The 54,631-nt window shown below is 68.3% G+C and carries 55 protein-coding genes (1 of these 55 cut by a window edge); 40 read left to right on the forward strand and 15 right to left on the reverse strand.

Features of this window, described 5'->3' with window-relative positions; translation table 11 throughout:
* The 3 genes from ACUVYZ_RS08200 to ACUVYZ_RS08210 form a co-directional block, all read left to right on the forward strand.
* Positions 1–638 (forward strand): IS5 family transposase (locus ACUVYZ_RS08200; RefSeq protein ID WP_439935686.1); only part of this gene is annotated, 638 nt, incomplete at its 5' end.
* A gap of 234 nt (positions 639–872) precedes the next feature.
* Positions 873–1,439: a dCTP deaminase gene (dcd, locus tag ACUVYZ_RS08205; protein ID WP_439934126.1), complete on the forward strand. Its 567-nt coding sequence runs from the start codon at positions 873–875 to the stop codon at positions 1,437–1,439.
* A 253-nt stretch (positions 1,440–1,692) separates the two neighbouring features.
* Positions 1,693–2,853 (forward strand): type III PLP-dependent enzyme, encoded by a 1,161-nt coding sequence (locus ACUVYZ_RS08210; RefSeq protein WP_439934127.1) that lies wholly within the window; start codon positions 1,693–1,695, stop codon positions 2,851–2,853.
* A 12-nt stretch (positions 2,854–2,865) separates the two neighbouring features.
* Here the strand turns inward: ACUVYZ_RS08210 and ACUVYZ_RS08215 are convergent, their stop codons facing one another.
* Entirely contained in the window at positions 2,866–3,354 is a 489-nt protein-coding gene (locus ACUVYZ_RS08215) for a dihydrofolate reductase (protein ID WP_439934128.1), read from the reverse strand.
* Positions 3,351–4,145, reverse strand: a complete 795-nt coding sequence (gene thyA, locus ACUVYZ_RS08220) for a thymidylate synthase (protein WP_439934129.1) — start codon at positions 4,143–4,145, stop codon at positions 3,351–3,353. The genes ACUVYZ_RS08215 and thyA overlap by 4 nt, the downstream gene beginning before the upstream one ends.
* Positions 4,146–4,272: 127 nt before the next feature.
* On the opposite strand from thyA, the gene ACUVYZ_RS08225 reads away from it, so the two are divergent.
* Positions 4,273–4,551, forward strand: a complete 279-nt coding sequence (locus ACUVYZ_RS08225; RefSeq protein ID WP_439934130.1) for a SelT/SelW/SelH family protein — start codon at positions 4,273–4,275, stop codon at positions 4,549–4,551.
* Between the two features lie 56 nt (positions 4,552–4,607).
* Here the strand turns inward: ACUVYZ_RS08225 and ACUVYZ_RS08230 are convergent, their stop codons facing one another.
* A complete protein-coding gene (locus ACUVYZ_RS08230) occupies positions 4,608–5,615 on the reverse strand; it encodes a diguanylate cyclase domain-containing protein (protein WP_439934131.1) in 1,008 nt (335 codons plus the stop codon).
* A gap of 168 nt (positions 5,616–5,783) precedes the next feature.
* Here ACUVYZ_RS08230 and aroC point away from each other — a divergent pair, with 168 nt between their 5' ends.
* The 20 genes from aroC (at position 5,784) to ACUVYZ_RS08330 (ending at position 27,433) form a co-directional block, all read left to right on the forward strand.
* Positions 5,784–6,944, forward strand: a complete 1,161-nt coding sequence (gene aroC, locus ACUVYZ_RS08235) for a chorismate synthase (RefSeq protein ID WP_439934132.1) — start codon at positions 5,784–5,786, stop codon at positions 6,942–6,944.
* A 130-nt stretch (positions 6,945–7,074) separates the two neighbouring features.
* Complete coding sequence (locus ACUVYZ_RS08240) at positions 7,075–8,223, forward strand: MFS transporter (RefSeq protein ID WP_439934133.1); 1,149 nt, start codon at positions 7,075–7,077, stop codon at positions 8,221–8,223.
* A gap of 78 nt (positions 8,224–8,301) precedes the next feature.
* Positions 8,302–9,717 (forward strand): 3-isopropylmalate dehydratase large subunit, encoded by a 1,416-nt coding sequence (gene leuC / locus ACUVYZ_RS08245; protein ID WP_439934134.1) that lies wholly within the window; start codon positions 8,302–8,304, stop codon positions 9,715–9,717.
* Positions 9,718–9,760: 43 nt separating this feature from the next.
* Positions 9,761–9,865 carry an entericidin A/B family lipoprotein gene (locus ACUVYZ_RS08250; RefSeq protein ID WP_439934288.1) on the forward strand — a complete coding sequence of 35 codons (105 nt, stop codon included), beginning with the start codon at positions 9,761–9,763 and terminating at the stop codon, positions 9,863–9,865.
* Between the two features lie 2 nt (positions 9,866–9,867).
* On the forward strand, positions 9,868–10,506 hold the full coding sequence (gene leuD, locus ACUVYZ_RS08255; RefSeq protein WP_439934135.1) for a 3-isopropylmalate dehydratase small subunit: 639 nt from the start codon (positions 9,868–9,870) through the stop codon (positions 10,504–10,506).
* 14 nt (positions 10,507–10,520) lie between these two features.
* Positions 10,521–11,585 carry a 3-isopropylmalate dehydrogenase gene (gene leuB, locus ACUVYZ_RS08260; protein WP_439934136.1) on the forward strand — a complete coding sequence of 355 codons (1,065 nt, stop codon included), beginning with the start codon at positions 10,521–10,523 and terminating at the stop codon, positions 11,583–11,585.
* 61 nt (positions 11,586–11,646) lie between these two features.
* Positions 11,647–12,759, forward strand: coding sequence for an aspartate-semialdehyde dehydrogenase (gene asd, locus ACUVYZ_RS08265; RefSeq protein ID WP_439934137.1), 1,113 nt, complete (start codon positions 11,647–11,649; stop codon positions 12,757–12,759).
* Between the two features lie 171 nt (positions 12,760–12,930).
* Positions 12,931–15,324, forward strand: coding sequence for a FimV/HubP family polar landmark protein (locus tag ACUVYZ_RS08270; RefSeq protein WP_439934138.1), 2,394 nt, complete (start codon positions 12,931–12,933; stop codon positions 15,322–15,324).
* A gap of 67 nt (positions 15,325–15,391) precedes the next feature.
* Positions 15,392–16,021 carry a hypothetical protein gene (locus ACUVYZ_RS08275; RefSeq protein ID WP_446033051.1) on the forward strand — a complete coding sequence of 210 codons (630 nt, stop codon included), beginning with the start codon at positions 15,392–15,394 and terminating at the stop codon, positions 16,019–16,021.
* Positions 16,018–16,836, forward strand: coding sequence for a tRNA pseudouridine(38-40) synthase TruA (gene truA / locus ACUVYZ_RS08280; protein WP_439934140.1), 819 nt, complete (start codon positions 16,018–16,020; stop codon positions 16,834–16,836). Before ACUVYZ_RS08275 ends, truA begins: the two co-directional genes overlap by 4 nt.
* Complete coding sequence (locus tag ACUVYZ_RS08285) at positions 16,833–17,465, forward strand: phosphoribosylanthranilate isomerase (RefSeq protein ID WP_439934141.1); 633 nt, start codon at positions 16,833–16,835, stop codon at positions 17,463–17,465. The genes truA and ACUVYZ_RS08285 overlap by 4 nt, the downstream gene beginning before the upstream one ends.
* Complete coding sequence (gene trpB, locus ACUVYZ_RS08290; protein WP_439934142.1) at positions 17,440–18,639, forward strand: tryptophan synthase subunit beta; 1,200 nt, start codon at positions 17,440–17,442, stop codon at positions 18,637–18,639. Before ACUVYZ_RS08285 ends, trpB begins: the two co-directional genes overlap by 26 nt.
* Before the next feature lie 22 nt (positions 18,640–18,661).
* Entirely contained in the window at positions 18,662–19,486 is an 825-nt protein-coding gene (gene trpA, locus ACUVYZ_RS08295; RefSeq protein ID WP_439934143.1) for a tryptophan synthase subunit alpha, read from the forward strand.
* Positions 19,483–20,346 (forward strand): acetyl-CoA carboxylase, carboxyltransferase subunit beta, encoded by an 864-nt coding sequence (accD, locus tag ACUVYZ_RS08300; RefSeq protein ID WP_439934144.1) that lies wholly within the window; start codon positions 19,483–19,485, stop codon positions 20,344–20,346. The genes trpA and accD overlap by 4 nt, the downstream gene beginning before the upstream one ends.
* Before the next feature lie 52 nt (positions 20,347–20,398).
* Complete coding sequence (gene folC, locus ACUVYZ_RS08305; RefSeq protein WP_439934145.1) at positions 20,399–21,727, forward strand: bifunctional tetrahydrofolate synthase/dihydrofolate synthase; 1,329 nt, start codon at positions 20,399–20,401, stop codon at positions 21,725–21,727.
* Positions 21,728–22,393 (forward strand): SPOR domain-containing protein, encoded by a 666-nt coding sequence (locus tag ACUVYZ_RS08310; protein WP_439934146.1) that lies wholly within the window; start codon positions 21,728–21,730, stop codon positions 22,391–22,393. It abuts the gene before it with no gap.
* 54 nt (positions 22,394–22,447) lie between these two features.
* Positions 22,448–22,963 carry a CvpA family protein gene (locus tag ACUVYZ_RS08315; protein WP_439934147.1) on the forward strand — a complete coding sequence of 172 codons (516 nt, stop codon included), beginning with the start codon at positions 22,448–22,450 and terminating at the stop codon, positions 22,961–22,963.
* Positions 22,964–22,980: 17 nt separating this feature from the next.
* Positions 22,981–24,495, forward strand: coding sequence for an amidophosphoribosyltransferase (gene purF, locus ACUVYZ_RS08320; protein WP_439934148.1), 1,515 nt, complete (start codon positions 22,981–22,983; stop codon positions 24,493–24,495).
* 166 nt (positions 24,496–24,661) lie between these two features.
* Positions 24,662–25,843, forward strand: a complete 1,182-nt coding sequence (locus tag ACUVYZ_RS08325; RefSeq protein ID WP_439934149.1) for an O-succinylhomoserine sulfhydrylase — start codon at positions 24,662–24,664, stop codon at positions 25,841–25,843.
* Between the two features lie 3 nt (positions 25,844–25,846).
* Positions 25,847–27,433, forward strand: coding sequence for a bifunctional aminoglycoside phosphotransferase/ATP-binding protein (locus ACUVYZ_RS08330; protein WP_439934150.1), 1,587 nt, complete (start codon positions 25,847–25,849; stop codon positions 27,431–27,433).
* Between the two features lie 42 nt (positions 27,434–27,475).
* Here the strand turns inward: ACUVYZ_RS08330 and ACUVYZ_RS08335 are convergent, their stop codons facing one another.
* Together ACUVYZ_RS08335 and ACUVYZ_RS08340 are read right to left on the reverse strand one after the other, a co-directional pair.
* Positions 27,476–28,204 carry a UDP-2,3-diacylglucosamine diphosphatase gene (locus ACUVYZ_RS08335; protein WP_439934151.1) on the reverse strand — a complete coding sequence of 243 codons (729 nt, stop codon included), beginning with the start codon at positions 28,202–28,204 and terminating at the stop codon, positions 27,476–27,478.
* A gap of 19 nt (positions 28,205–28,223) precedes the next feature.
* On the reverse strand, positions 28,224–28,715 hold the full coding sequence (locus ACUVYZ_RS08340; RefSeq protein WP_439934152.1) for a peptidylprolyl isomerase: 492 nt from the start codon (positions 28,713–28,715) through the stop codon (positions 28,224–28,226).
* Positions 28,716–28,924: 209 nt separating this feature from the next.
* Here ACUVYZ_RS08340 and cysS point away from each other — a divergent pair, with 209 nt between their 5' ends.
* From cysS to ACUVYZ_RS08375, 7 genes are read left to right on the forward strand one after another with little or no spacing between them, the layout of a single operon-like run.
* Entirely contained in the window at positions 28,925–30,301 is a 1,377-nt protein-coding gene (cysS, locus tag ACUVYZ_RS08345; RefSeq protein WP_439934153.1) for a cysteine--tRNA ligase, read from the forward strand.
* Positions 30,286–30,738 carry a hypothetical protein gene (locus ACUVYZ_RS08350; protein WP_439934154.1) on the forward strand — a complete coding sequence of 151 codons (453 nt, stop codon included), beginning with the start codon at positions 30,286–30,288 and terminating at the stop codon, positions 30,736–30,738. The genes cysS and ACUVYZ_RS08350 overlap by 16 nt, the downstream gene beginning before the upstream one ends.
* Positions 30,739–30,780: 42 nt before the next feature.
* On the forward strand, positions 30,781–31,152 hold the full coding sequence (locus ACUVYZ_RS08355; RefSeq protein WP_439934155.1) for a DUF4389 domain-containing protein: 372 nt from the start codon (positions 30,781–30,783) through the stop codon (positions 31,150–31,152).
* 12 nt (positions 31,153–31,164) lie between these two features.
* Positions 31,165–31,593, forward strand: coding sequence for a hypothetical protein (locus tag ACUVYZ_RS08360; RefSeq protein ID WP_439934156.1), 429 nt, complete (start codon positions 31,165–31,167; stop codon positions 31,591–31,593).
* Positions 31,594–31,621: 28 nt separating this feature from the next.
* Positions 31,622–31,969, forward strand: coding sequence for a DUF6152 family protein (locus ACUVYZ_RS08365; RefSeq protein WP_439934157.1), 348 nt, complete (start codon positions 31,622–31,624; stop codon positions 31,967–31,969).
* Positions 31,970–32,464 carry a DUF6644 family protein gene (locus ACUVYZ_RS08370; RefSeq protein WP_439934158.1) on the forward strand — a complete coding sequence of 165 codons (495 nt, stop codon included), beginning with the start codon at positions 31,970–31,972 and terminating at the stop codon, positions 32,462–32,464.
* 23 nt (positions 32,465–32,487) lie between these two features.
* Positions 32,488–32,913: a DUF4149 domain-containing protein gene (locus ACUVYZ_RS08375; protein WP_439934159.1), complete on the forward strand. Its 426-nt coding sequence runs from the start codon at positions 32,488–32,490 to the stop codon at positions 32,911–32,913.
* 13 nt (positions 32,914–32,926) lie between these two features.
* Here the strand turns inward: ACUVYZ_RS08375 and ACUVYZ_RS08380 are convergent, their stop codons facing one another.
* Complete coding sequence (locus ACUVYZ_RS08380) at positions 32,927–34,474, reverse strand: alkaline phosphatase D family protein (RefSeq protein WP_439934160.1); 1,548 nt, start codon at positions 34,472–34,474, stop codon at positions 32,927–32,929.
* A gap of 109 nt (positions 34,475–34,583) precedes the next feature.
* Between ACUVYZ_RS08380 and ACUVYZ_RS08385 the strand changes: the two genes are divergently transcribed.
* On the forward strand, positions 34,584–36,089 hold the full coding sequence (locus ACUVYZ_RS08385) for an extracellular catalytic domain type 2 short-chain-length polyhydroxyalkanoate depolymerase (protein WP_439934161.1): 1,506 nt from the start codon (positions 34,584–34,586) through the stop codon (positions 36,087–36,089).
* Between the two features lie 37 nt (positions 36,090–36,126).
* Here ACUVYZ_RS08385 and ACUVYZ_RS08390 read toward each other — a convergent pair whose 3' ends face one another.
* Both ACUVYZ_RS08390 and ACUVYZ_RS08395 read right to left on the reverse strand, forming a co-directional pair.
* Positions 36,127–36,819 (reverse strand): MgtC/SapB family protein, encoded by a 693-nt coding sequence (locus tag ACUVYZ_RS08390; RefSeq protein WP_439934162.1) that lies wholly within the window; start codon positions 36,817–36,819, stop codon positions 36,127–36,129.
* Positions 36,820–36,851: 32 nt separating this feature from the next.
* Entirely contained in the window at positions 36,852–37,472 is a 621-nt protein-coding gene (locus ACUVYZ_RS08395) for a glutathione S-transferase family protein (protein WP_439934163.1), read from the reverse strand.
* Positions 37,473–37,646: 174 nt separating this feature from the next.
* Here ACUVYZ_RS08395 and ACUVYZ_RS08400 point away from each other — a divergent pair, with 174 nt between their 5' ends.
* Positions 37,647–39,026 (forward strand): peptide MFS transporter, encoded by a 1,380-nt coding sequence (locus tag ACUVYZ_RS08400; RefSeq protein ID WP_439934164.1) that lies wholly within the window; start codon positions 37,647–37,649, stop codon positions 39,024–39,026.
* 27 nt (positions 39,027–39,053) lie between these two features.
* Here ACUVYZ_RS08400 and dnaJ read toward each other — a convergent pair whose 3' ends face one another.
* The 3 genes from dnaJ to grpE form a co-directional block, all read right to left on the reverse strand.
* Positions 39,054–40,175 carry a molecular chaperone DnaJ gene (gene dnaJ, locus ACUVYZ_RS08405; protein ID WP_439934165.1) on the reverse strand — a complete coding sequence of 374 codons (1,122 nt, stop codon included), beginning with the start codon at positions 40,173–40,175 and terminating at the stop codon, positions 39,054–39,056.
* Positions 40,176–40,274: 99 nt separating this feature from the next.
* Positions 40,275–42,245: a molecular chaperone DnaK gene (gene dnaK, locus ACUVYZ_RS08410; RefSeq protein WP_439934289.1), complete on the reverse strand. Its 1,971-nt coding sequence runs from the start codon at positions 42,243–42,245 to the stop codon at positions 40,275–40,277.
* 20 nt (positions 42,246–42,265) lie between these two features.
* On the reverse strand, positions 42,266–42,877 hold the full coding sequence (grpE, locus tag ACUVYZ_RS08415; RefSeq protein WP_439934166.1) for a nucleotide exchange factor GrpE: 612 nt from the start codon (positions 42,875–42,877) through the stop codon (positions 42,266–42,268).
* Positions 42,878–42,995: 118 nt separating this feature from the next.
* On the opposite strand from grpE, the gene ACUVYZ_RS08420 reads away from it, so the two are divergent.
* Positions 42,996–43,715, forward strand: a complete 720-nt coding sequence (locus ACUVYZ_RS08420) for a hemerythrin domain-containing protein (protein WP_439934167.1) — start codon at positions 42,996–42,998, stop codon at positions 43,713–43,715.
* A 53-nt stretch (positions 43,716–43,768) separates the two neighbouring features.
* Here ACUVYZ_RS08420 and ACUVYZ_RS08425 read toward each other — a convergent pair whose 3' ends face one another.
* The 3 genes from ACUVYZ_RS08425 to hrcA form a co-directional block, all read right to left on the reverse strand.
* Positions 43,769–44,026 (reverse strand): CNNM domain-containing protein, encoded by a 258-nt coding sequence (locus tag ACUVYZ_RS08425; RefSeq protein ID WP_439934168.1) that lies wholly within the window; start codon positions 44,024–44,026, stop codon positions 43,769–43,771.
* Between the two features lie 93 nt (positions 44,027–44,119).
* Positions 44,120–45,211, reverse strand: coding sequence for a ferrochelatase (gene hemH / locus ACUVYZ_RS08430; RefSeq protein WP_439934169.1), 1,092 nt, complete (start codon positions 45,209–45,211; stop codon positions 44,120–44,122).
* Between the two features lie 86 nt (positions 45,212–45,297).
* A complete protein-coding gene (gene hrcA / locus ACUVYZ_RS08435) occupies positions 45,298–46,317 on the reverse strand; it encodes a heat-inducible transcriptional repressor HrcA (RefSeq protein ID WP_439934170.1) in 1,020 nt (339 codons plus the stop codon).
* Positions 46,318–46,413: 96 nt separating this feature from the next.
* Here hrcA and ACUVYZ_RS08440 point away from each other — a divergent pair, with 96 nt between their 5' ends.
* A complete protein-coding gene (locus ACUVYZ_RS08440; protein ID WP_439934171.1) occupies positions 46,414–47,304 on the forward strand; it encodes an NAD kinase in 891 nt (296 codons plus the stop codon).
* A 21-nt stretch (positions 47,305–47,325) separates the two neighbouring features.
* A complete protein-coding gene (recN, locus tag ACUVYZ_RS08445; RefSeq protein WP_439934172.1) occupies positions 47,326–48,996 on the forward strand; it encodes a DNA repair protein RecN in 1,671 nt (556 codons plus the stop codon).
* Between the two features lie 16 nt (positions 48,997–49,012).
* Here the strand turns inward: recN and fur are convergent, their stop codons facing one another.
* Positions 49,013–49,456, reverse strand: a complete 444-nt coding sequence (gene fur, locus ACUVYZ_RS08450; RefSeq protein ID WP_439934173.1) for a ferric iron uptake transcriptional regulator — start codon at positions 49,454–49,456, stop codon at positions 49,013–49,015.
* 75 nt (positions 49,457–49,531) lie between these two features.
* On the opposite strand from fur, the gene ACUVYZ_RS08455 reads away from it, so the two are divergent.
* The 4 genes from ACUVYZ_RS08455 to carB all read left to right on the forward strand — a co-directional run.
* Positions 49,532–49,909 (forward strand): outer membrane protein assembly factor BamE, encoded by a 378-nt coding sequence (locus ACUVYZ_RS08455; RefSeq protein WP_439934174.1) that lies wholly within the window; start codon positions 49,532–49,534, stop codon positions 49,907–49,909.
* Positions 49,910–49,922: 13 nt separating this feature from the next.
* Positions 49,923–50,729, forward strand: coding sequence for a 4-hydroxy-tetrahydrodipicolinate reductase (gene dapB / locus ACUVYZ_RS08460; protein ID WP_439934175.1), 807 nt, complete (start codon positions 49,923–49,925; stop codon positions 50,727–50,729).
* A 154-nt stretch (positions 50,730–50,883) separates the two neighbouring features.
* Positions 50,884–52,065: a glutamine-hydrolyzing carbamoyl-phosphate synthase small subunit gene (carA, locus tag ACUVYZ_RS08465; RefSeq protein ID WP_439934176.1), complete on the forward strand. Its 1,182-nt coding sequence runs from the start codon at positions 50,884–50,886 to the stop codon at positions 52,063–52,065.
* Between the two features lie 3 nt (positions 52,066–52,068).
* Positions 52,069–54,631, forward strand: the 5' portion of a protein-coding gene (carB, locus tag ACUVYZ_RS08470; RefSeq protein WP_439934177.1) for a carbamoyl-phosphate synthase large subunit. The gene runs 662 nt beyond the window's last position; the window shows 2,563 of its 3,225 coding nt (coding positions 1–2,563); its start codon is at positions 52,069–52,071; its stop codon lies off the right edge, out of view.

The following is a 54,631-nucleotide window of genomic DNA, read 5'->3' on the forward strand; positions in this document are numbered from 1 at the left end:
TGGAAACCCGAGGCTTCGAGGCCCGCTGCGGCACGGTGATCGATGCCCGCATCGTCGAGGTGCCCAGGCAGCGCAACACGCGCGCCGAGAACGCGACGATCAAGGACGGCGCGATGCCCGCCGAATGGGAGCGGCAGCCTGCCAGGCGCGCGCAGAAGGATATCGAGGCGCGCTGGACGCAGAAGCACGGCAAGAACTACTACGGTTACAAGAACCACATCGCGATCGACGTGAAACACAAGTTCATCCGGCGCTTCGAAGTGACCGATGCCGCCGTGCACGATTCGCAATGCTTCGCGGGCCTGCTCGATGGCCGCAACCGCGATCGCATCGCCTACGCCGATTCGGCCTACCGTTCGAAAGAGCATGAGCGGCTGCTCAAACGCAAGCATTTTGCAAGCCGCGTGCACCACCGCGCGTGGAAGGATCGGCCTTTGAACCGGCGCGAGCAACGGGAAAACCGCGCGCGTTCGCGTATCCGGGCCCGCGTGGAGCACGTCTTCGGACATCAGGTGAAGGCCATGCGTCAAACTATCGTCCGCGGGATCGGGCTGGCGCGCGTTCGCACGCGTATCGCGCTGGCCAACCTCGCTTACAACATGAGCCGGCTCGTGCAACTGTGCCCGCGGTGCGCCTGACCAACGGGGCCAAGAATGAAAAGCGTATTTGAACGGTTGAAAACCGAACCGCCGACCAACGACGGCGGTTTGACCACGAACGGCTCTCTCCGCCAGCGCGTGTTGTGCGGAAGAATGTGGGGCAGAAAAACGAATTTTTAGAGGTTCCCTTTTTTCTTTCGCTCCCTTTGCGCCCTTCGCGTTGAAAATTTCTTTTTGCCTTGTGACTCTTGCCTCTGTGGTTGAGGGCAGCCCATGAGCATCAAGTCCGACAAGTGGATCCGCCGCATGGCGCTCGAACACGGCATGATCGAGCCGTTCGAGCCCAACCAGATCAAGGAAGTGGACGGGCGCAAGGTGGTCTCCTACGGTACCTCCAGCTACGGCTACGACATCCGCTGCTCGGACGAATTCAAGATCTTCACCAACATCAACACCACCATCGTCGACCCAAAGAACTTCGATTCCAAGTCCTTCGTCGATTTCAAGGGCGAGGTGTGCATCATTCCGCCCAACTCCTTCGCCCTGGCGCGCACGGTGGAATACTTCCGCATCCCGCGCAACGTGCTTACCATTTGCCTCGGCAAGTCGACGTACGCCCGCTGCGGCATCATCGTCAACGTGACTCCGTTCGAGCCGGAATGGGAGGGTTACGTGACGCTGGAGTTTTCCAACACCACGCCGCTGCCGGCCAAGATCTACGCCAACGAAGGGGTCGCCCAGGTGGTGTTCTTCGAGGCGGCCGAGGAGTGCGACATCTCCTACAAGGACCGGGGCGGCAAATACCAGGGGCAGAAAGGCGTCACGCCGCCCAAGATCTGAGTAGAGGACGTTCGGTCGATTCCGGCAGCTAACGGATTGAGATGGCGCCTTTTTTTTAGACGCAGGCCTGCTGGCGCAAATTACACTTGATTCCGCGGCCCCGCTTTTTATAATGCGCATTTTTTGGATCCAAGCCCTTGAAAATTCAAGCGCGCCAAGGAGGTCAGCATGACAGGCAAGAGGAGCGTTCCCCTCACCGTCGACCTGGTAAATATCCATACGCCGGTAACCTAGGTGCCTTGAGGAGACATTGATGCCCCGCGCCGCCGTCCAAGCCAGCGAATCCATCTTCGACACCCACCCGGAAGTCAGCCTCGACTTCCGGCACATCAAGAAAGCCCTGGAGCGCGGCTACGAAAAGCCGTTCCTCCTGATCGATCCCGAGATCATTCGGCTCAAGACCCGCCGTTTCGCCCAGGCGATGCCGCGGGTGAAGCCCTACTACGCGGTCAAGGCCAACCCGGACCCGCGGGTAGTCCAGGTGCTCAAGGACGAGGGGACCGGGTTCGAGATCGCCTCGGTCGCCGAGCTCGACCTCCTGCTTGGCCTCGGGGTGGCGGCGCGGGAAGTGCTCTATAGCAATCCCATGAAGTCCCGCGCCTACATCGAGTACGCGGCGGGCAAGGGCGTGGAGTGGTTCGTGGTGGACAGCGCGGAGGAAGTGGCCAAGGTGGTGGCCATCAAGCCGGACGCCAAGCTCTATTTGCGCATCGACACCCCCAACATCGGGGCCGACTGGCCCCTCGCCGGCAAGTTCGGCGCCCACCTGGTGGACGTGCCCGAGATCGTGGCCGCAGCCGCCCGGCTCAAAGCCGACGTGGCGGGGGTCACCTTCCACGTGGGCTCCCAGTGCCGCAACCCGCAGAACTGGCGCGTGGCCATCGAGCGCTCCCGGGCGGTGTTCGACCAGCTCCTCGCGGTCGGCATGCGGCCGCGCATGCTCAACATCGGCGGCGGCTTCCCGGTGCGCTACGTCAAGCCCATTCCTTCCATCGAGGTGATCGGCGAGGTAGTCAACGAGGCGCTCGAAGCGTTCCCGGCGGACGTGGAAGTGGTGGCCGAGCCCGGACGCTACCTGGTGTCCGACGCCGCGTATTTCGTCTGCCGGGTGGTGGGCACCGCCACCCGCGCCGGCCGCCGCTGGATGTACTGGGACGCGGGCCTGTTCGGCGGGATGATCGAGACCTCCGAGGGCCTGCGCTACCAGATCCTCACCGACCGCACCGGCCCGATGGTGCCGTGGTGCGTGGCGGGTCCCACCTGCGATTCGGTGGATATCGTCCTGCAGGAGGAGATGCTCCCCGAAGACATGCAGGAGGGGGATTTCATCTACATCCCCAACGCGGGCGCCTACACCACCGCCTACGCCAGCACGTTCAACGGCTTTCCCCTGCCGGAAGTCATCGTGCTGTGAGCGAGGGCGCGATCAGCGCGCTCGCTCGTACACCACGAAATGGTATTCCAGGTCCCCGGCCCGGCGCCGCTCGCGGCTCACCTCCCGCCAGGCGCTGCGGTCGTACGCGGGAAAGTACACGTCCCCCTCGAAGTCCTGCATGAGCTCGGTGACGTACATCCGGTCGGCCCGGTCGATGAGGTCCCGGAACAGCTCGGCGCCGCCGATCACGAAGATCTCGTCCTGGCGCTCGCAGGCTTCGAGCGCCTCTTCCACCGAATGGACCACCCGGGCGCCGGAAACCGCGTAATCCGCCCGGCGCGTGACGATCACGTTCTGCCGCCCGGGCAAGAGCTTGCCGATGGAGTCGAAGGTCTTGCGCCCCATCACCACGCAGTGGCCCATGGTGAGGGCCTTGAAATGCTTGAGGTCCTCCGGCAGGCGCCAGGGCAGGGCGTTGCCGGCGCCGATGACCCCGTTGCGGGCCATGGCGACCACCAGGGCGATGCGGGGGCCCGTCATACGGCGATGGGCGCCGGGATGGCCGGATGGTGGCGGTAGTTCACGAACTCGAAGTCCTCGAAGGCGTAATCGAAGATGGACGGCGGCTTGCGCAGGATCCGCAGCCGCGGCAGGGGATAGGGCTCCCGGGCGAGCTGGGTGCGCGCCTGCTCCAGGTGGTTGAGGTAGAGGTGCACGTCGCCTCCGGTCCAGACGAATTCCCCCACCGCCAGGTCGCACTGCTGGGCCACCATGTGGGTGAGGAGGGAATAGCTGGCGATGTTGAACGGCAGCCCCAGAAACACGTCGCAGCTTCTCTGGTAAAGCTGGCAGGAAAGGCGGCCTTCGGCCACGTAGAACTGGAACAGGGCGTGGCACGGGGTGAGGGCCATCTTGTCCAGCTCCGCCACGTTCCAGGCGGAGACGATGAGCCGGCGCGAGTGGGGGTTTTCCTTGATTTCTCTCACCACCCGGCTCACCTGATCGATGTGCCGGCCGTCGGGGGCCGGCCAGGAGCGCCACTGGTAGCCGTAGATGGGGCCCAAGTCGCCGTTCTCGTCCGCCCATTCGTCCCAGATGGTCACCCCCCGCTCCTGAAGGTAGCGGACGTTGGTGTCTCCCTTGAGGAACCACAGCAGCTCGTGGATCACCGACTTCAAGTGAACCCTTTTGGTGGTGACCAGGGGGAAGCCCCGGCTCAGGTCGAAACGCATCTGGTGGCCGAAGATGGACAGGGTGCCGGTACCGGTGCGGTCCGGCTTGCGCACTCCGTGCTCCAGGACGTGCCGCATCAGGTCGAGGTATTGGCGCATAGGCGTCGGCTCGATAAAACAGGCTTCGGGGGTACCGAGGCTAGTGCAAGCCCCGCCCCAGGCGCCATTATAATTCGGTCGGGCCAGGGCCGGCCCGGGAATCCACGGACGTCGCAGGCTTGCCGTGATGAAGGCAAAACCTCGGGTTGAAATCCGCTACTGCACCCAGTGCCGCTGGCTCCTGCGAGCGGCGTGGCTTGCCCAGGAGCTTCTTACCACCTTCGAGTCGGAATTGGGCGAGGTGGCCCTGATCCCCGGAAGCGGGGGCATTTTCGAAGTGCGCGTGGACGGAGAGCTGCTATGGTCCCGCAAGGACGAAGGCCGTTTTCCGGAAGCGAAGGAGCTCAAGCAGCGGCTGCGGGATCGGGTGGCTCCCGGCAAAGACCTGGGCCACTCGGAGCGCTAGCCTTGACCGCTGGGAGGGGAACCTCGGGGCGGCAAACTCTCCCCGGAAGTGCTCGCTCACGGGTGCGCTTCTAATCCCGGACTGGGGGCGTGGTCCTCCGTGCCCGGTCCACCGGCGCCGTCCCAGCCGCCCGCCCAGGTGGCGCAACGGTTGCGTCCTTGGAGCTTGGCCCGGTAGAGGGCCTGGTCGGCCCGGCGGATCAGCAGGGTGGGGGTGGTGGACCCGTCGGGAACGAGGGCGGTGGCGCCTAGGCTCATGGTGACTACGGGAGAAACGCGGGAGCGAGCATGGGCAATGGCCAGGGCCTCCACCTGCTCCCGCGCCGCGTTGCCCACCTTCTCGACGCCGGTCATGTCGGTGTCCGGCAGCACCAGGGCGAACTCCTCGCCACCGTAGCGGGCCACCAGATCGGTGGCCCGCCGGCAGACGCTCGAAAGGGCCGCGGCGATGCGCTGTAGGCAGGCATCCCCCGCCTGGTGGCCGTAGTGGTCGTTGTAGGCCTTGAAATCGTCCACGTCTCCCAGCACCAAGCCCAAGGGACTGCGGTGGCGCCGCGCCCGGGCGATTTCCTCCGCCAGCCGTTGGTCGAAGTGGTGGCGGTTGGCTAGGCCGGTAAGCCCGTCCTGGCGGGCGAGCTGGGCGAGCTCCCGATTGGCGGCGGCGAGACGCTCGCTCAGTTCGACCGTCTGGCGCTGCATGTCGTGGATGCGCTGGAGCGCCCGAATCTTGGCTCCCAGCACCACTGGGCTCACCGGCTTCGCCAGGTAGTCGTCGCCCCCGGCCAGGATGCCTTTCTCCAGGTCCGCGTCCGTTTCCCGGGCGCTCAAAAAGATGATGGGTACCCAGCGGTTGCCCTGGATCTCGCGCATCTCCCGCACCGCGGCGAATCCGTCCAGGCGGGGCATCTGCACGTCCAGCAGGACCAGGTCCACCGGCTCCCGCCGCAGGCATTCGAGCGCCTGCGCTCCATCCGAAGCTTCCGTTACGGCATGCCCCATGGCGGCGAGCATCCGGGTGAGGGCGGCCCGCGCCGTGCGCGAGTCATCTACCAGCAGGATTTTCACGGCATCCTCCCTTGGATCGTCGATCTGGCGCCAACCGTTTGCCGGGTGTCTCGGGGGGGGCGGTTCTATCCGGTTTGGGCCGCCGCGGCCTTGCGCGTCTCCGCGTTCGGGACAAGCCGCGGTCCAGACCTATGTTAAACTTGCGCCCTTGTTTTTGCGAGCCTTTCGATGTCTGGCAACACCTTCGGCAAGCTCTTCCGCGTCACCTCTTTCGGCGAATCCCACGGCCCGGCCATCGGCGGCGTGGTGGACGGCTGCCCACCCGGCCTCGAGCTCTCCGAGGCGGATATCCAGGCAGAGCTGGATCGCCGCCGTCCCGGCACCTCCCGCCACGTCACCCAGCGGCGGGAACCGGACACGGTGGAGATCCTCTCCGGCGTGTTCGAGGGGCGGACCACGGGCACGCCCATCGGGCTCCTGATCCGCAACGTGGACGCCCGCAGCCGGGACTACAGCAAGATCATGGACGTGTTTCGCCCCGGGCACGCCGACTACACTTACTGGCAGAAGTACGGCATCCGGGACTACCGCGGGGGCGGCCGGGCCTCGGCCCGGGAAACGGCGGTGCGAGTCGCGGCTGGCGCCATCGCCAAGAAGTGGCTGGGTCGCCGTTATGGCGTTCTCATCCGGGGTTACCTGGCCCAGCTCGGCCCTATCCGGGTGCCGTTCAGGTCCTGGGACGGGGTCAACGAGAACCCGTTCTTCGCCGCGGATCCGGATATGGTGCCCGAGCTGGAAGCGTTCATGGACCGGTTGCGCAAGTCGGGCGACTCGGTGGGAGCACGGATCAATGTGGTGGCCGAGGGCGTTCCGGTGGGCTGGGGCGAGCCGGTGTACGACCGGCTGGACGCCGCCATTGCCCACGCCATGATGAGCATCAACGCGGTCAAGGCGGTGGAGATCGGGGCGGGCTTTTCCGCGGTGGAGCAGAAGGGCACCGAGCACTCCGACGAGATCACCCCCGAAGGCTTCCTCAGCAATAATGCCGGAGGCATATTGGGGGGGATTTCCACCGGCCAGGACATCCTGGTCTCCATCGGCATCAAGCCCACTTCCAGTATCCGGCTGCCGCGGCGCTCCATCGACAAGGAAGGCAGGCCGGTGATCGTCGAGACCACCGGCCGCCACGATCCCTGCGTGGGCATCCGCGCCACGCCCATCGCCGAGGCGATGCTGGCCCTGGTGCTCATCGACCACGCCCTGCGCCACCGGGCGCAGAACGCGGACGTGCGCTGCGCCACGCCCCCCGTGCCCGGCCGGGCCGCCGCGGCGCCCCCGCGGGAACCGGCGCTAGAGCACCGGGAGGATCCGGAACCCGACGAGGCGTGAGCCGCCGGCCCCGCCCCGGCGCACCGGCTAACCGGTCCGGAAGGCGAGGCGCTTGGCTCGCTTTCCCCCCGTGAGGCGCTTTTCCTCCTCCCGGGCCTTCGCCCCCCGCGGGACCCCCTCGCCTGCCCCGATGTCTGACCGCTCCTTTCCCTACGGGCCCCTCGCCGGCTTCTACTTTTTCTACTTTGCCTTCGTGGGCGCGTTCGCGCCCTACTGGAGCCTGTACCTGCGCTCCCTCGGGTACGTGGCGGCCGAGATCGGGCTGCTCATGGCCCTGCCCCAGGTAATGCGCATGCTCGCTCCCGCGGCGTGGGGCTGGCTTGCCGACGCCACCGGCCGTCGAGTGGAGATCCTGCGCCTGGCGGCCCTCGCCGCCCTCCTGAGCTACGCGGGCGTTTTCTTCGGCGCGGGTTTCGCCTGGATGTGGCTGGTGATGGCGGTCATGAGCTTTTTCTGGAGCGCGTCGCTGCCCCTGGTGGAAGCGATCACCCTGTCCCACCTGGGCCCCCACGCCGCCCGCTACGGGCGCATCCGCTGGTGGGGCTCCCTCGGTTTCATCCTGGCGGTGGTGGGGATCGGCCACCTGCTGGATGGCGCTCCCATCTTCTGGTTGCTCTGGGTTCTGCTCGCCCTCAAGCTGGCGGTGGCGGCTTCGGCGGCCCGGGTACCGGACGCCCCCGTGCGCCGCGCGCCGGAAGAGGTGATGCCCCTGTGGCGGATCGTGCGGCGCCCCGAGGTGGGCGCGCTCCTCGCTGCCTGTTTCCTCATGGCTGCGGCCCATGGACCGTACTACGTTTTCTTTTCCATCTACTTGGTGGACGTGGGCTACACCAAGGGCCAGGTGGGGTGGCTGTGGGCCTTGGGCGTGATCTGCGAGATCGGGGTGTTCTTCCTCATGCCGCGGGTGGCCGCCCGCTACAGCGGCCGCGCTATCCTGCTTGTGAGCTTCGGCTGCGCCGTGCTGCGCTTCGCGCTAGTGGCCGCCTTTCCCACCGTGCCGCCCCTGATGCTGCTCGCCCAGTCCCTGCACGCGGCCACTTTCGGCGCCTATCACGCCGCGGCGGTGGCGGCGTTCCACCGCCTGTTCCAGGGAAGCCACCCGGCCAAGGGCCAGGCCCTCTACAGCAGCGTTAGTTTCGGTGCGGGCGGCAGCCTTGGCAGCCTCTTGAGCGGCTACCTGTGGGAGGCGGCGGGCCCGGGCTTCACTTTCATGGCCAGTGCCGCCACCGCGGCGCTGGGGGGACTGCTCATCGCCCGGCGCTTTCCCGCCGATCGGTAGCGCGCCCTTGGAGGGCGCCTCCTGGGGCGGGCCAGGGCTTTGTGGCATAATTCTTATCTTTCCTTGACGCCTGAAGTCATGAGCGGAAAGACCCTTTACGACAAGCTCTGGGAGAGCCACGTGGTGCACGAGGAAGCCGACGGCACCACGCTCCTTTACATCGACCGGCACCTGGTGCACGAGGTGACGAGTCCCCAGGCGTTCGAAGGGCTGAAGCTCGCCGGGCGCCGGGTCTGGCGGCCGGACTCCGTCATCGCCACTGCGGACCACAACACCCCTACTCGCAATTGGGACCAGGGAATCCGCGACCCCGTCTCCCGGCTGCAGGTGGAGACGCTGGACGCCAACATCAAGGCGTTCGGCGCCAAGGCCTATTTCCCGTTCCGGGATCGGCGCCAGGGGATCGTGCACGTGGTGGGCCCGGAGCAGGGGGCGACGCTGCCCGGCATGACCGTGGTGTGCGGCGACTCCCACACCAGCACCCATGGGGCGTTCGCCTGTCTCGCCTTCGGCATCGGTACTTCGGAGGTGGAGCACGTGCTCGCCACCCAGTGTCTGTTGACCAAGAAGGCCAAGGCAATGCAGATCGTGGTGGACGGGACCCTGGGCCCCGGGGTCACCGCCAAGGACGTGATCCTCGCCATCATCGGCGCCATCGGCACGGCGGGCGCTACCGGCTACGTGATCGAATACGCGGGGAGCGTCATCCGCGCCCTCGGCATGGAGGGGCGGATGACCATCTGCAACATGTCCATCGAGGCGGGCGCCCGCGCCGGGTTGGTGGCGGCGGACGAGAAGACCATCGAATACTTGAAGGGTCGGCCGCTGGCGCCCAAGGGTGAGCTGTGGGAGCGGGCGGTGGCCGCCTGGCGGGAATTGAAAAGCGACCCGGACGCCCGCTTCGACAAAGTGGTGCGCCTGGATGCGGCCCGGATTCGACCCCAGGTGACCTGGGGCACCTCGCCGGAGATGGTGGCACCGGTGGACGGGGAAGTGCCCGATCCCGCCCGGGAGCCGAACCCTACCCGGCGGGAAAGCTACGAGCGGGCGCTTAAGTACATGGGGCTCGAGCCGGGCACCCCGATCCGCAGCATCCGGCTGGACAAGGTGTTCATCGGCTCCTGTACCAATTCGCGCCTGGAAGACCTGCGGGCGGCGGCCAAGGTGGTGCGAAGGCGCCGCATCGCTTCCAACATCAAGCAGGCCCTGGTCGTGCCCGGCTCGGGCACTGTGAAGCGCCAGGCGGAGGAAGAAGGCCTGCACCGGGTGTTCCTGGAGGCCGGCTTCGAGTGGCGGGAGCCGGGCTGCTCCATGTGCCTCGCCATGAACGACGACCGGCTGGCGCCCGGGGAGCGCTGCGCCTCTACCTCCAACCGCAACTTCGAAGGGCGCCAGGGCGCCGGCGGGCGCACCCACCTGGTGAGCCCGGAGATGGCGGCGGCGGCGGCCATCGCCGGGCATTTCATTGACGTGCGGGAACTTCTTTCTTCCTAACGGAGGAAGCTCGATCATGATACGCAGACTCGTGATTTCCATCATGGCCGTACTGCTCGTTGCAGGGCTCGCCGCCTGCAACACCATCCAGGGCCTCGGCAAGGACATCGAGAAGGGCGGCGAGGCGATCCAGAAGTCGGTCAAGTGAGCATGGAAAAGTTCATCCGTCTCGAAGGATTGGTGGCGCCGCTCAACCGCGCCAACGTGGACACCGACGCCATCATCCCGAAGCAGTTCCTGAAGTCGATCAAGCGCAGCGGTTTCGGCCCGAATCTGTTCGACGCCTGGCGCTACCTGGACCCGGGCGAGCCGGGAGCGGACGCCTCCGGGCGGCGTTTGAACCCGGACTTTGTGCTCAACCAGCCCCGCTACCGGGGAGCGAGCATCCTGCTCGCGCGGGAGAACTTCGGCTGCGGCTCCTCCCGGGAGCACGCGCCCTGGGCGCTGCTCGATTACGGCTTCCGGGCCCTCATCGCCCCGAGTTTCGCCGACATTTTCTACAACAACTGCTTCAAGAACGGGCTGCTGCCCGTGGTGCTGGATGCCCCCGTGGTGGACCGGCTGTTCCAGGAGGTGGAGGCCACCGAGGGCTACCGGCTGCTGATCGATCTGGAAGCCCAGAGCGTGACGACGCCGGGCGGGGAGACGTTCCGCTTCGACATCGACCCGTTTCGCAAGTACTGCCTGCTCAACGGCCTGGACGACATCGGGCTCACCCTGCGGCACGTGGACAAGATCAAGGCCTACGAGGCCAAGCGGCGGGCCGAGGCGCCATGGCTGTTCGGTTGAGCATTTACGGCTGAATGAAGATCGCCATCCTCCCGGGAGACGGGATCGGCCCGGAAATCACGGCCCAGGCGGTGAAGGTGCTGGAGCGGCTGCGCCGCGACGGGCTCCCTCTGGAGTGGGCCGAGGCGCCCATCGGCGGGGCCGGCGTGGACGCAGAGGGGAACCCGTTGCCCGCGTCCACCCTGGAGCTCGCCCGGACGGCGGACGCCATTCTGCTGGGCGCCGTGGGCGCGCCCAAGTACGACGGGCTTCCCCGGGAAAAGCGTCCCGAGCAGGGGCTGCTGCGGATCCGCAAGGCGCTGGAGCTCTTCGCCAACCTGCGCCCGGCGCGGGTGTACCGGGAGCTGGCCGTCGCCTCCGCCCTCAAGCCCGAGCGGGTGGCGGGTCTCGACCTCCTGATCGTGCGGGAGCTCACCGGCGACATCTATTTCGGCGAGCCCAAGGGCATCCGGGTCAACGCCGCCGGCGAGCGGGAAGGCTTCGACACCATGGTCTACCGCGAGGGGGAAATCCGGCGTATCGCCCACGTGGCTTTCCAGGCGGCGCGGCGGCGGGGGAGGCGGGTGTGCTCGGTAGACAAGGCCAACGTGCTGGAGACTAGCCGGCTGTGGCGGGAAGTGGTGAGCGAGATCTCGCGGGAGTATCCGGACGTGGAACTGAGCCATATGTACGTGGACAACGCCGCCATGCAGCTCGTACGCGATCCCCGGCAGTTCGACGTGATCCTCACCGGCAACATGTTCGGGGACATCCTCTCCGACGAGGCCTCCATGCTCACGGGCTCGATCGGCATGCTCCCCTCGGCCTCCCTGGATGCCCGCAACAAGGGCTTGTACGAGCCCATCCACGGCTCGGCGCCCGACATCGCCGGCCGGGACATCGCCAACCCCCTGGCCAGCATCCTGTCCCTGGCGATGCTGCTGCGCTACAGTCTGGGGATGGAAGCGGCGGCGGTGCGGGTGGAGCGGGCGGTCGCGGAAGTGCTGGCGCGGGGGGTGCGCACGGCCGACATCGCGGAGCCGGGGGCGGCGCCGGTGGGCACTGCCGCCATGGGGGACGCGGTGGTGGCGGCCCTCTGAGCCTTCGGTCGATGGTTGCTTGCTGGTCGGAAGATGCAGCGGGATCGAGAGAGGTAGACGGATGCTTCGGGTAGGTTTCGTAGGATGGCGCGGCATGGTGGGCTCGGTGCTCATGCAGCGCATGCGGGAAGAGAACGACTTCGACGCCATCGAGCCGGTGTTCTTCAGCACTTCCCAGGCGGGCGGCAAGGGGCCGGCCATCGGCCGGGACGTGCCGCCCCTCAAGGACGCCAAGGACCTTGAGGCCCTGCGGGCCATGGACGTGATCGTCACCTGCCAGGGAGGCGACTATACCGGCGAGGTGTATCCTAGGCTGCGCGCGGGCGGCTGGGATGGTTACTGGATCGACGCCGCCTCGACGCTTCGCATGGACAAGGACAGCGTCATCATCCTGGACCCGGTGAACATGCCGGTGATCGAAGACGCGCTCTCGCGGGGGGTCAAGAACTATATCGGCGGCAATTGCACCGTGAGCCTCATGCTAATGGCCATGGGCGGGCTGTTCCGCAACGGCCTGGTGGAGTGGATGACGGCTATGACTTACCAGGCCGCCTCCGGCGCCGGCGCCCAGAACATGCGGGAGCTGCTCGTTCAGATGGAGACCATCGCCGGGGCGGCGAAACCGCTGCTCGACGACCCGGCCTCCTCCATCCTGGAGATCGACCGGGTGGTGACCCATACCCTGCGCCGGCCGGATTTTCCCGCGGAGCATTTCCAGGTACCGCTGGCCGGAAGCCTGATTCCGTGGATCGACCGGGAGATGGGCAACGGCCAGAGCCGGGAGGAATGGAAAGGGCAAGCGGAGACCAACAAGATCCTGGGGCGTGAAGGCGAGCCCGTGCCGGTGGACGGCATCTGCGTGCGGGTGGGCGCCATGCGCTGCCACAGCCAGGCCCTCACCGTGAAGCTCAAAAAGGACGCGCCCCTGGACGAGGTCGAGGACATGCTCGCTTCGGCCAACGACTGGGTGAAGGTCGTCCCCAACCGGCGCGAGGACTCCATCCGCGAACTTACCCCGGCGGCGGTCAGCGGCACCCTGGCCATTGCGGTCGGGCGGTTGCGCAAGCTCAACATGGGGGGCGAGTACCTGGGCGCTTTCACCTGCGGCGATCAGCTCCTGTGGGGTGCCGCCGAGCCCCTGAGGCGGATGCTGCGCATCCTCCAGCAGGCTTGAAAGCTGGGCTCGATCATCGAAGGGCGGCAACGGGACAACCACCGCCTTGGATGCCGAGATTCTCCTCAGGCAACGCCCGAGTGAGGGTGGGAAGCGAGAGTTCAATTTAACTTGAATCCATAACTATTTGATGTACACTAGAACTTCAGAAAGCCCCCAGGGAGACGCGGCGTGGTGAAACTGATTTCAAGACTCGGGCTGTTGCTGGGTGCCCTGGGCCTGCCCGTGGTGGCGCTGGCCGCGGGGCTCGGCAAGCTCACCGTGCACTCGGCCCTCGGCGATCCTTTGCAGGCGGAAATCGAGATCGTCTCCGTCCGGAGTGACGAGCTCGCCTCCCTCCAGGCGCGCATCGCGCCCCCTTCCGCCTATAAGCAGGCCAACATCGATTACCAGCCGGGGCTCGCCTCGGTGCGGGCGAAGATCGAAACCCGCGCCGGCCGGCCGGTGGTGGTCCTCACCTCCACCCAGCCCATCACCGATCCTTTCCTCAACGTCCTGGTGGAGCTCACCTGGACCACCGGAGCGGTGACGCGAGAGTACACCTTCCTGCTGGATCCTCCTGCCTATGCAGCGCCCAAGCCGGCCGTGCCCGAGGTGAAGGAAGCCCGGCCGCAGGAAGCTCCGCCGCAGCCCGCACCGCCTTCCCGGGCGGCGCCAGCACCTTCTCCTGGACCGGCCCCGGTGGTGGCGGCCGCACCCGCCGAGCCCACTCCGGGAACCTACGGGCCCGTCCGACGGGGCGAGACTCTGAGCCAGATCGCCGAGCGCACCCGTCACCCGGGGGCGTCCCTGGAACAGATGCTGGTCGCCCTGTTCCGCTCCAACCCGGACGCCTTCATGGACAACAACATGAACCGGCTTAAGGCCGGGCCCATCCTGCGTGTCCCCAACCGGGAAGAGACGATGGCCATCGATCAGAAGGAGGCGGTGGCCGAGTTCCGCGCCCAGGTGGCGAGCTGGAAAGCCTACCGGGATCAGCTCGCTGCCGCCGCGGCGACCGTGGAATCGCCCGCGGGCGAAGGGCAGGCCGCCGCGGGCCAGGTGACGGCGGCGGTGGAAGAGAAGGGACAAGCCGAGCCGCCCAAGGAAGTGCTCAAACTCTCCAAGGCGGAAGCGGAGCTCGCCCCTGCGGGCCAGTCGCTGCAGGAGCGCATCCGCGCCCTGGAAGAGGAAAACGTCGCCAAGGAAAAGGCCCTCAAGGAGGCCCAGGAGCGGGTGGCCCTCCTGGAGAAGAATATCCAGGACATGCAAAAGCTCCTGGAGCTCAAGGGCCAACCCCTCGTGCCCACGGCCTCCGAGGCAGGGAAAACCGACGCACCCCAGGCGAAACCGGAGTCTGCCGCCCAGGCGGGCGCTGCGCCCCAGCCTCAAGTGAAGCCCGAGACCGCCCCCGCCGCGCCGGCGCCCCAGCCGCCGGCCCAAGCGGCCCCGGCGCCGGAGCAGCCCCGGCAGCAAGCGGCGCCGAAACCCGCTCCGCCGCCTCCCGCGGAACCGTCCCTGATGGAGACGCTCCTAGGTGAGCCCTTTTATCTGGCCGGGGCGGGTGGCGTGGTGGTGCTGCTCCTGGGCTGGGGGCTATACGCCAGCCGCAGGCGGCAGGCCGCGAGGGCCGCGCCCGAGGAGGTGTTCGCCGAGCCGGGAATCGACTCGGCTCCGGCCGCCGCCGCGGCTTCCCAGGAAGCTACGGCGCCCCTGTCGGCGGAGAGCACCGCGGCCGGGCCGGGTACCCTGGACGAAGTGGATCCCCTCCAGGAGGCGGAGGTCTATCTCACTTACCGGCGCGACGCCCAGGCCGAGGAGGTGCTCAAGGAAGCCCTCGCCAAGACGCCCAAGCGACCTGAGCTGTACCTCAAGCTGCTGGAGGTCTACAGCATGCGCCAGGACAAGGCCCAGTTCGAGGAGACGGCGCGCAGGCTGCAAGCCATCGCCCCAGGCACCCCTCACTGGGAAAAGGCCGTGGCCATGGGCCTCGCCCTGGATCCGACCAATCCCCTTTATGGGGGCACGCCCGCTCCGGCCGCTTCCGGCGCGGGGCTGGGCACGGTGGCCCTGGCGACGGAACGAAGCTTGGGGATGGACGTCGATTTCGACCTGGGTGGCAAGCTCCAGGCGGAAACGCCTCCGCAAAGACCGGCGCCGTCGGCCGAGGGCGAGAGGGCCGGGGTCGACACCAGCACGGTGGACTTCGAGATTACCTCCGGCGTGACCGCCGGCCATCAGAGGGAGATGAAGGCCGCCCGGGACGTGGACGAGAGCCTGAGCGTCAGCTTCGATCTCTCCGGGCTGGAACAGAGCCGCACGGGGGACCGTCCGGCGGGGCCCCAGGAATCCACCGCCACCAAGCTGGATTTCGATTTCAGCCTGGACCTGGGCGAGCCGGCGCAGGAGACCCCCGGCGGGGTGAAGGACGCCCACTGGCAGGAGGTGGCCACCAAGTTCGACCTGGCCAAGGCCTATAAGGAAATGGGCGACAAGGAGGGTGCCCGGGAGATCCTGCAGGAGGTCTTGCGGGAAGGCGACGAGCAGCAACGGCGCGACGCCCAGGCCCTCCTCGAAACCCTCTGAGGCGGCGGCACCATCCGGCCCCCCTCCCGCGAACGTCCGTCCGCGGGCGCTGGTATGATGGATTCCGTTGCCTGCGCTTCGCTTCCGGCCCGTGCTGCACGCTTACCCTGTGTTCCTGATCCACCCCGCCACCGCCTTGGCGGCCTGGCTCGGCGCCGCCCTTCTGTTCCAGCGCCTGGAGGGCGCGGCCTTGGCAGCAGGCTGCGGCCTGGTCTTCGGTCTCGCCCTCGCCGTGCAACCCCGCCGGTTCCTCGCGCTCCTGATGCGCAGCCGCTGGCTGCTGCTGGCGCTCCTCGTCGCTTACGCTTTTCTGGTGCCCGGGCACGAGTCGGCGGGATGGATAGCGGGGGGAGCGCAGGCGGCGCGGCTCGCTGCGTTGCTCGCTCTCCTGGCCCTGGTGCTGGGCGGCTATAGCTGGGAGGCGCTGCTCGCCGGGCTCTATGTCCTGCTCATGCCCCTGTCCTGGGTAGGGGCGAAGGCCGACCGGGTCGCGGTGCGACTCTGGCTCACCCTGCATTACGCCGAGGGGACGGGGGAGGCGGGGCGCCGGCCCTTCGCCGAGTTGGCCCGGCTGCCGGCCGGGTCCGATGCTCCCCCCGGGCCTGGCCGTGTGGTGCTGCCGGCCCAGCGGTTTTCCTGGCGCGACGCCTGCCTGCTGGCGACGCTCGCCGCCGCTTCCGCGTGGCTTGCCGCGTGAGAATCGCCCTCGGGCTGGAATACGACGGTAGCCGTTTCTGCGGCTGGCAGAGCCAGGCGGACGGCTGCTCGGTGCAGGACGCCCTGGAGCGGGCCCTGGGCGCCATCGCCGGCCATCCGGTGCGGGTGGTGGCGGCGGGGCGCACCGACGCCGGCGTCCATGCCCTGGCCCAGGTGGTGCATTTTGACACCCGAGCGGCGCGGCCGGAAAGCGCCTGGGTGCGGGGCACCAACACCCATTTGCCGGCCTCGGTGGCGGTGTTGTGGGCCCGGCCGGTGGCAGAGGATTTCCACGCCCGCTTCAGCGCCCGGGAGCGCAGCTACCGCTACCTGCTGTTGAATCACCCTGTGCGCCCCGGGGTGGCAAGCGGCCGGGTGGGCTGGTTTCACCAAGCTCTGGACCTGGAGCGCATGCGGGAAGCGGCCCGCCACCTCGTCGGAGAGCACGATTTCAGCGCCTTCCGCTCGTCGGAGTGCCAGGCGCGCACGCCGGTGCGCACCCTCTCGCAGCTGGCGATCCGGCGCGAGGGATCCCTTCTCGTCTTCGACTTCCGGGCCAACGCATTCCTTCATCATATGGTGAGGAACATCCTGGGCTGCCTGGTGTACGTGGGCAAGGGCGCCTATCCTCCCGAGTGGCTGGCCCAGGTCCTGAAAGGCCGCGATCGGGCGCTTGGGGCGCCCACGTTTCCCGCCGATGGCCTGTATTTCTCGGGCGTGCGCTACGAGCCGCGCTGGAACCTGCCCGCGGGCTGGGCGCGAGACGCCGTGCTCCCTTTCGAATCGATTCCAGCGATGGCCCTGGAGGACGGGTGACGGCGGTCAAAATCTGCGGCATCACCCGGGCCGAGGACGCCCAGTCCGCCGCCCGCCTGGGGGCCCACGCGATCGGGTTCGTGTTCTACGACCAAAGCCCGCGCTTCATCGACCCCCAGCGGGCCGCCGCCATTGCCCGGGCGGTGCCGCCGTTCGTGACCTGCGTGGGGCTGTTCGTGGACCCGGAGCCGGCCTGGGTGCGGGAGGTGCTGGGCGTTGTGCCCCTGCAGCTTCTCCAGTTCCATGGGGACGAGCCCCCCGAGTTCTGCGCCCGCTTCGGCCTTCCCTACGTCAAGGCGGCGCGGGTCCGGCCGGAACTCGATCTGCTAAAATATTTTATTCGTTATCGCGAGGCTCGGGGGCTTCTGCTGGACGCTTACCGGCCCGGCGTCCCGGGCGGTACGGGGGAGCGCTTCGACTGGTCCCTGGTGCCCCAGGGGTTGCCGCTCCCGGTGATCCTGTCCGGGGGGCTCACGCCCGAGAACGTGGCCGAGGCGATCCAGGCGGTGCGGCCCTGGGCCGTGGACGTCTCGAGCGGCGTGGAAGCGGACAAGGGGATCAAGGACGCGGCGAAGATCGCCGCCTTCATCGAAAGGGTCCGGAATGCAGATGTACGACTTGCCCGATAAGGCCGGCCATTTCGGTCCTTACGGCGGCGTGTTCGTGGCCGAGACGCTGATGGCGGCACTGGAAGAGCTCAAGACCCAGTACGAGCGGCTGCGTCACGATCCCGAGTTTCAGGCGGAGCTGGCCGACGAGCTGCGCCATTACGTGGGCCGTCCCAGCCCGATCTATCACGCCCGGCGCTGGTCCCGGGAGCTGGGCGGGGCGCAGATCCTGCTGAAACGCGAAGACCTCAACCATACCGGCGCCCACAAGATCAACAACACCGTGGGCCAAGCCCTGCTCGCGCGGCGTATGGGCAAGCCCCGGGTGATCGCCGAGACGGGGGCCGGGCAGCACGGGGTAGCAACCGCCACCGTGGCCGCCCGCTACGGCATGGAGTGCGTGGTGTACATGGGCTCGGAAGACGTGAAGCGCCAGGCGCCCAACGTGTTTCGCATGAAGCTCCTGGGCGCTACCGTGGTGCCGGTGGAGAGCGGCTCCAAGACCCTCAAGGACGCCCTCAACGAGGCCATGCGGGACTGGGTCACCCACGTGGACGACACCTTCTACATCATCGGCACCGTGGCGGGCCCCCATCCCTATCCCATGATGGTGCGGGACTTCCAGACGGTCATCGGGCAGGAGGCCAAAAGCCAAATGCTGGAACAGTTCGGGCGCCAGCCCGATGTCCTGATCGCTTGCGTGGGTGGCGGCTCCAACGCCATCGGCCTGTTCCATCCCTACCTGGGCGAGCCCCGGGTGCGCATGATCGGTGTGGAGGCGGGCGGTCACGGCCTGGATAGTGGTCGCCACGCGGCGACCCTGTGCGCAGGTAGGCCGGGCGTCCTGCACGGCAATCGCACCTATCTCCTCCAGGATGAGGACGGCCAGATCCTGGAGACCCACTCCATCTCTGCCGGGCTGGATTACCCGGGAGTGGGGCCGGAGCACGCCTGGCTCAAGGACAGCGGCCGGGCCGAGTACGTGGCGGTCACCGACGAGGAGGCACTGGAGGCCTTCCACGCCTTGTGCCGGTACGAGGGCATCATCCCGGCCCTGGAATCGGCCCACGCCCTGGCGTACGCGGCGAGATTGGCGCCCACCCTGTCCAAGGACGCCCTGCTGCTGGTGAATCTCTCCGGCCGCGGCGACAAGGACATCAACACCGTGGCCAGCCGCTGCGGAATCAGCCTCTAAAACCGCCGCGGACGCAAGCGTCATGTCACGCATCGGCGCCGCCTTCGAGCGACTCCAGCGGCAGGGCCGCAAGGCCTTGATCCCTTTCGTCACCGCGGGAGATCCCGAGCCCCGGCTCACCCTTCCCATCCTGGAGGCCCTGGTGGCGGGGGGTGCCGACGTGATCGAGCTGGGGGTGCCTTTTTCCGACCCCATGGCCGACGGCCCCGTTATCCAGCGCGCTTCCGAGCGGGCCCTCAAGCAGGGGATCACCCTGCGTCAGGTGCTCGGCCTGGTGGAGGCGTTCCGCCGGCTCGACGGGGAGACGCCCGTGGTGCTCATGGGCTACGCCAACCCCATTGAGGCGATGGGCTATGACGTCTTCGTCGAGCAGGCGCGAGCGTGCGGGGTGGATGGGGTGCTGGTGGTGGACTATCCTCCCGAGGAGGGGGAGGCGCTGGCGCGGCGGCTCACGGCTGCGGAGGTCGACCCCATCTATCTTCTCTCCCCCACCACCCCCGAGGCCCGCATCGCCCAGGTAGCGCGGCTTGCTCGCGGCTACGTCTATTACGTCTCCCTGAAGGGAGTGACCGGCGCTTCCCACCTGGACCTGGACGACGTGCGTTCCCGCATCGCCGTCCTGCGGCGGAGCATCCGGCTCCCCATCGGCGTGGGCTTTGGCATCCGGGACGCCCGGACCGCGCGCGCGGTGGCGGAGGTGGCGGACGCGGTGGTGGTGGGCAGCCGCATCGTCCAGGAGATCGAGGACTCGCCCCGGGACGTCGTGCTGGCCCGGGTGCGGACCCTGGTGGCGAGCCTGCGGGAAGGCATGGACCAGGGCGCCGCGGCCCCGGGGAGGGTCCCGTGAGCTGGCTCCGCAAGCTCCTTCCTCCCAAGATCAAGCGCCGGGACGTGGGCGGCCGGCGCGGAGTGCCGGAGGGCTTGTGGAGCAAGTGCGAGGCGTGCGAGGCGGTGCTGTATTACTCCGACCTGGAGAAGAATCTCAACGTCTGCCCCAAATGCAACCACCACAATCGGCTCGGGGCGCGGGAGCGATTGAACCTGCTGCTGGATCCGGAGGGGCGTTTTGAGATCGGCGCCGAAGTGGTGCCGGTGGATGCGCTTAAGTTCAAAGACAGCAAGCGCTACACCGAGCGGCTCCAGGAGGCGCAGGCGGAAACCGGCGAGGACGACGCCCTGGTGGTGATCCAGGGCAGCGTCAAGACGGTGCCCCTGGTGGCGGCCGCCTTCGAGTTCGATTTCATGGGCGGCTCCATGGGCTCGGTGGTGGGGGAGCGTTTCGTGCGGGGGGTGCGGGCCTGTCTGGAGGGAAACCTTCCCTACGTCTGCTTCACCGCCACCGGGGGCGCGCGCATGCAGGAGGGGCTCTTTTCCCTCATGCAGATGGCCAAGACCAACGCCGCCCTGGGCAAGCTCGCCGAGGCACGGCTGCCGTTCATCTCCGTGCTCACCGATCCCACCATGGGGGGCGTCTCGGCCAGCTTCGCCATGATCGGCGACGTGGTAATCGCCGAGCCCGGGGCCCTGATCGGTTTCGCCGGCCCCCGGGTGATCGAGCAGACGGTGCGGGAGACCCTGCCCGAGGGGTTCCAGCGCTCGGAGTTTCTCCTGGAGCACGGGGCTATCGACCTGATCGTGGACCGGCGCCGGATGCGGGACACCCTGGCGAGCCTGGTCACCCTGCTTATGCGCGCCCCGGCCGTTTGAACCCTTCCTCCGTCCCGGATCGATTCCGGCCGTTTCCCTGCGGATCAATTCCATGCCCAGCGAATTCCCTTCCATGTCCGCCCTCGGCCCCGGGGCGAGCCTCGCCCAATGGCTCGCCCGTCTCGAGCAGGGGACTGCCCGGGTCATCGAAATGGGGCTGGACCGGGTATCCCGGGTCTGGAAGACCCTCGGGCTCGTGCCGCCGTTTCCGGTGATCACCGTGGGCGGCACCAACGGCAAGGGCTCCGTGTGCGCCCTGCTGGAATCCATCTATGCCTGCGCCGGCTACCGGGTGGGGCTTTACACCTCCCCCCATCTGCTGCGCTACAACGAGCGGGTCCGGGTGGCGCAACGGGAGGCGGCCGACGAGGCCCTGGTGGAGGCGTTCCGCCGGATCGAGGCGGCCCGGGGCTCGACGCCCCTTACCTACTTCGAGTTCGGCACCCTGGCGGCCATGCTCATCTTCATCGAGTCCCGGGTGGATGTGGCGGTCCTGGAGGTGGGGCTGGGTGGGCGCCTGGACGCGGTCAATATCTTCGACAACGACTGCGCGGTGGTGACCTGCATCGACTTCGACCACATGGAATACCTCGGCAACACCCGGGAGGAGATCGGCTTCGAGAAGGCGGGCATCTTCAAGCGCGGACGCGCGGCAGTATGCGCCGACCCGGATCCGCCGGCCGTGATTGAGACCCACGCCCGGGACGTGGGCACCGACCTGCTGCAGATCGGGCGCGACTTCGGCTACACCGCGGAAGGGGCCCACTGGACCTACTGGGGTTACGGCGTGCGGCGGGCTGGCCTGCCACGCCCGGCCCTCGCCGGCGGCTACCAATTGCGCAACGCCGCCGCCGCCCTGGCGGTGGTGGACGAGCTTAAAGAACGGCTGCCGGTGGCGGCGGGGGACATCCGGCGCGGCCTGGTGGAGGTTCGCCTGCCGGGCCGGTTCCAGGTGCTGCCGGGCCGACCGGTGGTGGTGCTGGACGTGGCCCACAACCCCCACGCGGCCCGGGCCCTGGCGGAAAACCTGGCGAGCCAGGGGCGCTTCCGTACCACCTTCGCCGTGATCGGCATGTTCAAGGACAAGGACATCCTGGGCGTCGCCCGGGCGCTCAAGCCCCGGGTGGACGTGTGGCTCGCCGCCACCCTGCCGGGGGAGCGGGGCGCCAGCGCCGAGCGCATCGTCCAAGCCCTGCGGGACGCGGGGGCGGAAGGGGAGGTACGCGCCTTCTCCCAGCCTGCCGCCGCCTTCGCCGAGGCTTCGGCCCGGGCGAGGGAGGATGATAGAATCGTGGTGTTCGGCTCCTTTCTTACCGTCGCCGAGATCATGCAGGTTCACGCGCAAGCGGGCGAGCCCAGGCCTTCCATCCCGGCCTCCTAGATGGCGAAAGCGCTCAGCAGCGAAGAGCTACAGTTCAGGAAGCGCGCGCGCAGAAGGCTGATCGGCGCCATCGCCCTGGTCTTGATCGCTGTGGTGGTGCTGCCCATGGTGCTCGAGCGGGAGCCCCGCCCCGTCTCCCAATCCATCGAGATCCGCATCCCCTCCCAGGAGACGGCGCCGCCCCTGGTGGCGCCCGCACCGCCCAAGGAGGCGGGGACGGTGAGCCGCCCGCCGGCGGCTTTGTCCTCCGCCATTGCGCCGCCCGGGGCCGCCGCGCCGGCCACCCCGAAGGAGAAGCCGGACGGGGTGCAGGCCGGTGTCGCCCCGGCGCCACCGGAGCCGGCACGAGAGGCCAGGTCCGCTGAGGCCAGGTCCGCTGCGCCAGAATCCAGGGAAAGGACGAAGGCGACCGCCGAGAACCGGGCGTGGGAAACTTCCGGCGCCTACGTGGTCCAGGTGGGGGCCTTCTCCAGCGCGGAAAATGCCAAGCAGTTGAAAGACAAGCTTTCTGCCAACGGCATCCAGGCCTATACTGAGACCGTCGCGACGGCCAAGGGAAAGCAGGTGCGGGTCCGGGCGGGTCCCTTCCCGACCCGGGAGGCAGCGGAACAGACCCTCGCCAGGCTGGAACGGCTGGGCCTGAACGGCATCATCGCTTCCCCGTGAAGGCAGGGAAAAGGCCATGAGTGCGGGTTTCCGGAACGGGTTACGCCGGCGCGAATGACTGCATTCGATTACCTGGTGCTGGGAATCGTCGGGCTGTCGGTGCTGGTGAGCGTCCTGCGGGGCGCGGTGAGGGAAGTGATGGCCCTGGGAGGATGGGTGGCCGCCTTCTTGGTGGCGAACGCCTTCACCGCCCCCGTGGCGGAGGCGTTGCCGGTAGCGTTGCCCGGCGCGTCCCTGCGCCTGCTCCTGGCGTTCCTGCTGCTTTTCGTTGCCACTCTGGTGCTCTCGGCCCTCGTCACCCTGGCAGTGGCGGAACTCGTCAAGGTGGCGGGATTGTCCCTCCTCGACCGGGGCATGGGCGCCCTGTTCGGCCTGGCCCGGGGCGTGCTCATCGTGCTGGTGGGCGTGCTGCTGGCGGGCCTCACCTCGGTGCCGCGGGAGCCGTTCTGGCGGGAAGCGACCTTGAGCGCCCCGCTGGAGGGACTGGCGAGCAGCGTCAAGAACTGGCTGCCGCAGAAGCTGTCTCAGCAAATCCGTTTCCGGGAGGCAGAGCCCGTGGGCGGCGGCTGAATGGGGGTGACGGAAGCATGTGCGGCATCATCGGCGTAGTGGCCCGCGGGCCGGTCAACCAGTTGTTGTACGACGGGCTGCTGGTGCTGCAACACCGCGGCCAGGATGCGGCCGGCATCGTCACGGCCGAGGGCAACACCTTCCACATGCACAAGGGCCCGGGACTGGTGCGGGACGTGTTCCGCACCCGCAACATGCGGGCCCTCACGGGCAACATGGGCATCGCCCACTGCCGCTATCCCACCGCGGGCTCGGCCGAGTCCGCGGCGGAAGCCCAGCCCCTGTACGTGAATTCCCCCTTCGGCCTCGTGCTCGGCCACAACGGCAATCTCACCAACTCGGAGCAGCTCAAGCAGGAGATGTTCCGCCAGGACCTGCGCCACATCAACACCAACTCCGATTCGGAGGTGCTGCTCAATGTGCTGGCCCACGAGCTACAGGAGTGTACCGTCAACCACCGGCTGGATCTGCCCACCATTTTCCGCGCGGTGGAGGGGGTGCACCGCCGCTGCCGCGGCGCCTACGCCTGCGTGGCGATGATCGCCGGCTACGGGCTGCTCGCCTTCCGCGATCCCCTGGGCATCCGTCCCCTGGTGGTGGGCCAGGCCCACACGCACCAGGGCACCGAGTACCTGGTGGCCTCCGAGAGCGTGGCGCTGGACACCCTGGGCTTCAAGCTCACCCGGGACGTGGACCCGGGGGAGGCCATCTTCATCGACGTGGACGGCAACTTCTACAGCAAGCAGTGCGCCAAGCGCTGGTCACGCAACCCGTGCATCTTCGAATACGTCTACCTGGCGCGTCCGGACTCGGTCATGGACGGGGTGTCGGTGTACGAGGCCCGGCTCAACATGGGGGTGGCGCTGGCCGAGAAGATCAAGCGGGAGATGCGCCACCTGGACATCGACGTGGTGATCCCGATACCTGATTCCAGCCGCCCGGCAGCGCTGCAACTGGCGAACCGCCTGGGCATCGATTTCCGCGAGGGCTTCGTCAAGAACCGCTACATCGGCCGCACCTTCATCATGCCGGGGCAGTCGATCCGCAAGAAGTCGGTGCGGCACAAGCTGAACGCCATCAACGTGGAGTTCCGGGACAAGAACGTGCTGTTAGTGGACGACTCCATCGTGCGCGGCACCACCAGCCGGGAGATCGTGCAGATGGCCCGGGAGGCAGGGGCGCACAAGGTGTACTTCGCCTCGGCCGCGCCGCCGGTGCGCTACCCCAACGTCTACGGCATCGACATGCCCACCCGGGAGGAGCTGATCGCCAACGGACGCGAGCCGGAGGAGATCGCCCGGGAAATCGGCGCTGACCATCTCATCTACCAGGACCTGGAAGCCTTGAAGGAGGCGGTGCGCAAGGTCAATCCCAAGCTCGTATCCTTCGAAACCTCCTGTTTCGACGGCTGCTACATTACCGGAGACGTGACCCCCGAGTACCTGAGCTTTCTCGAGGCCCGGCGCGGGCGCGGCGCCCAGGCGGCCCAGGAGGCCGCCCAGCTCGACCTGAACCTCGTCACCGTCGATTGAGAGCCGGCTCCCGATTGACAAGCGGGGGCTTCCAGCGTACCTTGCCTCGAAGCGCCGATTTGACCGTCAGCTTGCGGGCGCTCAACAAATGCCGCTAAAGCGAGGGAAACCCGTCTCCGTCGCTGGCTGAGCGGGTTTTTTTATTGCCTTGCAGGCAGGTGCCAAGATGGCAGAGGAATTCGATTTCGAGACCCGGGCGCTGCGCACCGGAATCCACCGCAGCCAGTTCAACGAGCATTCCGAGGCCCTGTACCTCACCTCCAGCTTCGTCTTCGACAACGCCGCCCAGGCGGCGGCGCGCTTCGCCCAACAGGAGCCGGGCTACATCTACTCCCGCTTCACCAACCCCACGGTCACCGCGTTCGAAGAGCGGCTGGCAGCCCTGGAAGGGGCGCCCTGCTGCCTCGCCACCGCCTCCGGCATGGCGGCCATTCTGGCCACGGTCATGGGGCTCATGCGCTCGGGCGAGCATATCGTCGCCTCCCACAGCATCTTCGGCGCCACGGTGCAGCTCTTCACCCAGGTGCTCCCCAAGTTCGGGGTGGAGACCACCTTCGTCTCGGCCACCGACCCGGCCGAATGGGCCCGGGCGGTGCGGCCCAACACCCGGCTGCTCTTCGTGGAAACGCCGTCCAATCCCCTCACCGAGATCTCGGACCTTCGGGCCCTGGCGGAAGTGGCCCGTTCGGCGGGGGCATGGCTGGCGGTGGACAACTGCTTCTGCACCCCCGTACTGCAGCGCCCCTTCGAGCTGGGCGCGGACCTGGTCATCCACTCGGCCACCAAGTACCTGGACGGCCAGGGGAGGGTGCTGGGCGGCGCGGTGCTGGGTCCGCGGGAGCTGGTGATGGACGGCGTGTACCCGTTCCTGCGGACTGCGGGCCCCAGCATGAGCCCGTTCAACGCCTGGGTGATCCTCAAGGGGCTGGAGACGCTGAAGCTGCGCATGCGGGCCCATTCCGACAACGCCCTGCGCCTGGCCCGGTGGCTGGAGGCTCAGCCCGCGGTGGAGCGGGTCTACTACCCGGGGCTGCCCAGCCATCCCCAGCACGCCCTGGCGATGCGCCAGCAGGCCACGGGGGGCGGCATCGTCTCCTTCGTGGTCAAAGGCGGGCGCGAAGCGGCGTGGCGGGTGATCGATTCCACCCGCATGATTTCCATCACCGCCAACCTGGGCGACGTCAAGACCACCATCACCCACCCGGCCACCACCACCCACGGCCGCATCAGCCCGGAAGCGCGGGCGGCGGCGGGCATCGGCGAGGGGCTGCTGCGGCTCGCGGTGGGACTGGAATCGGTGGCCGACCTCCAGGCGGATCTGGCCCGGGGCCTGGCCCAGATCGCCTGAGTCGTGGCCGCTGCGCGGGACGCCGTCCATCGTCAGCGGGTCCTGGTCCAGGCCCTGTTACGGCCCGGCGCCTATCCCCATCCGGCCGCGGACCTCAAGCTCCTCGAGACCCACATCTCTTTCGTCATCCTCGCCGGCCCCTACGCCTACAAGATCAAGAAGCCTCTTAACCTGGGCTTCCTCGATTTCAGCGCCCTGGCCCAGCGCCGCCACTACTGCGAGGAGGAGCTGCGGCTCAACCGCCGCCTGGCCCCCGAGCTCTACCTGGAAGTGGTGGCGGTGCGGGGAGATCCACGAGCGCCCGCTTTTTCCGGCGAGGGAGCCGTCCTCGAGTACGCGGTCAAGATGCGCCGCTTCGACCAGGAGGCCCTGCTCGACCGGATCGCCGCCCGGGAGGGCCTGGCGGACGAGTGGGGGGAGCGCCTCGCGGCGCGGGTGGCGGCGTTCCACCGGCAGGCCGCGGTGGCGGAGGAAGGCGCACCGTACGGGACGCCCGCCGCGGTGGTGGCGCCGGCGGCGGAGAACTTCGCCCAGCTCCTGGTGCTGTGCCCCGAGCCGGCCCTCAAGGCGCGGCTCGAGGCCCTGCAGGCCTGGACCGAGGCCGAGGCGGCGCGCCTCCTCCCGGCGTTCCGGCAGCGCCTTGCGGCCGGGGCGGTGCGGGAATGCCACGGGGACCTGCACCTGGGCAACATGGCCCTGGTGGACGGGGACATCGTCATCTTCGACTGCATCGAATTCGATCCGAGCCTGCGCTGGATCGACGTCATGAACGAGGCGGCCTTCCTGGTCATGGACCTCCACCACCGGGGCCAGGCCCGCGTCGCGCGGCGCTTTCTCAACCGCTACCTGGAAGAGACGGGGGACTATGGGGGCGTTACGGTGCTGCGCTTCTATCTCGTCTACCGGGCCCTGGTGCGGGCCAAGATCGCCGCGATCCGCGCCCGCCAGCCGGGGCTTCCGGACGAAGAGCGCGCCGCCCAGCAGGGGGAGTGCGCCGCGTACGTGGAACTGGCCGAGCGCTTCTGCCGGCATGCGGAGAGGCTGCTGATCCTCACCTGCGGCGTGTCGGCCTCGGGCAAGAGCCGCTTCACCCGAAGGCTTCTGCCGCTGATCGACGCCATTCGCGTGCGCACCGACGTGGAGAGGAAGCGCTTGGCGGGCCTCGAGCCCACGAGCCGAAGCGGCTCCGGCCTGGAGGCGGATCTGTACGCGCTGGAGGTCACCCAGCGCGTTTACGAGCACGTGGCGCGGCTTTGCCTCGCCATCGGGCGGGCCGGTTGGATCGCCATCGCCGACGGCACCTTCCTCAAGCGCTGGCAGCGGACCCTCGTCACCGACGCGGCCCGGGCCGCGGGGCTGCGCTGCGTGGTGCTGGAATTCATCGCGGCGGAAGGAGTTTTGCGGGAGCGGGTGCGTCGGCGGCTGGCGAAGGGGACCGACGTCTCGGAGGCGGACGAACGGGTCTTGGAGAGGCAACTGGCCCAGCGGGAACCCATGGACGAAGGGGAGGCGGACCGGGTGCTGCGCTTCGACACGGGGGAGCGGCCCGATCCCGATCCGCAGGAGGTGCTGGAGCGCATCCGCGCCTGAGTCGGGTCCTTGGCGAGCGCCCTCTCCACGCTTACCGGAGGCTCAATGGAGGGCGACCGCCCGGCAGCCCGAGGCATCCACTCGCAGGAAGCCGCCCCGCTCCTCGTCCCAGTCGGTGAGCACCCAGCGCTCGCAGGAGCGCCCGTCCACCCGGTGCAAGTGGCGCGCCGGCCGGTGGGTGTGGCCGTGGATCAGGCGCGGGTAGCTGTGGCGCCTCAAGACCTCCTCCACCGCCGCGGGCGTCACGTCCATGATGGCTTCGCTTTTCTCCCCCTTCGCCCGGGCGCTCTCTTCCCGGAGGCTGCGCACCAGCGCCCGCCGCTCGGCCAGAGGCCTGGCGAGGAAGGCCCTCTGGTAGGCGGGATCGCGCACCTGGGCGCGGAACGCCTGGTAAGGCTTGTCGTCCAGGCACAGGGTGTCGCCGTGCATGAGGAGGGTGGACGTGCCATAGAGCTCCACCTGGGTGGGGTCGGCGATGAGCCGCGCTCCCGCCGCCGCGGCCCAGCGGCCGTCCACCAGAAAGTCCCGGTTGCCGTGGAGAAAGAGAATCTCGACGCCCGCCTGGGCGGTTTCGGCCAGGGCTCGGGTGATCCGGGCGTTGAAGGGGTCTTCCAGATCGTCGTCCCCGATCCAGTACTCGAAGAGATCGCCGAGGATGTAGAGCGAGCGCGCCCCCCGGGCTTCCTCTTGCAGGAAGCGGAAGAAGCGCTCGGCCGTGCGGGGGCGTTCCTCGGCCAGGTGCAGGTCGGAGATGAAAAGGGCAGCGTCCATGGCGGGGCGGCCGGTGGATTTATTCCTCCCACGCCTTCTCGATCACCACCTCTTCCACCGGCACGTCCCGGTGGAGGCCGTGGGATCCCGTTTCGACCCCCTTGATCATGTCCACCACGTCGCGGCCCGCCACCACCCGCCCGAACACGCAATAGCCCCAGCCCTGGGGGGTGGGGGACGTGAAATCGAGGAAGGCGTTGTCGGCCACGTTGATGAAGAACTGGGAGGTGGCCGAGTGGGGATCGGAGGTGCGGGCCATGGCGATGGTGTAGGTTTCGTTCTTGAGGCCGTTGTCGGCCTCGTTGCGGATGGGCGCCTGGGTGGCCTTCTGGCGCATGCCCGGGGCGAAGCCGCCGCCCCGGATCATGAAACCGTCGATAACCCGGTGGAAGAGGGTGTTGTCGTAGAAGCCGCTGCGCACGTAGGAGAGGAAGTTCTCCACCGTCGCCGGGGCCCGCGCGGCGTCGAGCTCCAAGGCGATCTCGCCGAAGCGGGTTTTCATCTTGACCATGAGAAGCTCCTTTACTCTCGCGGGCGGGGCCGGTGGTCCCAGCCCCGCGCCGGGTGGGAGGGGGCCCGGGGGTGCCGGGGCGGCGCAGGCGCCGTGATATACTTTTTATTGTTTATCCGGCGGTTACTTCTGAGCCGGAATTCTATCTCATGCGCTTCCTCTAAGATACCGGACCTGCTCCCCGGCGGACCAGCGAAAGACGAAATTCGATGCTGAGGATCTACAACAGCCTTACCCGGCAGAAGCAGCCCTTCGTGCCCATCACGCCGGGCAAGGTGCGCATGTACGTGTGCGGCATGACTGTGTACGACTACTGCCACCTGGGCCACGCCCGGGTGATGGTGGTGTTCGACATGGTGGTGAAATGGCTGCGCGCCTGCGGCTTCGACGTCACCTACGTGCGCAACATCACCGACATCGACGACAAGATCATCAACCGGGCGCGGGAAAGCGGCGAGCCGGTGGAACGGCTCACCGAGCGCTTCATCCGAGCCATGCACGAAGACGCCGACCGGCTCGGAATCGAGCGGCCGACCCATGAGCCCCGGGCGACCCAGCACGTGGGGCACATGCTGGAGATGATCCGGATGCTGCTCGCCAAGGGCCTCGCCTACCAGGCGGCGAACGGGGACATCTATTACGCGGTGCGCAAGTTCCCGGCCTACGGCAAGCTCTCGGGCAAAACCCTGGAAGACCTGCGGGCGGGCAGCCGGGTGGAAGTGGATCCCCACAAGCAGGATCCCCTCGACTTCGTCCTGTGGAAGGCGGCCAAGCCGGGCGAGCCCCAATGGCCCTCGCCCTGGGGGCCGGGTCGGCCCGGCTGGCACATCGAGTGCTCGGCGATGAGCGAGCACTACCTGGGAGAGCACTTCGACATCCACGGCGGCGGGGAGGACCTGCAGTTCCCCCACCACGAGAACGAAATCGCCCAGTCCGAGGGCGCCCACGGCCACGTGTTCGTGAACTACTGGATGCACAACGGCTTCGTGCGCGTGGACAACGAGAAGATGTCCAAGTCCCTGGGCAACTTCTTCACCGTGCGGGAAGTATTGGAGAAGTTCCAGCCCGAAGTGGTGCGCTTTTTCATCCTGCGCGCCCACTACCGTAGCCCCCTCAATTATTCGGACCAGCATCTGCGCGAGGCCCGGGCCGCCCTTACCCGGCTCTACACGGCCCTCAAGGACGTGGAGGCGCCTGTGGACGGGGTCGACTGGAATGATCCCCGGGCCCGGCGCTTGCGCGAGGCCATGGACGACGATTTCGGCACGCCGGAGGCCATCGCCGTGCTGTTCGACCTGGCGAACGAGGTGAACCGCAGCCGCTCGCCCCGGGACGCCGCCCTGCTCAAAGGGCTGGGGGGCGTGCTGGGGCTGCTGCAGCAGGAGCCCCTCCAGTTCCTGCGGGAGGCGCCGGCGGCCGAGGCCGGCGCCTATTCCGCGGAACGCATCGAGCGGTTGATCGCCGCCCGGGCGGACGCGCGCCGGGCGCGCGACTTCGCCGAAGCCGACCGCATCCGGGAGGAGCTGGCGGCGGCGGGCATCGTGCTGGAAGACACGCCCAAGGGGACCCTGTGGCGCCGCGCCTAAGCCGGCTGCTGGTCCTGGCCCTGCTCCTGGTGGCGGGCGGCTGCGGGGAGGACCGGGGGCGGGACGGGACGGGCAAGGGCCTCGAAGAAGAGGTGCGGCAGACGGCACGGGCGGCGGTCGACCGGGCGCGGGAGGAAAAGGAAGCCTTCGTGCGCCGCACCGAGGAGGAGCTGGCGGCCCTGGAGAAGGAAGTGAAGGAGCTGCGCCGGCGGGCGGAGCGGGCCGGCTCGGAAGCCCGGGAGGCCCTCGAGAACGCCGCCCAGGCGCTGGAAGAGCAAGCCCGCGCGGCGCGGGAGCGGCTGGCCCGGCTCAAAGAGGCGGCGGGAGAGGCCTGGCGCGAGCTCCGGGAGGAGGTGAGGGAGGCCGTCGCCCGGGCCCGCCAGCAGTACCGGGAAATCATGGAGCGCCTGGGCGGAGGAGACGAGCGCGCCGCCTGACGCGGGCGCCTTCGTCCGGGGGCAAGGAGTCCGAGAATTGCCGTGAACGAGAACCTCAAGCGCAACCTCACCTCCTCCACCCTGTGGCTGCGGGCCCTCGCCATGCTGCTCATGGGGGTGGTCTACACCATCACCGAGCTGGTGCTCGTCGCCGTGATCGTGCTCCAGTTCCTGTTCCGCCTGGTCACCGGCGAACCCAACGGCAACCTCCTCCGCTTCGGCGCCCAATTGGCCGCCTTCGCTTACAACATCTTCCTGTTCCTCACGTTCAACACCGAGCAGAAACCTTTTCCGTTCCAGGATTGGGAGGCGAGCGCCCGCCCCTGGCGCCCGGCGGACGAGGGGGAAAATCGGAAAGTGGCGGCGCTTCTCACGCCCGATCCCCGGGACTGGCGGCCCGATCCGGAGGAATAGGGCCCCGCCGGGATGCAGGATCAAGACCTGCTGGTATGGGCGGTCCTGGCGGTGCTGGCCGCCACCGGCTATCTCACCTTGGTGGTGGCGCCGTCGAGGCGCTCCCAGCGGGAGCGCAGGGCCCGGCCCCTGCTGGAGCAGCGCTGCCCCTTAAGGGCCGGGATCGGCCCCCTGTTCTACCTGGGCGGATTCGGCCGGGTGGCCCTGTACGACGACTTCCTGGTGGCGATTTACCTCATGCGCGCCGAGCTGGACTATGCCGACATCGAGCGGGTGGAGTTCAAGCGCCAGCTCTTGCGCAAAGGCGTGTACTTCTATCCCCGGGCGGGCAAAGGGCCCCGCTACGTGGCGGTGTTTCCCCGGGATCCGGGGCCCCTGCTGGCGATCCTGCAGGCCAAGGGTTTTTCCATCGCCGGCTTGAGTAGTTCCTGGAACGTTTGAAGCTCGGACTTTGCGAAACGAGGAGCTCATGACGAGACGAATCCTGACGCTCACGCTGGCCCTGGGCTTGGGGACACCGACGCTCGCCCACCACGGCTGGAGTGGATACGACAGCTCGACCCCGCTCACCCTCACCGGCGTGATCAAGCGCTCCGGCTACGAGCATCCCCACGGCTTCATCGAACTGGAGACGCCGGGCAAAACCTGGCGGGTGGTCCTGGCGCCGCCCAGCCGTATGAGCAACCGGGGGCTTCCCGCCTCCGCGTTGACGCCGGGCACCCCGGCCACCGTGGAAGGCTATCCCCACCGCAGCGATCCCCAGGAGATGCGCGCGGAGCGCATCACCGTGGGGGGCAAGACCACGGAGCTGCGCTGAATGGCGCCGGAGGAGGCAGTGCTCCCCCTGGCGCTGGTGGAGGCGCTGCCCATCGCCCGAGCGATGCGGGAGAGCCTGTGGCTCTATCCCATCGTGGAGGTGGTGCATCTGCTCGGCCTCGCCGTCCTGGTAGGGGGCGTGGTGCTGTTCGACCTGCGGGTGCTGGGCGTCTCGAAGCGCCTGCCGGTGGGGGCCCTGGCCTGCCATCTCCTGCCCTGGAGCTTGGCTGCGTTGCTGCTCATCGTTCCCAGCGGCCTGCTCATGTTTTCGGCCCATGCCTCCGAATTCATCGCGAACCGGGTGTTCCTGCTCAAGATGAGCCTGCTGATGGCGGCGGGGATCAACGCCCTGATGTTCCACCTGGGCCCCTTCCGGCAGGCGGCGGCCTGGGACACGGACGTCCCGGCGCCCGGGTTGGCCCGGCTCCACGCGGGGGCCTCCATCCTGATCTGGATCGCCATCGTCGCCTGCGGCCGGCTCCTCGCCTACACTTAGAGCCCCGCACCGCCGGCTTCGCCATGGGATCCCTCATCGCCATCAAGATCGGGCTGCTGGCTTCCGCTCTAGTGATGGGAAGCATGGCCTTCTTCAGTGCCGTGGTGGCGCCCCTCGTCTTCACCCGGCTGGAGGCTGCCGCGGCGGGCCAGTTCCTTCGCGCCCTGTTTCCCTGGTACCACTTAGTGGTGGGGATCGGCGGGCTCGCGGCCGCCGGGGCGCTGGCTTGGGTGCGCCCGGCGGAGGCGGTCGTGATGGCCGCAGTGGGTTTCGCGGCGCTGGCCCTGCGCCGGTGGCTGTTGCCGGTCATCCAGCGGCACCGGGACGCGGCCGCGGCGGGGGACGAGGAAGCCCACGCCCGCTTCGACCGGCTCCACCGCCTGTCGGTGTGGATCAACGCCCTGCAGTTTCTCGGCGCGGTGGCGGTAGTGGCGCGGCTGGGCGGATGAAAGGGCGAACGCCTCAGACCCGCCGCCGGGGACCGGGACGCCCGTTTTCCACCGCGAATTCCGCCAGGGTGCGGATCGGGCTTTCCGGGTTCGCGACGTCGTGCAGGGCCCTAAGCCGCGCCACGGCCCGGTCCGGGGTGAGCTCCAGGGTGGTATAGCCGCGGAAGCGGCTGTCGGCGAACAGGATGTGGGGGTTGTCCTCCACCATTTCCTGGATCCGGCGCCAGGAGAAGCCCCGGGAGCTGATGGAGGTGGTGACCAGCTCGCTCGCCACCGGGGCCGAGCCGGGATCGTCGAAATCGATCTTGAGCTCGCTCACCGCGAAAGCGTGGATGTCGCCGCTCAAGATCAGGGGATTGGGGACGCCTTCGGCCGCCAGGGTTTCCAGCAGGCGCCTGCGGGCGGCCGGGTAGCCGTCCCAGCTGTCGGTCCAGAAAGCCTGGCCGGGCCCCGGCTGCCGGTCCGCTTGGGCCATCATGGTCTGCTGGGCGATCAGGTTCCACCTGGCCCGGGTCCGCTGGAGACCCTCCGTGAGCCAGCGCTCCTGGCGCAACCCCAGCATGGAGCGGGCCGGATCGAGCCGCTGCGGGCAGTTTTCCCGGTCCACCGTTCTGCCGCCGCTCCGCCAGGGCCGCGGGCAGGGCTGGGGATCCCGGTACTGGCGGCCGTCCAGGACGAAAAAGCGGGCCAGGGGGCCGAAGCCGGCCTGGGCGTAGAGTTGCATCGCGGGCCCGGAGGGCCGGGCGGTTCGGGGCAGGGGCATGTGCTCGTAATAGGCCTGGTAAGCCGCCGCCCGCCGGGCGAGGAAGGTCTCCCGCTCGTCCCAGTCCTGGCTCCGGTCGCCCGCGTAGTCGTTGTCCACCTCGTGATCGTCCCAGGTGGCGAGCCAGGGGAAGGCCGCGTGGGCCGCCTGGAGGGCGGGGTCCAGCCGGTACAGGGCATAGCGCCGACGGTAGTCTTCCAGGGTCAGCGCTTCCCCCGCCCCGTGGGAGCGTACCTTGTTCGCCGCAAGACCGCTGGATTCGTAGATGTAGTCCCCCACGTGCACCACCAGGTCCAGGGGCTCGGCGGCCATGTGGCGGTAGGCGGCGTAGTGGCCGTGCTCGTAGTGCTGGCACGAGGCGAAGGCCAGGGCCAGGCGGGAGACCGCCCCACCGGGAGCGGTGCGGGTGCGGCCCACGGGGCTCACCGCATCGCCGGTGCGGAAGCGGTAGTGGTACCAGCGGCCGGGCTCGAGCCCGGTCACTTCCACGTGGACCGCGTGGGCCAGTTCCGGCAGGGCCACGGCCTCGCCCCGGGCCAGGACCCGGGCGAAGGTCTCGTCGGTGCCCACTTCCCAGGCGACGGGCACCGGGGCGGGAGGCATGCCGCCGCCCGTCGCCAGGGGCTCCGGGGCGAGCCGCGTCCACAGCACGAAGCCGTGGGGACGCGGATAACCCGATGCGACCCCCAGGGTGAAGGGGTCGCGCCCGGCGGGAGCCGGCGCGACGACGCGGGGAGCGCAGCCCGCCGCCGCCAGGCCCGCGAGCCCGAGGAGAAAGGCGCGGCGGGTGAGGTTCATCCGGTGATTTGCTTCCGGTGCAGGATGAAGGAATGGTCCGAGGGATCCGCTCGAGCCGCCAAGTTTACAGCCCTCTTCATGAAATTTTTGAAACCGTGGGGCGGGATTTGTGCCCCGGCGAGTCCCCCTCTACTATGCCGGCATGGGTTTGCCTTCCCGTTGTGTCCTCGCCGCGCCGATTCTCTGGCTGGCAACGGCCTGCGCTCTTGGGGCCGAGCGGCTCGGGGCCTATGGCGCCGACCTGGCTGGAACCTCCGTCTCGGGGATCTCTTCCGGCGGCTACATGGCGGTCCAGTTCCATCTGGCCCATGGGACCCTGGTGGAGGGGGTGGGCGTCTTCGCCGCCGGGCCCTACGCCTGCGCCCAAGGAGATCTGGACAGCGCCCGTTTCTCCTGCATGGAAGGGGAGCCGGACGTGCCCCGACTCGTCGCCCTGACCCGCCGATGGGCGGCGGAGGGCCGGATCGATTCCCTCGCCCCCCTGGCCCGCGCCCGGGTGTGGGTGTTCTCGGGCTACAACGACGGGGTGGTGCGCCGTCCGGTGACCGAAGCCCTGGTGCGCTACTACGCCCATTTCGTGCCCCAGGCCCAGATCTTCCACCAGACGGCCCTTCCGGCGGGCCATGCCCAGGTGACCCGGGACTACGGCACCGCCTGTTCCATGACCGGCGGGCAGTACCTGGCCGATTGCGATTACGACGGCGCCGGGGCGCTTCTCCAGTTCCTCCACGGGCGTCTCGCGCCCCCCACCGCGGCGTCCCGGGAACGGCTCAGGCGCTTCGACCAGGGGGAATTCGCCGGCGGCGCCCCGCGCCGCATCGGCCTCGCCGACGAGGGCTACGTGTACGTGCCCCGGGCGTGCGAGGAAGAGGGCCGCTGCCGGGTGCACGTGGCCTTCCACGGCTGCCTGCAATATGCCGGCCGCATCGGCGACGCCTACGCACGCCACGCTGGCTACAACGCCTGGGCGGAGGCGAACCGCCTCATCGTGCTCTATCCCCAGACCACCGCCACCTGGGCCTGGCCGTTCAATCCCAAGGGGTGCTGGGACTGGTGGGGCTACACCGGTCCCGCCTATGCCCAGAAGGACGGCGCCCAGATCAAGGCGGTGCGGGCCATGCTGGACCGGTTGGCGGAGGGCGCTTCCAGCGGCCCGCAGATCCGGGCCGCGCTTCCTTCCGAGCCCGCCCTATGGGCGGATGCGGCCGAAGGCGCGGTGGCCCTCGCCTGGACGCCGGTGCCCGGGGCAAACGGCTACGAGGTGATCCGCGAGTCGGGGGATGGGCCGTCATCGGCGTTCCACCCGGTGCAGGGACCGAGCTTCGCCGACCACGGGCTTCGGCCCGAGACCGGGTACGCCTACCGGGTGTTGGCCCAAGTGGGGAACGAACGGCGGGAGGTCGGGCGCACGGTCCTGCGCACCCGGCCTCGGCCGCCCGCCTGCGATCCGTATTTCAGCGACAACGTGACCCACGTCCGGCGGGGCCGGGCCTACGTGGCGTGGGGCTGGACCTACGCCCGGGGGTCCCACGAGCCCATGGGACTGTGGTCGCCCTTCAAGGAAACGACCCTGCGGCGGGCGGACGGGGGCTACCGGGTCGGCCCGTGTCCCTGAGGGGGCCGGGACCGCCGGTTCCGGGATCGTTCCGCGTTCAATCCCCGGCCGGGGAGATGCGAAACTCCAGCACCGGCTCGCAGGCGCGCAGCGTTTCGGCGAGCCGCCGCATGTTGTCGGGGGAAGTGGTGCGGATCACCATGCCGTATTCGAAGAACCTGCCCTCGCCGGTCAGGCGATAGTTCATGTTGGCGATGCTGAAGCCGTGGGAGGCGATGAGCCGGCGCAGCTCCTGCTCGGGCATGGCCGCCTCTCGGGCGAATCGCACGTGATGGTGGGCGTAGAACTGGCTCGGCATGGCGTGCTCGATCCAGCGAAACACCGACAGGATGCCCAGCACTGCGAGGGTGGCCAGCACCGCGGCGAAATAGAAGCCCACCCCCACGAGAATGCCGACGGCCGCGGTGGCCCAGATGGAGGCGGCGGTGGTGAGACCCCGCACCGTCAAGCCCTCCTTGAAGATCACCCCCGCCCCCAGGAACCCGATGCCGGTCATGATCCCCTGGGCCATGCGGGTCGGGTCGGTGCGCACCGTCTCCAGGGGCACGCCGGGGAGCCATTGCCACTGGTAGAGGGTGACCAGCATGAGCATGCTCGAGGCGATGCACACCAGGGTATGGGTGCGGAAGCCCGCCGGCCGGCCGTGAAAGCTGCGCTCCAGGCCGATCGAGCCGCCCGCCACGGCGGCGCCGAGGAGGTGCAGGATCACGGTCAGGTAGGTTTCCGGCATAGGCTTCTCCCGTCCAGTTTCCCGCGGCCGGCCTAGGTGAGGGGATGGTCCACGATCTTACGGAACGCCGGGCGCTCCTCGAGGCGCCGGTACCAGGCGTCCAGATGGGCCATGGCGGGCCGCTCCACCGGGAGGTTGAACCAGCGCTGGGCCGCAGCCCCCAGGACGAGGTCGCCCATGGTGAGCTGGCTGCCGGCCACGAAGAGGCGTCCGTCGAGGGCCTCGTTCAGGATGCCGAACGCATCGATGGTTTTCTTACGGGCGTCCTCGATGTCCTGGGCGTTGCGCTTCTCCGGGGGCGTGCGCACCAGACCCCAGAACACCGGCCGCAGCCGCGGCCACAGGGTGGACATCTGCCAGTCCATCCACTTGTCGGCGTCGGCGCGCTCCACCGGATCCACGGGCCAAAGGCTTCCGGCTCCGTATCGGGCAGCGAGATAGCGCACGATGGCGTTCGACTCCCACAGCGTCAGAGGGCCGTCCTCGATGGTGGGCACCAGGCCGTTGGGGTTGAGCCTGCGGTACTGGGGGGTGTCTACCACGCCGTACTCCATGCCGGCGTCGATGCGCTGGTACTGGAGCCCCAGCTCCTCGGCGCACCACAACACTTTCTGCACGTTGATGGAATTGGCCCTGCCCCAGATCTTCAGCATGGAGTCCTCCTCGACGATGGGCGGTGGTGAGCTCGAGGACGGACGCGGCCTCGCGCCGGCGGGTCCGCAAGCCCGGGAATGGTGGGGGGCATTGTACTCTCCACGCTACGGCCAACGGAATCGGACCGGACGCCCGGCCGCAGCGCCTCCCGGCTAACATTTCCATTCGCGCCCATGCCAGCCCCCCCTTCATTCCCGTCTGGGGCCGCCCCGGCGCGCCATCCGCCGGGGCTCGCCCTCCTTTTCGTCACCGAGATGTGGGAGCGTTTCTCTTACTACGGCATGCGGGCCATCCTGGTGCTGTTCCTGATTGCGGCCCCCGAGGCGGGCGGCTTCGGCTGGAGCGTGGAGCAGGCGAGCCGGCTGTACGGCTGGTACACCGGCCTCGTTTATCTCACCCCAGTCATCGGCGGCTACCTGGCCGATCGGTGGCTGGGCACCCACCGGGCCCTGGTGGCGGGCGGCAGCATCATCGCGGCGGGGCATTTCTGCCTAGCCCTGGAGACTCTGGCCTCGTTCTACCTGGGGCTCGCCCTCATCATCGCCGGCACCGGTTTGTTCAAGTCCAACGTCTCCACCATGGTGGGCCAGCTCTACGGGCCCGAGGACCCCCGCCGGGATAGCGCCTTCACCTTGTTCTACATGGGGATCAACCTGGGGGGACTGGCCGGGTCCCTGGTTTGCGGCTACCTGGCGGAAAGTCCCCGCTTCGGCTGGCGTTACGGTTTCGCCGCGGCGGGGGTCGGCATGGTGCTGGGGCTGGCGGCCTACCTGGCGGGCCGTCCTCGGTGGCTCGGGGACGTGGGAGACCGCCCCGCCCGGGCCGTTGCGGTTTCGGCGGCGAGGGCTCCCTCCGGCCCGGAAGACCGGCATCGGGTGCTGGCCTTGTGCCTCACGTCGCTTTTCGTGGTCTTCTTCTGGATGGCCTACGAGCAGGCGGGCTCTAGCATGACCGTGTTCGCCGAGCGCTCCACCGACCGCAGCATCCCCGAATGGCTCGCCCCGCTAGTGCCCCTCACCTCGATTCCGGCCGCCTGGTTCCAGGCCCTCAACCCGGCCTTCATTCTGGTGCTGGCGCCCGTGGCCTCCGTCCTGTGGCGGCGCCTGGACGGGAGCGGCCGGGGACCGTCCACCCCCATGAAGATGGCCTTGGGCCTCTTTTTCCTGGGGGCGGGTTTCGCCGTCCTGGCGGTGGGCACGGCGGGCGGAGGGCCGGGGCTCGTGGGTCCGGGGTGGCTGGTGGCCGCCTACCTGCTCCACACGCTGGGGGAGCTGTGCCTGTCTCCCGTGGGGCTTTCCATGGTGACGCGGCTCGCGCCGGTGCGCTTCGCGTCCATGCTGATGGGGGTGTGGTTCCTCTCCAACTTCGCGGCGAACCTGATCGGAGGCTATCTGGCCGGGATGCTGGAGCGGGTAGCCAGCGGCGAATACTTCCGGCTGCTGGGCGGCCAGGCGGACTTCTTCCTGATCTTCGTGGTCACCTCCCTCGGGGCGGGGCTCGCCTTGGCGGCCCTCTCGCCTTGTCTTCGCCGGCTGGGCCACGGGCGCCTGTAGCGGGACGTCAAGGGGAGCAGGGCAGGATCAGGGCTGGAAAAACTCCCGCACCTTGTCCATCCAGCTCTTGTGGCGAGGGTTGTGGTGCTCGCCCCCCTCCCGGGAAAGGCGCTCGAACTCCTCCAGCAGCTCCTTTTGCCGGGGCGTAAGGTTGACCGGGGTCTCCACCACCACGTGAACCAGGAGGTCGCCGACGGCGTTCGAGCGCAGGGCCTTGATGCCCTTGCCCCGCAGCCGGAACACCTTGCCCGACTGGGTCTCGGGGGGAATGCGGATCTTGGCCGCCCCTTCCAGGGTGGGGATCTCGATCTCGCCCCCCAGGGCGGCGGTGGCGAAGCTGATGGGCATTTCGCAGTGGAGATCGTTGCCGTCCCGGGTGAACACCGGATGGGGCGCGATGTGGATCACCACGTAGAGGTCCCCCGGCCCGCCGCCCGAGAATCCCGCCTCCCCTTCGCCGGAGAGGCGGATGCGGTCCCCGTCGTCCACCCCCGGCGGGATCTTCACCGACAGGGTCTTGTGCTTCTTCACGCGGCCGCTGCCGCCACAGTTGCCGCAGGGATGGGGGACGTGCTTGCCCGTGCCGTGGCAGGTGGGGCAAGTTTGCTGGATGGAAAAGAAGCCCTGCTGCATCCGCACCTGGCCGTGGCCGCGGCAGGTGGGGCAGGTGACGGGACCGCTTCCCGGCCGAGCCCCCGACCCGTGACACGCTTCGCAGGTGGCTAGCGTGGGCACCCGGATCTTGGTCTCGGTGCCCCGCGCTGCCTGCTCCAGGGTGATCTCCAGGTTGTAGCGCAGGTCCGCACCCCGGTACATGGAGGCGCGGGTACGCCCGCCCGTGCCGAAGATGTCGCCGAAGATGTCGCCGAAGGCGTCGGCGAAGCTGCCGAAACCGCCGAACCCGGCCCCGGCGCCTGCGGCTGCGTCCACCCCGGCGTGGCCGAACTGATCGTAGGCGGCCCGCTTGTCCGGATCGGAGAGCACCTCGAAGGCCTCTTTGACCTCCTTGAAACGCTCCTCCGCCTGGGGGTTGTCCGGGTTGCGGTCCGGGTGGTACTTCATGGCGAGGCGCCGGTACGCCTTCTTGATTTCCTCGTCGGAGGCGTCCCGGTTGACGCCCAGCACCTCGTAGTAATCTCGCTTAGCCATGGCTCGGTGGCGGACCGCATAAGACGACAAGGCGCAGAGTATATGCCGAGAAGACCCGCCTTCTCAGCGTCTCTGCGCCTTTCCGTCCGTCAGGGCTGCCTACTTCTTGTCCTTGACTTCCTCGAACTCCGCGTCGACCACGTCGGAATCCTGCTTCTTGCCCCCTGCCCCCGAGGACGCGCCCGCCCCCGCGGCCTCCGCCTGGGTGCCGGCATACATCTTCTCCGCCAGCTTGTGGGAGGCTTCCGCCAGCGCCTGGGCCTTGGCGTCGATCTCCGCCTTGTCGTTGCCCTTGATGGCGGCCTCCGCCGCGGCGATGGCCGCCTCGATCTTGGATTTTTCCTCCGCCGAGAGCTTGTCGCCGTACTCCTTCAGGCTCTTGCGCACCGAGTGGATGAGCGCGTCCGCCTGGTTGCGGGCGTTGACCAGCTCGAACTGCTTGTGGTCCTCGGCCGCGTGCAGCTCGGCGTCCTTGATCATGCGCTGGATCTCTTCCTCGGTGAGGCCCGAGCCGGCCTGGATGCGGATCTTGGCCTCCTTGCCGGTCGCCTTGTCCTTGGCGGTTACGTGCAGGATGCCGTTGGCGTCGATGTCGAAGGTCACCTCGATCTGGGGCACGCCCCGGGGCGCCGGCGGGATGCCCTCCAGGTTGAACTGGCCAAGGCTCTTGTTGCCCGCCGCCATCTCCCGCTCGCCCTGCAGCACGTGAATGGTCACTGCCGTCTGGTTGTCTTCGGCGGTGGAGAATACCTGGGTGGCCCGGGTCGGGATGGTGGTGTTCTTCGGGATCAGCTTGGTGAATACGCCGCCCAGGGTCTCGATCCCCAAGCTCAACGGCGTGACGTCGAGGAGCAGCACGTCCTTCACCTCGCCCTGGAGCACCGCCGCCTGGATCGCGGCGCCGATGGCCACCGCCTCGTCCGGGTTCACGTCCTTGCGCGGCTCGCGCCCGAAGATCTCGCGCACCTTCTCCTGCACCTTGGGCATGCGGGTCTGCCCGCCCACCAGGATCACGTCGTCCAGGTCGGAGGGCTTCACTCCCGCATCCTTCATGGCGATCAGGCAGGGTTCCACCGTCTTCTCGATCAGGTCCTCCACCAAGCTTTCCAGCTTGGCGCGGGTGATTTTCACCACCAGGTGCTTCGGCCCGCTGGCGTCCGCCGTGATGTAGGGCAGATTTACCTCCGTCTGCTGGGCGGAGGAGAGCTCGATCTTGGCCTTTTCCGCCGCATCCTTCAGCCGCTGCAACGCCAGAACGTCCTTACGCAGGTCGATGCCGTGCTCCTTCTTGAACTCGTCGGCCAGGTAGTCGACGATCCGCTGGTCGAAGTCTTCGCCGCCGAGGAAGGTGTCGCCGTTGGTGGCGAGCACCTCGAACTGGTGCTCCTTGTCCACCTCGGCGATCTCGATGATGGAGATGTCGAAAGTCCCGCCGCCCAGGTCGTACACGGCGATCTTGCGGTCGCCCTCCTTTTTGTCCAGCCCGAAAGCGAGGGCTGCCGCGGTGGGCTCGTTAATGATGCGCTTCACGTCCAGCCCGGCGATGCGGCCCGCGTCCTTGGTGGCCTGGCGCTGGGAATCGTTGAAGTAGGCGGGTACGGTGATGACCGCCTCGGTCACCGGCTCGCCCAGGTAGTCCTCGGCGGTCTTCTTCATCTTCTTCAGCACTTCCGCCGAGACTTGAGGCGGCGCCAGCTTCCTGCCCCGCACCTCGATCCAGGCGTCGCCGTTGTCGGCCCGCACGATCTTGTAGGGCACCATCTTGATGGCCCGCTGCACCATCTCTTCGTCGTACTTGCGCCCAATCAGGCGCTTCACCGCGTACAGGGTGTTCTGGGCGTTGGTGATCTGCTGGCGCTTGGCCGGCGCTCCCACCAGGATCTCGCCCTCGTCGGTGTAGGCGACGACGGAAGGAGTCGTGCGCGAGCCTTCCGAGTTCTCGATGACCTTGACCTTGCCGTTCTCGATCACGGCCACGCACGAGTTGGTCGTCCCGAGATCGATGCCGACAATCTTGCCCATAAGCCTGTTCCTTTTTGAAAAGTCTGGATTTTTCCGTAGGTGGTAAATGCGGGCGCGGCTGCCCTATTTCAAGCCTCGGCCTTGGGCTTGGACACCACCACCAGCGCGGGACGGATCACTCGATCGTGCAACATATAGCCCTTCTGCATCACCTGCATCACCAGCCCGGCGGGGCCGTCGGACTCCACCGTGGTCATGGCGTGGTGGCGATGGGGATCGAACTTCTCGCCTTGGCCCGGGTTGATCTCCCGGATGCCGAATTTCTCGAACAACTGGTCGAGCAGCTTCAGGGTGAGCGCCACGCCCTCGCGCAACTGCTCGAAGGAAGCGTTCTCCACCGTGAGGGTGGTCTCCAGGCTGTCCTTGATGGGCAGCAACTGGGTCGAAAAGCTCTCCACCGCGTACTTGTGGGCGTTGGCGATCTCCGCCTCGGCGCGCTTGCGGAGGTTGTCCGCCTCCGCCTTCGCCCGCAGCCAGGCGTCGTAGTGTTCCTGGGCGGCTTGCTCGGCTTTTTTCAGCGTCTCCTCCAGACTGGCGATCACGTCGGGCTCCGGCGCCTGGGCTAGGGTTTGTTCAGGAGCGCCGGACGGGGCCGGCTCCCTTGCTTCCGTGGCTCCCTCGACGGCGGGGGCGCCCATCGGCTCCGGGGAAGGGACCTTGTCCCGCTCGATTTCTTGCATAGGCACGTTCCTCCAGTGAACTGAAGAATTAAATTTGCTATGGCGGCGCCCGCCGGGGATTTCAAGGGCTGTGGACGCGTTTTCCTCGCTATATTAGAGTGTGCTAATCTTTTTCAAGATGGCGGAGACGGCCAAAATCATCGACTTGCAGGGCGAGCCGGAAAGTCGGGTGCGCACCGCGGCTTTCTATGCCCTGCGGGACCTCGCCCGGGGGGAACGGGCCACGGTGCTGACCCGGGAGGAGCCCACCCTGGTGTTGGAGGCGGTCAACCTGCAGTTGCGCGGGCGGCTCGCCTGGCGGGTCTTCCCGGAAGGGGGGGCCTGGCGGGCCGAGGTGGGGCTCAAGGAGGATGCCCCGCCCCAGGACGCGATCGATCTCCTCACCCGGCACCACGCGTCCCTCGACCGCCTCTTTGTCCGGGCGCTCGAGCGGGTAAACGACGGGGCGGTGGCGGAGGCGGCCCCTTTGCTCGCTTCCTTTGCGGCCGAGCTGCGGGCCCACATCGCCTTCGAAGACGGCGTTCTCGCCCTGAGGCTCGCCGTTCCCGCCAGCCCGGCGGGGGACGATCCCCTGTCCATCATGCTGCGGGAACACCGGGAAATCCTCGCCCAGCTCGCCCTGCTGGAGGAGTGCCTGGCCCAAGAGCCCCCCGACAGGGCGGAGGTGGGCGCCTTCTGCGCCATCCTCTCGGGAACCCTGGCGAAGCACGAGCATCGGGAGGAAAACCACCTGTTTCCGCTATGGCGCCTGGGCCTCGACCGGCTCGCCCCGGCGGAGCGCCGGCGCCTGCTCGACGACCTGCTCGCCCGGCTGCCCTGGATGGATCCGCCCGGCTGAGCCCCTTCATTCCGCGGGGGTCGTTTCCGCCTCCCGCTTGGCGATGGGGGTGATCAGGACCCGGTCCACCCGCTTGCGTTCGTTGTCCACCACCTGGCGCCGGCGAAGACGCCCACCGCCGTGATGCCGATCTGGATGGTGGACAAGAACGGCCCCGGCTGCTCGGCCAGATGGAGCGCGGCGGCGGCGGCCGGGTCGCCCCGGTCCGCCCATTGGCGCAGCTGCAGCTTGCGGGCGGTGACGATCGCCAGCTCGGACATGGCCAGCACGCGGTTCAGAAGGATGAGGCTTCCGAGAATGAACAGGTCCATCGTTTTTTCCGTCGGGAGAGGAAAGGGGGTTGTGTTAGGCGGCAGGCGCCAGAACGGCATCGGCCTCCACGCCCGGGGACCTGCGGGGAAAGATCAGGCCTGGGCCCCCAGGGCCAGGGCCCGCTGCCGGGAGCGTTGCAGCGCCTCGGGCCCCGGTTCTCCTTCCAGCCACCCCTGCATGTGACCCTGGGCCAGCTCGGCCAGGGCGTGGATCCAGTCGGGCCGGTCGTTGAGGGCGGGGATGTAGTGGAACTCGCCACCTCCGGCGCCGAGGAACAGGGCCTTGCCCTCGATGGCGATTTCTTCCAAGGTTTCCAGGCAGTCGGCCACGAAGCCGGGGCAGATCACGTCCACCCGGCGCGTCCGAGCCCGGCCGAGGGCGACGAGGGTATCGGCGGTGTAGGGCTTCAGCCACTCGGCCCGCCCGAAGCGGGACTGGAAGGTGACTCGGTACTGGTCGGATTTGAGGCCCAGGGCCTCCGCCAGCAGCCGGCCGGTTTTCTGGCACTCGCAGTGGTAGGGGTCGCCCTTGTCCAGCGTATAGCGCGGCACCCCGTGGAAGCTCATGATGAGGAGCTCCCCCTGGCCGTGCCTTTCCCAGTGGTCCCTCACCCGACCCGCCAGGGCGGCGATGTAGCGGGCATGGTCGTGGAAGTGCTTGACGAGCCTCAGGGCCGGCACGTTGCGCATGGACTTCGCCGCCGCGAACACCGCGTCGAAGGCGCTTGCCGTGGTACTGGCGGAATACTGGGGGTACAGGGGCAGCACCAGCACCCGATCGCAGCCCAGGGCCTTGAGCTGCGCAAGCGCCTGGGCCACGGAAGGAGTGCCATAGCGCATGGCGTACTCCACCGCGGGGGCGGGCTTGATCCGCTCCCCCAGGGTGCCCAGCAGCAGCTTCGCCTGCCGCTCGGTGTGGAGGCGCAGGGGCGAGCCCTCAGGCGTCCAGATCTGGGCGTAGCGCTTGGCGGATTGTCTGGGACGGGTGGTGAGGATAAAGCCGTTTAGGATCAGCCACCACAGGGGGCGGGGAAGCTCCACCACCCGCGGGTCCCACAGGAACTCCTTGAGGTAGCGGCGCAGCGCGGCGGGCGTGGGGGCGTCCGGCGTGCCCAGATTGATGAGCAGCACCCCGGCTCGGGTCGGGCGTCCGTGCTGGAAAGGGGGCTCGGGGGAATAGGGCACGGGGGCTCAAGCTTGCCGGAGGGAGGACGTACCGCGGCGCCCGCCCCCTGGCCGCCCGGATCGGGCGTCTTGCGGTGGACGTCGCCTCATTGCTGGGACAGGGCCCCGGAGAGGAGCTTGGCCGTGATCTCCACTAGGGGGATCACCCGGTCGTAGGCCATGCGGGTGGGGCCCACCACGCCGAGCGTCCCCACCACCCGGCCGTCCACCTCGTAGGGGGCGGTGACCACGCTGCATTCGTCCAGGGGTACCACCCCCGACTCCTCGCCGATGAAGATCTTCACTCCCTGGGCCTGGCGGCTCGCTTCCAGCAGCCGGAGCAGGTCGGTTTTGCGCTCGAACAGATCGAAGAGCTGGCGCAGCCGCGACCTGTCGGAGGACAGATCGCGGATGTCCAGCAGGTTGTGCTCTCCGGTGACCACCACCGCGTCCCGGGTGTCCTGCACAGCTTCGCTTCCCGCCTCAATGGCGGAGGTCATGAGCTCGACCATCTCCCGCCGCAGATCGGTAAGCTCCTGCTTCAAGCGCCCCCTGATCTCGTCGAAGGTGAGCCCGGCGTAGTGCTGGTTGAGGTAGTTGGAGGCCTCGGCCAGCTCGGAAGCGCTGTAGCCGCGCTCCGGGACGATGACCCGGTTCTGGACACTGCCTTCGGGCGTGACGATGATGAGGAGCAGCCGCCGCTCCGAGAGCTTCAGGAACTCGATGTGGCGGAAGGCCGGGACGTCGGGCCGGGGCAGCATCACCACGCCGGCAAAGCGGGTGAGCTGGGAAAGCAATTGGGAGGCGGCGTTCACCAGACGCTGGGGGTTATCCGGGTGCAGGTGCTCCGACAGCTCGGCTACTTGGCGCTCCTCCAGGGGCTTCACCACCAGAAGGCTGTCGACGAACAGCCGGTAGCCTCGGACCGTGGGCACCCGGCCGGCCGAGGTGTGGGGACTGGCGACGAGGCCCATATCCTCCAGGTCGGCGATCACGTTGCGGATGGTGGCCGGGGACAGGTCCAGCCCGGAGTACTTGGAAAGGGAGCGCGAGCCCACCGGATCGCCCTCCACGATGTAGCGCTCCACCAGGGTCTTCAGGAGAATCTGGGCCCGCTCGCTCAGCATGGGAAAATTCTACAACCGCCCCTCCGGCGGCACCAGCCGCAGCCTTAAGGGCGCCGGCCCCGCTTCGCCCGGTCGTTTTGTGGTTTAATCCCCGCGATGAACGAGTCCTTCAAGACCATCGCCCTGGTGGGGAAGTTCAAGAGCGCCGAGATCGCCGGGCCGCTCCTCAAGCTTGGCGCCTACCTGAAAGAGCGCGGCATCGAGGTGTTGGTGGACCGCCTGACCGCGACCCACCTGGGGCAAGCCGGCTACCCGGCCCTCACCCTGGACGAGATCAGCCGCCGGGCGCAACTGGCGGTAGTACTGGGCGGCGACGGCACCATGCTCAACATCGCCCGCACCCTCGCGCCCTACGGAGTGCCCCTGGTGGGCGTCAACCAAGGGCGTCTCGGTTTTCTCACCGACATCTCGGTGGACACCATGCTGGAAACCCTGGGCGCCATGCTGGACGGGCAGTACGTGGTGGAGGAGCGCATGCTGCTCGCGGGAGAGGTGGTCTCGTCCCAAGCCGTGGTGTTCCAGGGGCTCGCCCTCAACGACGTGGTGGTGCACCGGGGCACCAAGGGGAGCATGATCGAGTTCGAGGTGCGCCTGGACGGCCAGTTCGTCTATAGCCAGCGCTCCGACGGGCTCATCGTGGCCACTCCCACCGGCTCCACCGCCTATGCCCTTTCCGCCGGCGGCCCCATTGTCCACCCGGGGCTTAAGCTCATCACCCTGGTGCCCATCTGCCCCCATACCCTCTCCAACCGGCCCATCGTGATCGGCGCGGACTCGGTGGTGGAGATTCTGATGCACGAGACCAACAGCTCTCGGGTGCATTTCGACAGCCACTCCCACGCGGAGCTGCGGGAAAACGACCGGGTGGTGGTGAAGCGCTCGCCTAGCCCAGTCAGGCTCCTCCACCCGGTGGGGCACAGCTACTACCACATGCTGCGGGAGAAGCTGCGCTGGAGCGAGCAGCCCTTTTTCCAGTCCCAGTCGTAGCCCGCGCCACCCGTACCAGCCATGCTACGGTACCTGCGTATCCGTGATTTCGTGATCGTGGAAGAGGTGGAGCTGGAGTTCGCCCCCGGCTTCACCGCCCTCACGGGGGAGACCGGCGCCGGCAAGTCCATCCTGATCGACGCCCTGGCCCTGGTGCTGGGGGAGCGGGCGGACGCGGGAGTGGTGCGAAGGGGCGCGGCGCGGGCGGAGATCGCCGCCGAGTTCGACGTCTCCCGGCTCCCCGGGGTTGAAGCCTGGCTGGCGGAGGGGGGCTTCGACGCCGAGCCGGGAAGCTGCCTGCTGCGCCGGGTGCTAGAGCTCTCCGGCCGCTCCCGGGCCTTCATCAACGGGGCGAGCGCCACCGTACAGCAGCTTAGGGAGGTGGGGGAGCGCCTGGTGGACATCCACGGCCAGCATGCCCACCAGTCCCTGCTGCGCGGCGACTACCAGCGGGAACTGCTAGATGCCCTGGGCGGGCAGACGGCCCTGGCCCAGGAAGTGGCGGCGGCCTACCGCCAGTGGCAGACCCTGCGCGCCCGGCGTATCGAGTGGCAGAAAAACGAGCAGGCCCTCGCCCGGGAACGGGACGAGCTGGAGCGGGACCTGAAGGAGCTGGAGGCCCTCGCTTTTTCCCCCGACGAGTGGCAGGCCCTGCAGGCGGAACACAAGCGGCTTGCCCACGCCGCCGCCCTGCTGGAGGGCGCTCAAGGGGCCCGAGAGGCCCTCGAGGGGACGGATGGGGCGGTGCTGGCCCAAGTCCGGGGGGTGATCCAGCGCCTTTCCGCTCTTACCGACTACGATTCCCGGCTCAAGGAGGCGCTGGAGCTTCTGGAGCCGGCGGAGATCCAGCTCAAGGAGGCGCTCTACAGCCTGAACCGCTACGCTTCCCGCCTGGAGCTGGACCCGGACCGGCTCGCCCAGGTGGAGAGCCGCCTGGCGGCGATCCACGGTTGCGCCCGCAAGCACCGGGTGACGGTGGAGGAGCTGCCGGAGCGGCTAGCCCGGGTACGGGAGCGGCTGGACGAGATCGGCGGGGCGGCGGGCCTCGAGGCCCTGATGGCCCAGGAAGAGGCAGCGCGGGAGGCCTATCTGGAGCGGGCGCGCCGGCTCTCCCAGGGCCGGAGAAAAGCCGCGGAGACCCTCTCGGAGGCGGTCACCCGGGCGTTCAGGGACCTAGCCCTGGGGGGCGGCCGTTTTACGGTCGCCTTCCACCCGGCGGATCCGGGAGGCAGCTTCGGCCTGGAGCAGGTGGAGTTCCAGGTGGCGACCCATCCGGGAACTCCGCCGGGCCCCCTGGGGAAAGTCGCCTCAGGAGGGGAGCTTTCCCGCATCAGCCTGGCGATCCAGGTGATCGCCAGCCGCGTGGCCCAGGTGCCCACCCTGATCTTCGACGAGGTGGACGCAGGCATCGGCGGCAAGGTGGCGGAGATCGTGGGGCGGCTCCTCAAGCAGTTGGGGACCTTGCACCAGGTGATGTGCGTGACCCACCTGCCCCAGGTGGCCGCCGCCGCGGACCATCAATGGCAGGTCACCAAGCTGGCACGGGACGGGGCGGTGGTGAGCCGCATCCGGCGGCTGGAAGCAGAGGAGCGGATCGACGAGATCGCCCGCATGGTGGGGGGCATGAAAATCACCGAGACCACCCGTCGGCACGCGCAAGAAATGCTCAAGGCCGTGCGGAACGGGGCTTGAGGGGGGAAAGCTCGCCTCACCCCGGGCGCTTCGCCCCCTTCAGGTGGGGGCAGTTTGGCTTGGTGCAGTCGGCGTAGATGTGCAGGGAATGGTCGTGGATGGTGAATCCCCGGTCCTTGGCGATCTTTACCTGGCGGCGCTCGATCTCGGGATCGTAGAACTCCTCCACCCGCCCGCACTGCAGGCAGACTAGGTGATCGTGGTGCCCGCCCTGGTTCAGCTCGTAGATGGCCTTGCCGCTTTCGAAGTGGTGCCGCATGAGGATCCCGGCCTGCTCGAACTGGGTGAGCACCCGGTACACCGTGGCGAGGCCCACGTCGATGCCCTCGGCGATGAGCTGCTTGTACACGTCTTCGGCCGAGAGGTGCCGCACCTTGCTGGTCTCGAACAGGTTGAGGATCTTGATCCGCGGCATGGTGGCTTTAAGCCCCATGGTCTTCAGCGCGTCGGGCGTGCTCATGGCATCCTCTCGGTGCAAGCGTCCTTTCGGGTATCATAAAACGTTCACGTCACGTTGAAAACGACACCTCGATCGATGTGCCGGTTCCTGCCCCTGTCTATTGTGCTGTGGCTCGCCGCCTGTTCCGGCTACCTGGGCCTCACCCCCTACCGGATGGACGTGCAGCAGGGCAACGTGGTGACCCAGGAGATGGTGTCCCGGCTCAAGCCCGGGATGACCCGGGAGCAGGTGAGGTTCATCCTGGGCACGCCCCTGGTGGCCGACCCGTTCCACGCGGACCGCTGGGATTACGTGTACCGGCTAGAGAAGCGGGGGGAGCTGGTGGAGGAGCGCAAGCTCACCGTGATCTTCGAGGAGGGGCGGTTGAAGCGGGTTGAGGGCGACGTGGTGGCGGCCCCGCCGGGAGAGGCCCCGGCGGCCGAGGCCCACCGCGGCGCGACCGCGGCCCGCTAGCCCGGGCAAGCCGATGGAGCCCATTCGCGTCGCCGTCGCGGGAAGCTCCGGGCGCATGGGGCGGGCGCTCCTGGAGGCGATCGCCGCGGCTCCCGACCTGCGACTGCACGCCGCCCTGGATCGGCCCGGCAGCCCGGTCCTTGGCCGGGACGCGGGGGAGCTCGTCGGCGCGCCCAACGGGGTGACCGTCACCGACGACCTGGCCGCGGCCCTCTCCGGCGCCCAGGTGCTCATCGATTTCACCCGGCCCGAAGGAACCCTGGAACACTTGCGGGCCGCCACCGTCCGGGGGGTCAACCTGGTCATCGGCACCACCGGATTCACCGAACCCCAGAAGCAGGCGATCGCCGAAGCCGCTCGGACCGTAGCCATCGTCCAGGCGCCCAACTTCAGCGTGGGCGTCAACCTGGCGCTCAAGCTCCTCGACCTGGCGGCCCGGGTGCTCGCTCAGGGCTACGACGTGGAGATCGTGGAAGCCCACCACCGGCACAAGGTGGACGCCCCGTCGGGGACCGCGCTGCGGATGGGGGAGGTGGTGGCCCGGGCCCTCGGCCGAAACTTACGCGAGTGCGCCGTTTACGGCCGGGAGGGGATCACGGGAGAGCGGCCGGAGAAGGCCATCGGCTTCGCCACGGTGCGGGGAGGGGACATCGTGGGTGAACATACCGTCATCTTCGCCGGCACCGGCGAGCGGCTGGAAATCAGCCACAAGGCCGGCAGCCGCGCCACCTTCGCCCAAGGGGCGCTACGGGCAGCCCGGTTCGTCGCGGGGCGGCCCCCGGGGCTCTTCGACATGCAGGACGTGCTGGGCCTGGGCTGAAAAGCTCCGCCGCGGGGACCTCATCGGACGTCCCCGTCCCGGGGCCTCGATTGAAGCCGTCTCCCCCTTCCCGTATAATGCGCCAAAAAACGGGATGGGCGCTGCGCTCGTCCCGTTTCTTTGTATCCTCCACGCCGTGCCCTGGGAATTGCCAGTGTCCGACCGTCCGCCCGCCTTGCTCGTGCTCGCCGACGGGACCGTATTCCGGGGGCTCTCCATCGGCGCGGAAGGGGCGGCGAGCGGGGAGGTGGTGTTCAACACCGCCATGACCGGCTACCAGGAGATCCTGACCGATCCTTCCTATTGCCGGCAGATCGTGACCCTCACCTATCCCCACATCGGCAACACCGGAGTCAACCCGGAGGACGTGGAATCGGACCGGGTGTACGCGAGCGGCCTGGTGGTTCGGGACGTGCCGGTCGCCTACAGCAATTTCCGGGCGACCCAGAGCTTGCCCGATTACCTGCGGGATCAGAACGTGGTGGCGATCGCCGGCATCGACACCCGCAAGCTCACCCGGATCCTGCGGGAGAAGGGGGCCCAGAACGGTTGCCTGATGGCGGGCCGCGTGGACGAGAAAGAAGCCCTGCGGCTTGCACGGGAGTTCCCGGGCCTGGCCGGCATGGACCTCGCCCAGGTGGTGAGCTGCCAGAGCGCCTATTCCTGGGACGAGGGGGAGTGGTTCCTGGGCGCCGGCTACGCCAAGGCGCCCGAGGCCAGGTTCCACGTGGTGGCCTACGACTACGGGATGAAGCGCAACATCCTGCGCAAGCTCGCGGCCCGGGGATGCCGCCTGACCGTGATCCCGGCTCGCACCCCCGCGGCGGAGGCGCTTGCCCTCCGGCCCGACGGGGTGTTCCTCTCCAACGGTCCCGGCGATCCGGAACCTTGCACCTACGCCATCGAGGCGATCCGCCGGCTCCTGGACACGGGCATCCCCATGTTCGGGATCTGCCTGGGGCATCAGCTCCTGGGGCTTGCCGCCGGCGCGAAGACCGTGAAAATGAAGTTCGGCCACCACGGCGCGAACCACCCGGTGCAGGACCTGGAGACCGGGCGGGTGATGATTTCCAGCCAGAATCATGGGTTCGCGGTGGATGCCGCGACCCTGCCGGAGCATTGCAAGGTGACCCACGTGTCCTTGTTCGATGGCAGCCTCCAGGGGTTCGCCTTTTCCGACCGGCCGGCCTTCTGCTTCCAGGGGCACCCGGAGGCGAGCCCCGGCCCCCACGACGTGGATTACCTCTTCGACCGCTTCGTGTCCCTCATGGCGCTCAGGAAAAGCGGCAAGCGGGAGATCGCCGCCGCCCCCGCCGGGGCGCGGGCCTGCCGGTAGGCCATGCCCAAGCGCACCGACATCCAGTCGATCCTCGTCATCGGCGCCGGTCCCATCGTCATCGGCCAGGCGTGCGAGTTCGATTATTCCGGCGCCCAGGCCTGCAAGGCCTTGAAGGAGGAGGGTTACCGGATCGTGCTGGTCAACTCCAACCCGGCCACCATCATGACCGACCCGGAGCTGGCCCACGCCACCTACATCGAACCCATCCACTGGCAGGCCATCGAGAAGATCATCGCCCTCGAGCGCCCCGACGCCCTGCTGCCCACCATGGGGGGCCAGACCGCCTTGAACTGCGCCCTGGACCTGGCCCGGGAAGGGGTACTGGAAAAGTACGGGGTGGAGATGATCGGCGCCAGTCGTGAGGCCATCGACAAGGCGGAGGACCGGGAGAAGTTCAAGCTGGCCATGAACCGCATCGGGCTCGCCTCGCCCCGTTCGGCCCTGGCCCACAGCATGGAAGAGGCGCTGCAGGTCCAGGCCATGGTGGGCTTCCCCGCCATCATCCGTCCCTCCTTCACCCTGGGCGGCACGGGGGGAGGGATCGCTTACAACCGGGAAGAGTTCGTCGCCATTTGCGAGCGGGGCTTCGACGCCAGTCCTACCCGCGAGGTGCTGGTCGAGGAGTCGGTGATCGGCTGGAAGGAGTTCGAGATGGAGGTGGTGCGGGACCGCAAGGACAACTGCATCATCGTCTGCTCCATCGAGAACCTGGATCCCATGGGGGTGCATACCGGCGATTCCATCACCGTGGCCCCGGCTCAGACCTTGACCGACAAGGAATACCAGATCATGCGCGACGCCTCCATCGCGGTGCTGCGGGAGATCGGGGTGGACACCGGGGGCTCCAACGTGCAGTTCGCCATCAACCCGCTTGATGGCCGCATGGTGGTGATCGAGATGAATCCCCGGGTGTCGCGCTCCTCGGCCTTGGCGTCCAAGGCCACCGGCTTTCCCATTGCCAAGGTGGCGGCCAAGCTCGCCGTGGGCTACACCCTGGACGAGCTGCGCAACGAGATCACCGGCGGCGCCACGCCCGCCTCCTTCGAGCCCTCGATCGACTACGTGGTCACCAAGATCCCCCGCTTCGCCTTCGAAAAGTTTCCCCAGGCGAACGACCGGCTCACCACCCAGATGAAGTCGGTGGGGGAAGTCATGGCCATCGGCCGCACCTTCCAGGAGTCCCTGCAGAAGGCCTTGCGGGGCCTGGAGACCGGCGCAGATGGCCTGGACGAGAAGAGCGCCGATCTCGCCGTGATCGAGGCGGAGCTGGCCAATCCGGGCGCAGAGCGCATTTTCTACGTGGCCGACGCCTTCCGTTGCGGGCTTTCCCTGGAAAAGGTCCACGAGCTCTCCCGGATCGACCCCTGGTTCCTCGCCCAGGTCCAGGACCTGGTGAGGCAGGAGCAGGCCCTCGCCGGCAAGGGGCTCGAGGACCTGGACCGCCCGGCGCTCGCGCGGCTCAAGCGCAGCGGATTCTCCGACCGACGCCTCGCCGCCCTGCTGGGCACGACCCAGGAGGCGGTGAGAAAACGGCGCTACGCCCTTGAGCTGCACCCGGTCTACAAGCGGGTGGACACCTGCGCCGCCGAGTTCGCGACCCGGACCGCCTACATGTACTCCACCTACGAAGAGGAGTGCGAAGCCGAGCCCACCGGGCGCAAGAAGGTGATGGTGCTCGGCGGCGGGCCCAACCGCATCGGCCAGGGCATCGAGTTCGACTACTGCTGCGTGCACGCGGCCCTGGCGCTGCGGGAAGACGGATTCGAGACCATCATGGTCAACTGCAACCCGGAGACGGTGTCCACCGACTACGACACCTCCGACCGGCTGTACTTCGAGCCCCTCACCCTGGAGGACGTGCTAGAGATCGTGCGGGTGGAGAAGCCCTTCGGGGTGATCGTGCAGTACGGAGGGCAGACGCCCTTGAAGCTCGCCCGGGACCTGGAGCGCAACGGCGTGCCCATCATCGGCACCAGCCCGGACATGATCGACTGCGCCGAGGACCGGGAGCGGTTCCAGGCCCTGCTGCACCGCCTGGGGTTGCGGCAGCCGCCCAACCGCACCGCCCGCACTCCGGAGGAGGCCCTCCGGCTGGCCCAGGAAATCGGCTATCCCCTGGTGGTGCGCCCGAGCTACGTGCTGGGGGGGCGGGCCATGGAGATCGTGCACGACGAGCGGGAGCTTGCCCGCTACGTGCGGGAGGCGGTCAAGGTGTCCAACGACTCCCCGGTGCTGCTGGACCGGTTCCTGAACGACGCCATCGAGGTGGACGTGGACGCGGTGAGCGACGGGGAGCGGGTGCTGGTAGGCGGCATCATGGAGCACATTGAGCAGGCGGGGGTGCACTCGGGCGATTCCGCTTGCTCCCTGCCCCCTTATAGCCTCTCCCTGGCGCTCCAGGGAGAGCTCAAGCGCCAGACCGTAGCCCTGGCCAAGGGGCTCGACGTGGTGGGGCTCATGAACGTCCAGTACGCGATCCAGGACGGGATCGTCTACGTGCTGGAGGTCAATCCCCGCGCTTCCCGCACGGTGCCCTTCGTCTCCAAGGCTACCGGGCTGCCGC

Source organism: Pelomicrobium sp. P1, from assembly GCF_052805615.1.

What these genes read in the sequence shown, in the direction of transcription:
- ACUVYZ_RS08325 (WP_439934149.1), top strand. Translation starts at nt 24,662, where the DNA reads ATGGCAGAGGAATTCGATTTCGAGACCCGGGCGCTGCGCACCGGAATC.
- thyA (WP_439934129.1), bottom strand. Translation starts at nt 4,145, where the DNA reads ATGCGCCAATACCTCGACCTGATGCGGCACGTCCTGGAGCACGGAGTG.
- folC (WP_439934145.1), top strand. Translation starts at nt 20,399, where the DNA reads ATGCCCAGCGAATTCCCTTCCATGTCCGCCCTCGGCCCCGGGGCGAGC.
- asd (WP_439934137.1), top strand. Translation starts at nt 11,647, where the DNA reads ATGCTTCGGGTAGGTTTCGTAGGATGGCGCGGCATGGTGGGCTCGGTG.
- ACUVYZ_RS08250 (WP_439934288.1), top strand. Translation starts at nt 9,761, where the DNA reads ATGGCCGTACTGCTCGTTGCAGGGCTCGCCGCCTGCAACACCATCCAG.
- ACUVYZ_RS08400 (WP_439934164.1), top strand. Translation starts at nt 37,647, where the DNA reads ATGCCAGCCCCCCCTTCATTCCCGTCTGGGGCCGCCCCGGCGCGCCAT.
- purF (WP_439934148.1), top strand. Translation starts at nt 22,981, where the DNA reads ATGTGCGGCATCATCGGCGTAGTGGCCCGCGGGCCGGTCAACCAGTTG.
- fur (WP_439934173.1), bottom strand. Translation starts at nt 49,456, where the DNA reads ATGAGCACGCCCGACGCGCTGAAGACCATGGGGCTTAAAGCCACCATG.
- aroC (WP_439934132.1), top strand. Translation starts at nt 5,784, where the DNA reads ATGTCTGGCAACACCTTCGGCAAGCTCTTCCGCGTCACCTCTTTCGGC.
- ACUVYZ_RS08215 (WP_439934128.1), bottom strand. Translation starts at nt 3,354, where the DNA reads ATGACGGGCCCCCGCATCGCCCTGGTGGTCGCCATGGCCCGCAACGGG.
- ACUVYZ_RS08365 (WP_439934157.1), top strand. Translation starts at nt 31,622, where the DNA reads ATGACGAGACGAATCCTGACGCTCACGCTGGCCCTGGGCTTGGGGACA.
- hrcA (WP_439934170.1), bottom strand. Translation starts at nt 46,317, where the DNA reads ATGCTGAGCGAGCGGGCCCAGATTCTCCTGAAGACCCTGGTGGAGCGC.
- ACUVYZ_RS08370 (WP_439934158.1), top strand. Translation starts at nt 31,970, where the DNA reads ATGGCGCCGGAGGAGGCAGTGCTCCCCCTGGCGCTGGTGGAGGCGCTG.
- ACUVYZ_RS08375 (WP_439934159.1), top strand. Translation starts at nt 32,488, where the DNA reads ATGGGATCCCTCATCGCCATCAAGATCGGGCTGCTGGCTTCCGCTCTA.
- ACUVYZ_RS08240 (WP_439934133.1), top strand. Translation starts at nt 7,075, where the DNA reads ATGTCTGACCGCTCCTTTCCCTACGGGCCCCTCGCCGGCTTCTACTTT.
- dnaJ (WP_439934165.1), bottom strand. Translation starts at nt 40,175, where the DNA reads ATGGCTAAGCGAGATTACTACGAGGTGCTGGGCGTCAACCGGGACGCC.
- ACUVYZ_RS08360 (WP_439934156.1), top strand. Translation starts at nt 31,165, where the DNA reads ATGCAGGATCAAGACCTGCTGGTATGGGCGGTCCTGGCGGTGCTGGCC.
- ACUVYZ_RS08335 (WP_439934151.1), bottom strand. Translation starts at nt 28,204, where the DNA reads ATGGACGCTGCCCTTTTCATCTCCGACCTGCACCTGGCCGAGGAACGC.
- ACUVYZ_RS08310 (WP_439934146.1), top strand. Translation starts at nt 21,728, where the DNA reads ATGGCGAAAGCGCTCAGCAGCGAAGAGCTACAGTTCAGGAAGCGCGCG.
- ACUVYZ_RS08225 (WP_439934130.1), top strand. Translation starts at nt 4,273, where the DNA reads ATGAAGGCAAAACCTCGGGTTGAAATCCGCTACTGCACCCAGTGCCGC.
- trpB (WP_439934142.1), top strand. Translation starts at nt 17,440, where the DNA reads ATGCAGATGTACGACTTGCCCGATAAGGCCGGCCATTTCGGTCCTTAC.
- leuC (WP_439934134.1), top strand. Translation starts at nt 8,302, where the DNA reads ATGAGCGGAAAGACCCTTTACGACAAGCTCTGGGAGAGCCACGTGGTG.
- trpA (WP_439934143.1), top strand. Translation starts at nt 18,662, where the DNA reads ATGTCACGCATCGGCGCCGCCTTCGAGCGACTCCAGCGGCAGGGCCGC.
- ACUVYZ_RS08380 (WP_439934160.1), bottom strand. Translation starts at nt 34,474, where the DNA reads ATGAACCTCACCCGCCGCGCCTTTCTCCTCGGGCTCGCGGGCCTGGCG.
- ACUVYZ_RS08315 (WP_439934147.1), top strand. Translation starts at nt 22,448, where the DNA reads ATGACTGCATTCGATTACCTGGTGCTGGGAATCGTCGGGCTGTCGGTG.
- grpE (WP_439934166.1), bottom strand. Translation starts at nt 42,877, where the DNA reads ATGCAAGAAATCGAGCGGGACAAGGTCCCTTCCCCGGAGCCGATGGGC.
- ACUVYZ_RS08420 (WP_439934167.1), top strand. Translation starts at nt 42,996, where the DNA reads ATGGCGGAGACGGCCAAAATCATCGACTTGCAGGGCGAGCCGGAAAGT.
- cysS (WP_439934153.1), top strand. Translation starts at nt 28,925, where the DNA reads ATGCTGAGGATCTACAACAGCCTTACCCGGCAGAAGCAGCCCTTCGTG.
- ACUVYZ_RS08455 (WP_439934174.1), top strand. Translation starts at nt 49,532, where the DNA reads ATGTGCCGGTTCCTGCCCCTGTCTATTGTGCTGTGGCTCGCCGCCTGT.
- ACUVYZ_RS08210 (WP_439934127.1), top strand. Translation starts at nt 1,693, where the DNA reads ATGCCCCGCGCCGCCGTCCAAGCCAGCGAATCCATCTTCGACACCCAC.
- leuD (WP_439934135.1), top strand. Translation starts at nt 9,868, where the DNA reads ATGGAAAAGTTCATCCGTCTCGAAGGATTGGTGGCGCCGCTCAACCGC.
- dcd (WP_439934126.1), top strand. Translation starts at nt 873, where the DNA reads ATGAGCATCAAGTCCGACAAGTGGATCCGCCGCATGGCGCTCGAACAC.
- leuB (WP_439934136.1), top strand. Translation starts at nt 10,521, where the DNA reads ATGAAGATCGCCATCCTCCCGGGAGACGGGATCGGCCCGGAAATCACG.
- recN (WP_439934172.1), top strand. Translation starts at nt 47,326, where the DNA reads ATGCTACGGTACCTGCGTATCCGTGATTTCGTGATCGTGGAAGAGGTG.
- ACUVYZ_RS08340 (WP_439934152.1), bottom strand. Translation starts at nt 28,715, where the DNA reads ATGGTCAAGATGAAAACCCGCTTCGGCGAGATCGCCTTGGAGCTCGAC.
- ACUVYZ_RS08395 (WP_439934163.1), bottom strand. Translation starts at nt 37,472, where the DNA reads ATGCTGAAGATCTGGGGCAGGGCCAATTCCATCAACGTGCAGAAAGTG.
- ACUVYZ_RS08440 (WP_439934171.1), top strand. Translation starts at nt 46,414, where the DNA reads ATGAACGAGTCCTTCAAGACCATCGCCCTGGTGGGGAAGTTCAAGAGC.
- dapB (WP_439934175.1), top strand. Translation starts at nt 49,923, where the DNA reads ATGGAGCCCATTCGCGTCGCCGTCGCGGGAAGCTCCGGGCGCATGGGG.
- ACUVYZ_RS08390 (WP_439934162.1), bottom strand. Translation starts at nt 36,819, where the DNA reads ATGCCGGAAACCTACCTGACCGTGATCCTGCACCTCCTCGGCGCCGCC.
- ACUVYZ_RS08425 (WP_439934168.1), bottom strand. Translation starts at nt 44,026, where the DNA reads ATGGACCTGTTCATTCTCGGAAGCCTCATCCTTCTGAACCGCGTGCTG.